The 43,735-nt window shown below is 42.6% G+C and carries 67 protein-coding genes, 2 tRNA genes and 1 pseudogene; 62 read left to right on the forward strand and 8 right to left on the reverse strand.

The window, feature by feature from the left end; genetic code table 11:
• Both ABID29_RS08765 and ABID29_RS08770 read right to left on the reverse strand, forming a co-directional pair.
• A pseudogene (locus ABID29_RS08765) lies at window positions 1-209 on the reverse strand (hypothetical protein); the annotation flags it as partial.
• Window positions 210-222: 13 nt separating this feature from the next.
• Window positions 223-954: an XRE family transcriptional regulator gene (locus ABID29_RS08770; RefSeq protein WP_354365779.1), complete on the reverse strand. Its 732-nt coding sequence runs from the start codon at window positions 952-954 to the stop codon at window positions 223-225.
• A gap of 182 nt (window positions 955-1,136) precedes the next feature.
• Between ABID29_RS08770 and ABID29_RS08775 the strand changes: the two genes are divergently transcribed.
• Window positions 1,137-1,343 (forward strand): helix-turn-helix domain-containing protein, encoded by a 207-nt coding sequence (locus ABID29_RS08775; protein WP_136020204.1) that lies wholly within the window; start codon window positions 1,137-1,139, stop codon window positions 1,341-1,343.
• 222 nt (window positions 1,344-1,565) lie between these two features.
• Here the strand turns inward: ABID29_RS08775 and ABID29_RS08780 are convergent, their stop codons facing one another.
• Window positions 1,566-2,111: a hypothetical protein gene (locus ABID29_RS08780; protein WP_354365780.1), complete on the reverse strand. Its 546-nt coding sequence runs from the start codon at window positions 2,109-2,111 to the stop codon at window positions 1,566-1,568.
• Window positions 2,112-2,188: 77 nt separating this feature from the next.
• Here ABID29_RS08780 and ABID29_RS08785 point away from each other — a divergent pair, with 77 nt between their 5' ends.
• Window positions 2,189-2,416, forward strand: a complete 228-nt coding sequence (locus ABID29_RS08785; protein ID WP_354365781.1) for an antitoxin — start codon at window positions 2,189-2,191, stop codon at window positions 2,414-2,416.
• 17 nt (window positions 2,417-2,433) lie between these two features.
• Entirely contained in the window at window positions 2,434-2,577 is a 144-nt protein-coding gene (locus ABID29_RS08790) for a hypothetical protein (protein ID WP_354365782.1), read from the forward strand.
• On the opposite strand, the gene ABID29_RS08795 is transcribed toward ABID29_RS08790, so the two are convergent.
• A complete protein-coding gene (locus ABID29_RS08795; RefSeq protein WP_354365783.1) occupies window positions 2,559-2,777 on the reverse strand; it encodes a hypothetical protein in 219 nt (72 codons plus the stop codon). The genes ABID29_RS08790 and ABID29_RS08795 overlap by 19 nt on opposite strands.
• Window positions 2,778-2,891: 114 nt before the next feature.
• Between ABID29_RS08795 and ABID29_RS08800 the strand changes: the two genes are divergently transcribed.
• The 59 genes from ABID29_RS08800 (at window position 2,892) to ABID29_RS09090 (ending at window position 41,387) form a co-directional block, all read left to right on the forward strand.
• Window positions 2,892-3,080: a helix-turn-helix domain-containing protein gene (locus ABID29_RS08800; protein ID WP_354365784.1), complete on the forward strand. Its 189-nt coding sequence runs from the start codon at window positions 2,892-2,894 to the stop codon at window positions 3,078-3,080.
• Window positions 3,081-3,216: 136 nt separating this feature from the next.
• The gene (locus tag ABID29_RS08805) at window positions 3,217-3,465 is read left to right on the forward strand and encodes a hypothetical protein (protein ID WP_354365785.1); all 249 of its coding nucleotides are present in this window, start codon (window positions 3,217-3,219) and stop codon (window positions 3,463-3,465) included.
• Window positions 3,466-3,481: 16 nt separating this feature from the next.
• Window positions 3,482-4,375: a DUF3102 domain-containing protein gene (locus tag ABID29_RS08810; RefSeq protein WP_354365786.1), complete on the forward strand. Its 894-nt coding sequence runs from the start codon at window positions 3,482-3,484 to the stop codon at window positions 4,373-4,375.
• Window positions 4,372-4,833 (forward strand): ORF6C domain-containing protein, encoded by a 462-nt coding sequence (locus ABID29_RS08815; protein WP_354365787.1) that lies wholly within the window; start codon window positions 4,372-4,374, stop codon window positions 4,831-4,833. Before ABID29_RS08810 ends, ABID29_RS08815 begins: the two co-directional genes overlap by 4 nt.
• A gap of 73 nt (window positions 4,834-4,906) precedes the next feature.
• Window positions 4,907-5,083 carry a BOW99_gp33 family protein gene (locus ABID29_RS08820; RefSeq protein ID WP_354365788.1) on the forward strand — a complete coding sequence of 59 codons (177 nt, stop codon included), beginning with the start codon at window positions 4,907-4,909 and terminating at the stop codon, window positions 5,081-5,083.
• A gap of 97 nt (window positions 5,084-5,180) precedes the next feature.
• Window positions 5,181-5,471, forward strand: a complete 291-nt coding sequence (locus ABID29_RS08825) for a winged helix-turn-helix domain-containing protein (protein WP_435533162.1) — start codon at window positions 5,181-5,183, stop codon at window positions 5,469-5,471.
• 211 nt (window positions 5,472-5,682) lie between these two features.
• The gene (locus tag ABID29_RS08830) at window positions 5,683-5,955 is read left to right on the forward strand and encodes a hypothetical protein (protein ID WP_354365789.1); all 273 of its coding nucleotides are present in this window, start codon (window positions 5,683-5,685) and stop codon (window positions 5,953-5,955) included.
• A complete protein-coding gene (locus ABID29_RS08835; protein ID WP_354365790.1) occupies window positions 5,945-6,205 on the forward strand; it encodes a hypothetical protein in 261 nt (86 codons plus the stop codon). Before ABID29_RS08830 ends, ABID29_RS08835 begins: the two co-directional genes overlap by 11 nt.
• Window positions 6,206-6,214: 9 nt before the next feature.
• Entirely contained in the window at window positions 6,215-6,358 is a 144-nt protein-coding gene (locus ABID29_RS08840; RefSeq protein WP_354365791.1) for a hypothetical protein, read from the forward strand.
• A gap of 10 nt (window positions 6,359-6,368) precedes the next feature.
• Window positions 6,369-6,698, forward strand: coding sequence for a hypothetical protein (locus ABID29_RS08845; protein WP_354365792.1), 330 nt, complete (start codon window positions 6,369-6,371; stop codon window positions 6,696-6,698).
• 10 nt (window positions 6,699-6,708) lie between these two features.
• A complete protein-coding gene (locus ABID29_RS08850; RefSeq protein ID WP_354365793.1) occupies window positions 6,709-6,852 on the forward strand; it encodes a hypothetical protein in 144 nt (47 codons plus the stop codon).
• A 117-nt stretch (window positions 6,853-6,969) separates the two neighbouring features.
• The gene (gene bet / locus ABID29_RS08855; protein ID WP_354365794.1) at window positions 6,970-7,749 is read left to right on the forward strand and encodes a phage recombination protein Bet; all 780 of its coding nucleotides are present in this window, start codon (window positions 6,970-6,972) and stop codon (window positions 7,747-7,749) included.
• A 9-nt stretch (window positions 7,750-7,758) separates the two neighbouring features.
• Entirely contained in the window at window positions 7,759-8,811 is a 1,053-nt protein-coding gene (locus tag ABID29_RS08860) for a DUF1351 domain-containing protein (RefSeq protein ID WP_354365795.1), read from the forward strand.
• Window positions 8,801-9,127, forward strand: a complete 327-nt coding sequence (locus ABID29_RS08865; protein ID WP_354365796.1) for a hypothetical protein — start codon at window positions 8,801-8,803, stop codon at window positions 9,125-9,127. Before ABID29_RS08860 ends, ABID29_RS08865 begins: the two co-directional genes overlap by 11 nt.
• Window positions 9,124-9,615: a single-stranded DNA-binding protein gene (gene ssb / locus ABID29_RS08870; protein ID WP_354365797.1), complete on the forward strand. Its 492-nt coding sequence runs from the start codon at window positions 9,124-9,126 to the stop codon at window positions 9,613-9,615. Before ABID29_RS08865 ends, ssb begins: the two co-directional genes overlap by 4 nt.
• Window positions 9,616-9,625: 10 nt before the next feature.
• On the forward strand, window positions 9,626-9,727 hold the full coding sequence (locus ABID29_RS08875) for an NUMOD4 domain-containing protein (RefSeq protein WP_354365798.1): 102 nt from the start codon (window positions 9,626-9,628) through the stop codon (window positions 9,725-9,727).
• Window positions 9,728-9,848: 121 nt separating this feature from the next.
• Window positions 9,849-10,358, forward strand: a complete 510-nt coding sequence (locus ABID29_RS08880) for a hypothetical protein (protein ID WP_354365799.1) — start codon at window positions 9,849-9,851, stop codon at window positions 10,356-10,358.
• A gap of 245 nt (window positions 10,359-10,603) precedes the next feature.
• Window positions 10,604-11,791 carry a DNA cytosine methyltransferase gene (locus ABID29_RS08885; RefSeq protein ID WP_354365800.1) on the forward strand — a complete coding sequence of 396 codons (1,188 nt, stop codon included), beginning with the start codon at window positions 10,604-10,606 and terminating at the stop codon, window positions 11,789-11,791.
• Window positions 11,792-12,331: a MazG-like family protein gene (locus ABID29_RS08890; protein ID WP_354365801.1), complete on the forward strand. Its 540-nt coding sequence runs from the start codon at window positions 11,792-11,794 to the stop codon at window positions 12,329-12,331.
• A 50-nt stretch (window positions 12,332-12,381) separates the two neighbouring features.
• Entirely contained in the window at window positions 12,382-12,540 is a 159-nt protein-coding gene (locus tag ABID29_RS08895; RefSeq protein ID WP_354365802.1) for a hypothetical protein, read from the forward strand.
• Complete coding sequence (locus tag ABID29_RS08900; protein WP_354365803.1) at window positions 12,537-13,082, forward strand: DUF1642 domain-containing protein; 546 nt, start codon at window positions 12,537-12,539, stop codon at window positions 13,080-13,082. The genes ABID29_RS08895 and ABID29_RS08900 overlap by 4 nt, the downstream gene beginning before the upstream one ends.
• A 1-nt stretch (window position 13,083) precedes the next feature.
• Entirely contained in the window at window positions 13,084-13,437 is a 354-nt protein-coding gene (locus ABID29_RS08905; protein WP_354365804.1) for a hypothetical protein, read from the forward strand.
• 11 nt (window positions 13,438-13,448) lie between these two features.
• The gene (locus ABID29_RS08910; protein ID WP_354365805.1) at window positions 13,449-13,643 is read left to right on the forward strand and encodes a hypothetical protein; all 195 of its coding nucleotides are present in this window, start codon (window positions 13,449-13,451) and stop codon (window positions 13,641-13,643) included.
• Entirely contained in the window at window positions 13,643-13,915 is a 273-nt protein-coding gene (locus tag ABID29_RS08915; protein ID WP_354365806.1) for a hypothetical protein, read from the forward strand. The genes ABID29_RS08910 and ABID29_RS08915 overlap by 1 nt, the downstream gene beginning before the upstream one ends.
• A complete protein-coding gene (locus tag ABID29_RS08920; protein WP_354365807.1) occupies window positions 13,915-14,100 on the forward strand; it encodes a hypothetical protein in 186 nt (61 codons plus the stop codon). The genes ABID29_RS08915 and ABID29_RS08920 overlap by 1 nt, the downstream gene beginning before the upstream one ends.
• Complete coding sequence (locus tag ABID29_RS08925) at window positions 14,084-14,455, forward strand: YopX family protein (RefSeq protein WP_354365808.1); 372 nt, start codon at window positions 14,084-14,086, stop codon at window positions 14,453-14,455. Before ABID29_RS08920 ends, ABID29_RS08925 begins: the two co-directional genes overlap by 17 nt.
• Entirely contained in the window at window positions 14,445-14,621 is a 177-nt protein-coding gene (locus ABID29_RS08930) for a hypothetical protein (protein WP_354365809.1), read from the forward strand. Before ABID29_RS08925 ends, ABID29_RS08930 begins: the two co-directional genes overlap by 11 nt.
• A 97-nt stretch (window positions 14,622-14,718) precedes the next feature.
• Complete coding sequence (locus ABID29_RS08935) at window positions 14,719-14,850, forward strand: hypothetical protein (protein ID WP_354365810.1); 132 nt, start codon at window positions 14,719-14,721, stop codon at window positions 14,848-14,850.
• Complete coding sequence (locus tag ABID29_RS08940) at window positions 14,847-15,065, forward strand: hypothetical protein (protein ID WP_354365811.1); 219 nt, start codon at window positions 14,847-14,849, stop codon at window positions 15,063-15,065. The genes ABID29_RS08935 and ABID29_RS08940 overlap by 4 nt, the downstream gene beginning before the upstream one ends.
• Before the next feature lie 234 nt (window positions 15,066-15,299).
• A complete protein-coding gene (locus tag ABID29_RS08945; protein ID WP_354365812.1) occupies window positions 15,300-15,731 on the forward strand; it encodes an ArpU family phage packaging/lysis transcriptional regulator in 432 nt (143 codons plus the stop codon).
• Between the two features lie 947 nt (window positions 15,732-16,678).
• Window positions 16,679-16,767 (forward strand) — tRNA-Ser (locus ABID29_RS08950).
• A gap of 137 nt (window positions 16,768-16,904) precedes the next feature.
• Window positions 16,905-16,976, forward strand: a tRNA-Trp gene (locus ABID29_RS08955).
• Window positions 16,977-17,121: 145 nt separating this feature from the next.
• Window positions 17,122-17,571 (forward strand): terminase small subunit, encoded by a 450-nt coding sequence (locus tag ABID29_RS08960; RefSeq protein WP_354365844.1) that lies wholly within the window; start codon window positions 17,122-17,124, stop codon window positions 17,569-17,571.
• A complete protein-coding gene (locus ABID29_RS08965; RefSeq protein ID WP_354365813.1) occupies window positions 17,564-18,955 on the forward strand; it encodes a terminase large subunit domain-containing protein in 1,392 nt (463 codons plus the stop codon). The genes ABID29_RS08960 and ABID29_RS08965 overlap by 8 nt, the downstream gene beginning before the upstream one ends.
• A complete protein-coding gene (locus ABID29_RS08970) occupies window positions 18,956-20,416 on the forward strand; it encodes a phage portal protein (protein ID WP_354365814.1) in 1,461 nt (486 codons plus the stop codon). It begins immediately after the preceding gene.
• Window positions 20,403-21,914 (forward strand): minor capsid protein, encoded by a 1,512-nt coding sequence (locus tag ABID29_RS08975; RefSeq protein WP_354365815.1) that lies wholly within the window; start codon window positions 20,403-20,405, stop codon window positions 21,912-21,914. Before ABID29_RS08970 ends, ABID29_RS08975 begins: the two co-directional genes overlap by 14 nt.
• A 2-nt stretch (window positions 21,915-21,916) precedes the next feature.
• Window positions 21,917-22,123 (forward strand): hypothetical protein, encoded by a 207-nt coding sequence (locus ABID29_RS08980; RefSeq protein WP_354365816.1) that lies wholly within the window; start codon window positions 21,917-21,919, stop codon window positions 22,121-22,123.
• Window positions 22,120-22,542 carry a GTP pyrophosphokinase gene (locus tag ABID29_RS08985; protein WP_354365817.1) on the forward strand — a complete coding sequence of 141 codons (423 nt, stop codon included), beginning with the start codon at window positions 22,120-22,122 and terminating at the stop codon, window positions 22,540-22,542. Before ABID29_RS08980 ends, ABID29_RS08985 begins: the two co-directional genes overlap by 4 nt.
• 480 nt (window positions 22,543-23,022) lie before the next feature.
• A complete protein-coding gene (locus ABID29_RS08990; protein ID WP_354365818.1) occupies window positions 23,023-23,148 on the forward strand; it encodes a hypothetical protein in 126 nt (41 codons plus the stop codon).
• A complete protein-coding gene (locus ABID29_RS08995) occupies window positions 23,141-23,410 on the forward strand; it encodes a hypothetical protein (protein ID WP_354365819.1) in 270 nt (89 codons plus the stop codon). Before ABID29_RS08990 ends, ABID29_RS08995 begins: the two co-directional genes overlap by 8 nt.
• Before the next feature lie 428 nt (window positions 23,411-23,838).
• Window positions 23,839-24,450, forward strand: coding sequence for a DUF4355 domain-containing protein (locus ABID29_RS09000; protein ID WP_354365820.1), 612 nt, complete (start codon window positions 23,839-23,841; stop codon window positions 24,448-24,450).
• 21 nt (window positions 24,451-24,471) lie between these two features.
• Window positions 24,472-24,852, forward strand: a complete 381-nt coding sequence (locus ABID29_RS09005; RefSeq protein ID WP_354365821.1) for a hypothetical protein — start codon at window positions 24,472-24,474, stop codon at window positions 24,850-24,852.
• 3 nt (window positions 24,853-24,855) lie between these two features.
• Complete coding sequence (locus tag ABID29_RS09010) at window positions 24,856-25,893, forward strand: major capsid protein (protein ID WP_354365822.1); 1,038 nt, start codon at window positions 24,856-24,858, stop codon at window positions 25,891-25,893.
• 17 nt (window positions 25,894-25,910) lie between these two features.
• Window positions 25,911-26,261 carry a phage head-tail connector protein gene (locus ABID29_RS09015; protein WP_354365823.1) on the forward strand — a complete coding sequence of 117 codons (351 nt, stop codon included), beginning with the start codon at window positions 25,911-25,913 and terminating at the stop codon, window positions 26,259-26,261.
• Entirely contained in the window at window positions 26,258-26,536 is a 279-nt protein-coding gene (locus ABID29_RS09020; protein WP_354365824.1) for a hypothetical protein, read from the forward strand. Before ABID29_RS09015 ends, ABID29_RS09020 begins: the two co-directional genes overlap by 4 nt.
• Window positions 26,533-26,877: an HK97-gp10 family putative phage morphogenesis protein gene (locus ABID29_RS09025; protein ID WP_354365825.1), complete on the forward strand. Its 345-nt coding sequence runs from the start codon at window positions 26,533-26,535 to the stop codon at window positions 26,875-26,877. The genes ABID29_RS09020 and ABID29_RS09025 overlap by 4 nt, the downstream gene beginning before the upstream one ends.
• Window positions 26,878-26,884: 7 nt before the next feature.
• Window positions 26,885-27,244, forward strand: coding sequence for a hypothetical protein (locus ABID29_RS09030; protein ID WP_354365826.1), 360 nt, complete (start codon window positions 26,885-26,887; stop codon window positions 27,242-27,244).
• A gap of 12 nt (window positions 27,245-27,256) precedes the next feature.
• A complete protein-coding gene (locus tag ABID29_RS09035; RefSeq protein ID WP_354365827.1) occupies window positions 27,257-27,847 on the forward strand; it encodes a phage major tail protein, TP901-1 family in 591 nt (196 codons plus the stop codon).
• Between the two features lie 48 nt (window positions 27,848-27,895).
• A complete protein-coding gene (locus ABID29_RS09040) occupies window positions 27,896-28,345 on the forward strand; it encodes a tail assembly chaperone (RefSeq protein WP_354365828.1) in 450 nt (149 codons plus the stop codon).
• A 71-nt stretch (window positions 28,346-28,416) separates the two neighbouring features.
• Window positions 28,417-28,653, forward strand: coding sequence for a hypothetical protein (locus ABID29_RS09045; protein ID WP_435533163.1), 237 nt, complete (start codon window positions 28,417-28,419; stop codon window positions 28,651-28,653).
• A gap of 17 nt (window positions 28,654-28,670) precedes the next feature.
• On the forward strand, window positions 28,671-33,320 hold the full coding sequence (locus ABID29_RS09050; protein WP_354365830.1) for a phage tail tape measure protein: 4,650 nt from the start codon (window positions 28,671-28,673) through the stop codon (window positions 33,318-33,320).
• A 15-nt stretch (window positions 33,321-33,335) separates the two neighbouring features.
• Window positions 33,336-34,178 carry a phage tail domain-containing protein gene (locus ABID29_RS09055; RefSeq protein ID WP_354365831.1) on the forward strand — a complete coding sequence of 281 codons (843 nt, stop codon included), beginning with the start codon at window positions 33,336-33,338 and terminating at the stop codon, window positions 34,176-34,178.
• Window positions 34,179-34,191: 13 nt separating this feature from the next.
• On the forward strand, window positions 34,192-38,910 hold the full coding sequence (locus tag ABID29_RS09060) for a phage tail protein (protein ID WP_354365832.1): 4,719 nt from the start codon (window positions 34,192-34,194) through the stop codon (window positions 38,908-38,910).
• 16 nt (window positions 38,911-38,926) lie between these two features.
• Entirely contained in the window at window positions 38,927-39,358 is a 432-nt protein-coding gene (locus ABID29_RS09065; RefSeq protein ID WP_354365833.1) for a DUF1617 family protein, read from the forward strand.
• A complete protein-coding gene (locus tag ABID29_RS09070; RefSeq protein WP_354365834.1) occupies window positions 39,348-39,803 on the forward strand; it encodes a hypothetical protein in 456 nt (151 codons plus the stop codon). The genes ABID29_RS09065 and ABID29_RS09070 overlap by 11 nt, the downstream gene beginning before the upstream one ends.
• Before the next feature lie 19 nt (window positions 39,804-39,822).
• Window positions 39,823-39,954 carry a hypothetical protein gene (locus ABID29_RS09075; RefSeq protein WP_354365835.1) on the forward strand — a complete coding sequence of 44 codons (132 nt, stop codon included), beginning with the start codon at window positions 39,823-39,825 and terminating at the stop codon, window positions 39,952-39,954.
• Between the two features lie 9 nt (window positions 39,955-39,963).
• Entirely contained in the window at window positions 39,964-40,284 is a 321-nt protein-coding gene (locus ABID29_RS09080; protein WP_354365836.1) for a hypothetical protein, read from the forward strand.
• Between the two features lies 1 nt (window position 40,285).
• Entirely contained in the window at window positions 40,286-40,561 is a 276-nt protein-coding gene (locus ABID29_RS09085; protein ID WP_354365837.1) for a phage holin, read from the forward strand.
• A gap of 94 nt (window positions 40,562-40,655) precedes the next feature.
• Window positions 40,656-41,387, forward strand: a complete 732-nt coding sequence (locus ABID29_RS09090; RefSeq protein ID WP_354365838.1) for a PlySs2 family phage lysin — start codon at window positions 40,656-40,658, stop codon at window positions 41,385-41,387.
• A 73-nt stretch (window positions 41,388-41,460) separates the two neighbouring features.
• On the opposite strand, the gene ABID29_RS09095 is transcribed toward ABID29_RS09090, so the two are convergent.
• The 4 genes from ABID29_RS09095 to ABID29_RS09110 all read right to left on the reverse strand — a co-directional run bounded on the left by ABID29_RS09095 (window position 41,461) and on the right by ABID29_RS09110 (window position 43,193).
• Window positions 41,461-42,228 (reverse strand): recombinase family protein, encoded by a 768-nt coding sequence (locus ABID29_RS09095; protein WP_354365839.1) that lies wholly within the window; start codon window positions 42,226-42,228, stop codon window positions 41,461-41,463.
• A 5-nt stretch (window positions 42,229-42,233) separates the two neighbouring features.
• Window positions 42,234-42,578, reverse strand: coding sequence for a hypothetical protein (locus ABID29_RS09100; protein WP_354365840.1), 345 nt, complete (start codon window positions 42,576-42,578; stop codon window positions 42,234-42,236).
• A 160-nt stretch (window positions 42,579-42,738) separates the two neighbouring features.
• Entirely contained in the window at window positions 42,739-42,921 is a 183-nt protein-coding gene (locus tag ABID29_RS09105) for a hypothetical protein (protein ID WP_354365841.1), read from the reverse strand.
• 137 nt (window positions 42,922-43,058) lie between these two features.
• On the reverse strand, window positions 43,059-43,193 hold the full coding sequence (locus ABID29_RS09110) for a hypothetical protein (RefSeq protein ID WP_354365842.1): 135 nt from the start codon (window positions 43,191-43,193) through the stop codon (window positions 43,059-43,061).
• Window positions 43,194-43,735 lie beyond the last annotated feature (542 nt).

Here is a 43,735-nt window from a genome sequence, read left to right on the forward strand (position 1 = left end):
ATGGTCGTGTTGGTAGTCGTACTAGTATTATTCTGCGCTTCTTCAGATTCTTTATTTGGGTTAAGTATCCCAAAGAGCATAAAGCATACAATTGTAAACATAATTGAAAAATTTCTATTTTTAGCATTTGGTTGTTTCTTAATAAACCACCAAATACCAAAACCACCTAAAACAACTGCTAAAGCTAAAACATTTGTAATAAATTCCATAATAACCTCTTTTTTAATTCTCTCTATAAATATCAACTACTTCACCGATAGTACGAATGTCATCATCTCCTGTCAAATAGATTTCCTCGTAGCTGTTATTCAGGCTTTGTAGGTACCAAGCACCATTATAGTCACGCTTGAGCTTTTTAACAAAGTTTTTACCGTTTACCTGAAAGATACCAATACCATTGATGTCTACCTGACTAGTAACCTTGATAAAGAGTAGGTCGTTATCTTCTATCAAGGGCTCCATAGAGTCACCAGCAACCTTAGCTATAGTATCGTAGCTCTCAGGGACATCATTTGCACGTAGTCTCACCTCCATATGTAAATTGTCATCTTGGAAAATACCACGACCAGCAGCAACCAGTCCCTCAACATAATCAGTAATATAATTCTCATCATCTTTGAATTTGTCAAAGATAGAAGTAACCTTAGAGCTTTCTTGCTCTTCTAGTTGTCCCTGAGCAAAGTCAAGGACTTTTTCCTGTCGGTCTTCTTCCAGCTTGTTATAGATGGAGAGGATTTGGGGGTTCTCTTTATTTGTATCTAGCAACGGGGAGAATATTTCAGGTCTAATACCTAAAGCTGAACAAATTTTTATAGCGTTCTCAACGTTGGCGTTCATTATCCCACGCTCTAATATTGAGCGAACAGTTGAATAAGGCATATCGTTATCTTCCGCAAAAGACTTTACAGAACTATAACGAGACAGGATAAGTTGTTTCAAATCTTCTTCATTCATAGTTGTTCCCTTTCTGATTCTCATTATAACACACGATTTTTCGTTTGTCTATCAAAAAAAACACAAAAAACATGAATTTCGGTGTTGACAAACACGAAAAAATGTAATAAACTTATATCAAGCTCAGATGAGCTTAATTTTAAAACAAAAAAACACGAAAAATCGTGTTAGAAAGGAGTAGTATGTTAAATATTGATAAAGCACGGAAAGAAAAAGGTGTGGCAATCGTAGATATGGCTGATTTTCTTGGTGTAAGAGCTCAGACGATAAGCGATAAAATCAATGGAACTTATGATTTTAAATTTACCGAAGCTCTTTCTTTACAACGAAAATTTTTCCCAGAATACGATTTGGAATATCTTTTTAGTAAAGCAGTTGAAACTGCTTAATTTTAAAACAAAAAACACGAAAAATCGTGTTAGAAAGGAGACCAGCTATTGAGACATGACACTATCGAAGAATTGGCGGAAGATTTAGCAGCCTTGATTATTTGGGCGGTTATCCTGTTGATTTTTCACTTGATTACTCCATTTTGGGATTGGATACTTATCAAGTTTATCATGACAGTTTTGTTGATTTATAGTATTCGTGATTGGTTTGTTGACCTCACGTTATTTCGGGAGGCTAATAAAGCGAATAAAATCAATCAACAAGTCCTTGAGGGGTGGGAGGAAAAGCCCAACAACCCAAATAATGACTTGGATTAGCTTGCTTGAACTTTTCTCTTCGTCTATTCCTATGTATTTCAAGAGTTGAAGCGGGAGGGATAAGATAAAGTGGATGAAATATTTTAAAGATTTCACTTCTTCAAATTGCAGTTCATAGTAGGATTCTAAGTTATCTACAATTCCGATTTGAGCACCTAAAATGTTTTGGTTAAGGCTTGGGAAGCTAGCGACCACATCTACTTGGTTGGTAGCGATAATATTCGCTTTTCTCTGAACGATGTTTTGAGCAAACTCTTCTTTACCATAACGTTTTTTGTACAATTTTGTGAATACGGCGTTGCTCGGTTTAGTAGTTGTTGCTTGGGATTCTATCCATGCGTCAAATTGTTCACTAAGCTCTTTAGCTTGCTTGCAGTCTGATTTTTTATCAGCGTATTCTAAGTAACAGAAAATAATGATTGCTAACAGAAGGATAATGTAGTAAAACATGTTTTTTTCTCCAGTCATTTATTTTTTATTATATCACAAAAAAGCAACAACAAATCTACTGGTAGTAAGGAGACCCTATGACAAAACAAAAATACGGACGACCTTCCACAGGTCAAAAAGGAAACAACCGCCCCACAGTGGTTATCAGTCGTGAAAATTATGACGAGGTTGACAGCTTGTCACTTGGTACAGGGATGAGCCGTAGTGCTATCGTTGATTATTTCATCAGCGAGGGCTTGAGACGGGCACGGATTGAAGAAGTGACTATCACAACCAAACGCTTAGTCTTGGAAGATGACAAGTAACCTAGAAAGGAGCAAAGATGAGACCGAAACGTTGGCCATATAGCGGCATTAAAAAGCAACCTACTAAACAGCAGGTTGCAGAGTTAATTAATAGAGTTGCCGTTTGTGAAACAAGCATGTCGCAACTTGCAGGTGAGTTACATTATTCAAAGGTCAGATAACCATTTCCTTCATCAGTAACCTTATAGCCTGATTTTTCAGCTTCTACAATTATGTCATTCTTTGACATATTATAATTATGGTAATTAATTGATGCTCTTGGATGGTCGTGTTGAGAGGTAAAAATCATATTAAGATATGCGTTTAAATCTTCCCAAGAATATTTTTTAATAGGCTGAGGTTTTGGGCTTAATTTACCCATATCATTTTCCTCCTTTCCGTGGTTTTTATGAATAAATTGTGAGAGTTTTATCCATAAACAAACTATATCAAAATATAGTGTGTAAATCAATCAAAAACAACAAGGAGGTACAAGATGTTGTGGAAGGCGATTGAAAAACAGCTCAAAGAAAAGGGTTGGAGTATTTACAGACTGGCAAGAGAAGCAAAGGTCAGTGAATCTGGTATCGGGCACTTAAAAAATGGCCAAGTCCAAGATTTAAAATTTAGCACAGTGGTCAAAATCGCTGACGCTTTAGATGTTAGCCTAGACGAATTTAGGTAACAAAAAAACCACTGCGGGAACAGTGGCTAACTAAAAATTACTTACTTAGATTATACCACGTTTTAGAAAGGATTTCACATGTCAAAGAAAGGAAGACCAGCAGGGGTTAGTCATGGATTAGAAAGGAGTTTGAGAAATGTATGTCATCTCAATCTACATTATCAACAACGATAAACAGAGCGAGTGTTTTGGTATGATTGGCACAGATTTCTGCCCGGCAGGAGAAACAGACTTAAAGGCTGAGTCATTTTCCACTAAAGAAGAAGCCGTGTCCTATTTGAAATCAGCTGGGTATGAACCAGATGGTATCTATTACAATAGATGGCGAGCAACAATTCTGGATGGTGAACTTACCTCTATTTGCAAGATTTGGAAAGTTGTCTGATTTAGAAAGGAGACAGATGAACGAATTAACCTTACCAAATAACCTAGCTCAGATTGAGTTAGAAATCAATCACCATAAGCAGATTGCAGGGCAGTCCATTTGGGAGATTGGCAGGCGGTTGAACCATGTTAAAGAACATGATTTGGCGCATGGGCAGTTTGGACAATGGCTTGAGCATATTGGTATTCAATACAGGGAAGCTAACCGTATGATGACAGTTGCAAAAAAACTTCCAAATGTGACAACGTTGTCAGATTTTGGAAGTACAACCCTCTATCTAATTGCCACCCTGCCTGACGAAGACAAGGCAGAACAACTTAAACGGATTGAGCAAGGTGACAGCCCAACGGTTAGAGAGCTACAAGAGGTCAAGCGTAAGCTGAAATTAAAAGACCAAGCTAATGAACTATTGAAACAAGAAAATATGACCTTGAAGCAGAAGGGTGTTCAATACAAAGAAATTATTAAAGAAGTTGTTCCAGCTGACTACAACGAGGCTATCAATCTAAGTCAAGAATTGATGGAAAGCAACAAAGCTCATGCAGAAAGAAATGCTTTTCTTGAAAAACAAATCAAGGATCTGTATGACAAACGTGCTGAAGTTGATGAGAAATCAGCTAGATATGATGAACTAACTGAAGCTATCAGGCAATCAGAGGGCAGACTCAATGAGGCTCAAGCGAAAATTGGCGACTACAACCACATGCTGACTTATCTAAGGAAAGGAAATGAGCTACTGACTAGTCTTGGCGGAATTACATTGGTTAGTGAGCGTAAGTGGTTAAAAACAGACGCTAGGCTAAAAAATGAATTTGAAATGCTTGCTGATGGACTTAACTATCTGACACAACAAGTCAATAAAATGTTGAAAGAAAATGACGCAGAAATTATTGAAGGAGACATCTTATGAATGAACTACAACAATTAACCCCAAATCAACCCATGTCACAGGAAGACATCATGATCAATATTCTTCAAACTCAAAAAGAAGAGAAAGAGCGTGTCAATATGTTGGAAAGCCGTGTGACTAATATTGAGGACACAGCACCAATTCACCCAGCTTTGAACAATCGCCTTACTAAACAACGTAAAGCAAAGGTCATGGAGTGGTTAGGTGGTAGAAATTCAAAAGCCTACAAGCATATTGAATTTGAAGAGGACGGAACAAAGCATAAGTTTTCCCGAAGTGTGTTTAAGGAAATGGAGTTGGACTATAAGGCAGCCTTTGATATCAATAGCTATGCTGAGCTACCAAAAGGGAAACTTGCTGAAGCACGTGAGTATATTGAAGGCTGGGAGCCCTGTACCAACACTAAAAGGAAAATCAATCAACTTAACAACCAGGTTGAGTTGGAATTGGTTAAATGAGTACAAAAAAAGCACCTCAGGAATGGCAGTTCCATTGAGGCGCTGTGTAAATATATTACAAAGGTATTTTAACATGAGACAAGAAAAAAAGAAATGGTCACCCAAAATAACCAACCTACGCAAGGTAATTGTGGATGGTGTGGAGCAATGGATAGAATTTGACACTGAGGGCTATGTCATTCCAGCAGGTCATGCCTACTATGACATTATCCTAGGAATGCACAAGCAGGAACTACGGAAAGGAGCGTAATCAGTGGACTATATCTTTCAGAAATCCTCACGAAAATTATACAGCAATTAACAACGCCTTTTTACAGGATAGCGAACTAGAGCCAGCCACAATAGGTATTCTAGCAGTTTTACTTAGCAATAAAAGCGATTGGGAAATATATCCTGAGGAAATTGCAAGGCGTCTGAATATTAGTAGAAATACTGTAGATAGACATTTTAAAAAATTAGAGCATTTGGGATATATGAAAACATTTAAGTTTAGTCGTGGTAAACCAAAAGGCACTAAAATCCTAAGGTTTGTATCTGATGTAAGATTTACAGATTTTCAGTTATCTATCATTAAGCAGAGGATTGCTGAAAATGAGGAATTCGGGGATATACCTTTTGATAAGATTGCAAATCAATAGTTATCCACAGTTTCCACACATTTTAAGTTTTACAGTTCCCAAAATTTTAGATGTGTAAATTTTAGATGTGTAAATTTTAGATGTAAAAAAATGAGCACTAACAAATATTAACCTACAACAAGTATCAACTACTAAATAAATACTAACTTAAAACAAATCATACTCATTGAATAAAGAAAGGGATAACTAAAGTTATCCACAGGGGAAAAACATGTTTCGAAAATTTATAGAAGACATCAGCAAAGAAGAAACTACTGTAATTGAGGAAATTGATAAATTCCGAGAAACGATACATCACACTAGCACAACTGCCTTAGTTTTGATGGATTTAGGGGTTCTTCCAGATGACAAGTTGGCTAAAGAAAAAGCTCTGCTGAGCCATGAAATTAGTCACGCTATCAAAGACATCTTGAGTGGGATGTCAGCGACTGACGCAATGAATAAAATGGTTGAAAAAACAAGGGAGAAGAGTAATGCTGAATAAACTAAAAAAAATCTTTGGTTTTGATGAGTGGGAATTAACTGAACAAACATCTTCAACTAATAACTTGATTGAGATAAGAGCTCTCCAGTCTAAAATCCGTGCATTGGAAGAGATTATTGGACAAAAAAACAAGGTACTACAAGAACTCTCTAAGGAAAATATGGAGCTTGGCCGTGACCGTCAACGACTAGCTGACATGGTAGCTAGTCAAAGTCGTCTGATTGATGTCTATGAGAACCAAGCAGGGTAGGAGGACGCTATGAAGAAACTTAGACAGCGTGAAACTCTAGTCCGGCAACGCGCCACGGCAAGAGAGAAAGAAAAGCTACTTGATACAGGCTTAGTTGATAGGGTTGGGTATATCCGTCTTGTCAGAGAGCTTGGTAGAAAGTATGCAGCTTAGGAGGTGTAACATGGATAAAATCAAATATGTAGGGATTCCGTGCGGTTACAACCCAGTAACTCTAGGAAGTGTTGTAGATGGAGATAAAAAAATATTTGTGGAAGTTGGTAATTTGCTTTACGGTGATATCACAATGGGGAACCTTATACAGCTAGAGACATTTCATGATTGCGAAACACCTACCTTGGCAGAAATGTACAACAAATACAAAGAACGGATCGGTCGGGGAACCAATATGTATTTTGTCGATACGAGTGCACTGTCTGGCGTAATATATGCCTGCGGGCATAGCAAACGTGGTGAATGGACTGTATTTGCTAAGACGGCAGGATATGCTTAGGAGGCAGGATATGGACAGGGGACTATTTGGGACTTTTGACTATGATACTTGGTTAGCGACTGAGCCAGACTATTACCCTCATGAAGAATTTTATGACGAAGATGAGGCCTATGATAGTTGGATGGATGACTTGCTGGTCAGAGAACGGCTCTAAAATCGTCTCTCAGCGATTTTAAGGAACGGTAATATAAATTATCAAATCAAACAAAAAAATGCGAAATACCCTCGTTAATTTGAGAAAAAGGGGTATATAAAACAAAAGGAGAAGAAGATGACTAATAATCAATTATCGACACAACAAGCAAAGCGTGACATTGCTATTGATACCAGTGTTTGGACACCACAGGACATCAAAAGATTTTTTGACCCACAAAATTTATTATCTGAAAAACAAGTAGGACAAGCCTTGTCACTTATCAAGGGGCGCAATCTGAACCCTTTGGCTAATGAGGTCTATATTGTAGCTTACAAAAACAATAAGACAGGCGCTGTTGAGTTCAGTCTGATTGTCTCTAAAGAGGCTTTTCTTAAACGTGCAGCACAAAGTCCAAATTATGAGGGTTTTGAGGCTGGTGTTGTTGTTATAGATGAAAATGGTATCCAAACCGAACGGAAAGGCTCACTAATCTTACCAACAGATAAACTGGTTGGCGGTTGGGCTAGAGTGTACCGAAAAAATTTCAAGGTGCCAGTTGAAATCTATCTGTCACTTGCTGAGTACAACAAGGGTAAAAGCACTTGGAACTCAATGCCAGCTACCATGATTAGGAAAACGGCTCTAGTTAATGCTCTACGTGAGGCTTTCCCTGAGGATTTGGGCAACATGTACACGGAAGATGATGGCGGTGAAACCTTTGACCGTATCAAGCAAGCAGAACCTATTGAGAGCCGTGAGGAAGTTGTGGCACGCAAAATGGCACAAATTGAGCAGATGAAGCAAGAGCAGACTAGAAAACAGGCCAAACCAGTAGATACTAGCTATCCAGCTGATGAGGTTCCCGACTACCTTGAGGAACAAGGAGAGCTGTTTGATGAAGAGTTAGAATACTAGGAGGACAATATGCAAGAATTACAAGCAAAAGTAACACAGGCACAGGTTGAAATCATTGACCGTGAGAAGTTTGAACAGGGTATCAATGAAGTTGTAGCTAAGTATGAAAATTATACAGTCACGGCTGCAACTATCAAAGAAGATAAGCAAGTTCTAGCTGACCTACGCAAACTCAAGAAACAGATTTCTGATGAGCGTATCAAGATTAAGCGCGAACTGTCACAATCTGCTGATGAGTTTGACAAATATATCAAAGAGACCAGCGAGCCAATGGACAAGGTTATTGAAAAAATCGCTCAAGATGTCAAAGAGTTTGAGGAACATCAGAAAGCTGTCCGCCTGGATACTGTTAAGAGCTATCTAGCCAATAAGGCGGCTGAGTATATGCTAGACCCTAGGCTTTTTGATGAGAAAGCCCTAGATTATATTAAAGCCTCTGATTTTATGGCAGATGGCGTCACCCTTAAAAAAGTCACTATGAAATCTCTTGAGGACATGGTTACGTTTGAATATCAAAATCAACAAGAGAAAGAAAAGGCTAAGGCTGCAATCTCTGGACAGTGTGCTGAGTATGGTATGACTGACCAGCCTTACATCCGTATGCTGGAAGTGATGACTCTTGTAGAGGTGCTAGAACAGATTAAGTCTGACTATCTCTTTGAGAAGCAAAAGGCAGAAATGCGGAAAGCTGAGGAAGAAAGAGAGCAACTTTTAGCAGCTCAACGAGCTAAGGAACAGGAACGGGCTCAAAATCGTCAGGATTTGCCCCAAATTGACCCAGAGACTGGCGAGATTTTAGACGGAGGGCAAATTACCCACCCTGACCAAGAAACGCTCACAGGGGCTGAAAATGAGCCTGACAAATACAATATCAAAATGGGTCTGACAGTATTCTTTAAGACAGTTGAAGAAAAAGACCGTTTCAAAGCAACTTTAGCAGCAGCTGGCTTTGAACATCAAAAAAATTATTGGGTTCCTGAGTTTGGTTGGATTGAACCCCTCAAACAGGAAGAACTCAAAGATAATCTTAAAGTTGGGACGGTGAAGCGCCGTGGAAATTAGACATGTTTCAGACAGCGTGGCTATCTACTCAGACGGCCAACGCTTGCAGGTTATCCACAACCTAGGAGATGAGTTCATCTTAGACCTCACCTTAGGCAAAGATTACGCTTGGAATATTGATAGACAAGTTCAAGAAACTATCAAGATTATAGAACCAGTTTTCAAAGTGTGCGGCTACTGCTCAAGGAGTGGAGAGGATATGCACCGCCTACGGTGGGCTATCCGTCAATTTGAAATATTTGAACAATACTTAAACGACTATCAGGCAGACCTGCTTGATTGGTGGAAAAATCCAAAGGGAGAAGACAAAAGATGATTAACAATGTTGTACTGGTTGGAAGATTGACTAAGGACGCAGAGCTCAGGTACACGCCCTCTAATGTGGCAGTGGCGACCTTTACCTTGGCAGTCAATCGTCCATTTAAGAATGAGGCAGGAGAGCGAGAGGCAGACTTTATCAATTGTGTTATTTGGAGACAATCAGCGGAAAATCTTGCCAATTGGGCTAAAAAAGGCTCATTGATTGGTATTACAGGTACAATTCAAACACGTAACTATGAAAATCAGCAGGGGCAGAGGGTTTATGTCACAGAGGTTATTGCTGAACAGTTCCAGATGTTAGAAAGTCGTAATCACCAAGAGCAAGGTAGCTCGTTCCAAAATGGAAATAACTCAAACAGTGGCAATTTCTATCCTGGCGGTTCTCCACAGTCTGAGTTTGGAGGTGGCTCATCAGGAGGCTATCAGTCCCCATTTGGCAACTCAACCCCTATGGACATTGACGACTCAGATTTACCATTTTAAGGAGTGAGATATGACTGAAATTTGGAAAGACATATCTGGCTATGAGGGTATTTATGAAGTTTCGAGTCTGGGCAGAGTGAGAACTCAGCGGCCAAACGTTATCAGATTATGAAATTTTTACAAAACGATAGGAGAAACAACATGCTAACAAAAATTAACGTACCTAAAACATCTATTGAGATTGAGAATAAGGAAAATCTCTTTGATATTTGTGGATTTTTAGGAGAATTGCAATGAGTTTGACATTATCTCTTGATGTCTCTACAACTGGAACGGGTTGGGCTGTCTTTGATGGCTCAATTCTAATCCAGAGCGGAGTTAGTAAGCCTAAACAAAAATCTTTCTATGAGCGCGCTAAAGCCATGGCTAGTGAGCTCAAGGTGATCCAATTGAGGACGATCCAGGAACGCAACAAACCTTTTGAGGATATTGTCATTGAACAAAATACGGTCATGGGACCAAATCAACAGTCGTCAATCAAGATAGGGATTGCTACAGGGATTATCTTAGGTCGGCTTTTATCCGAAGAAGTGTACTTTGTCAACGTATCTACATGGAGAAAATATTGGAAATTTAGTTATAAAGACCGCAGCAAGAAATCAATGAAACGGCAGGCTGTCAATACCGTATCTATGGAATTTGACAAGCAAGTTAAAGATGATGAGGCTGATGCCATTCTGATTGGCTCATATTTTGTTAACTTGGGTAAAGAGTTTGGGGACTTAGAAAGTCATAGAAACTAAGGGAGTAGATAATTGCCCAAACGTAGAGGACTGAGGCGCAAACATGCGCAGCTAAGAAAATTAGAGACTAGTCATAGCTTAACGTCTCTGGACTACTGTAGGATGGTCAGTGATTCAGCGCTGAGTGACCAGGAGCTGTCAGAGGTCCTGGAGATAAATCTAAGGATTGTTAAGCGTATGAGGAAGTTAGATTATATGCCTGATGAGGCGTTGATAGATAAAATACGAGAGAGATTGGAGCTTGGATGAAATTCCTAGACCTATTCGCCGGCATAGGTGGTTTTCGTCTCGGCATGGAAGCAGCAGGGCATACCTGCGTTGGCTTTTGCGAGATTGACCCGTTTGCCAGAAAGAGCTATAAAGCAATACATGATACGGAAGGAGAGATTGAATTACATGACATTACAACAGTCCCAGATGACGCTGTTCGAGGAATCGGCCGTGTGGACGTTATCTGCGGAGGATTTCCGTGCCAGGCTTTCAGCATTGCTGGAAAGCGAGCAGGATTCGAAGATACTAGAGGGACTCTCTTCTTTGAGATTGCTCGGTTCGCATCTATTCTCAGACCTAAGTATCTATTCCTTGAGAATGTCACAGGATTGCTCAACCACAACAGCGGAGATACATTCGAGACCATCATCAGAATGTTGGATGAATTGGGGTATGATGCGGAATGGCAAGTGTTCAACAGCAAGAATTTTGGAGTCCCCCAGAACCGAGAGCGGGTGTTTATTATCGGACATCTTAGAGGAGCGGGTGGACGAGAGATATTTCCTTTCGGACAAGATGGTCGAGAAGTTGATAAGTTTGAAGGACAAGAGTCTGTTGCCAGTACCCTTACAGCTAGATACCCAGCCAACCAAGACATCGGATCGTATGTTGTTGAAGGTCGGGAGCCGCAGAAAGAGCTAAAAATTATCCAACGTGGCCGTGGATTTAATAAGGGCGGCGAACACGACATTGCCCCGACAGTGACTAAGAATAGTTACCAGGAAAATAATCTTTTAAGGATTAAAGAAGCTACCACCAAAGGCTATGCCGAAGCGGGACTTGGTGATAGTGTTAATCTATCGCATCCTAACTCAACGACTAGACGAGGGCGTGTAGGTAAGCAAGTAGCTAACACGTTGTTGACGGGCGAGGAGCAGGGCGTTGTTGTCTACGATTTGTACAACAAATCTCAAAAGGACATAGTAGGCACTTTGACAGCTAGTGGACATCAAGGGAATACCAAAGCAGACACATTCGGCATTCAACAAGAGTTTCGCATTCGCAAACCGACCCCTCGGGAGTGTTGGCGACTACAAGGCTTCCCAGATTGGGCTTTTGACAGAGCCCAGGCAGTAAATTCAAATAGCCAGCTCTATAAGCAGGCTGGCAACTCGGTCACGGTTAACGTGATTGAGGCGATAGCTAAAAGATTGGAGAACTAAATGAACTACGAAGAACTAACTAAAAAAATCGAGGCATGGTCCGAAGAACGTGGTCTGCACCAAGCAGACCCGAAGATCCAATGGATGCGGGTCACGGAGGAGGTCGGAGAAATCCGAGATGTGCTTTTGAAGCCTGGCAAGTTTGAGAATCCAGACCACGCAATTAAGGACGCTGTTGGTGATAGCTTGGTGACTATTATCGTCTTAGCCCAGCAATTAGGTCTTGACACTGTTGAGTGTCTGGAAGAAGCCTATAACGAGATTAAAAACCGCAGCGGTCAGATGGTTAACGGGACCTATGTTAAGAGCGAGGATTTGGAGGAGACGAAATTAGGCGTACTTGCCCAAAGAAGGATTTTGCCCAAAATAGGAGACCTAGGCGTGCAATATCTGCAAAATTCAGAGGTTGAAGGCTTTGAGGGATGGGAAGTCCTAGGTTGGGGCACAGAAAATGCGTACAAGTGCACCGAAGAAGAAGCTAAAAAATACCCAGGATATCAATGGGTACCTTTAGAAAAATTGGAGAAATCCCAATGCTAAAAATATACCACGGGAACAAAGAGTCCAGAGAGTTAATTGGACAGTGTAAGATGCAAAAAGAAGCTTTTGACATTATCAACGAGCATGTCAAGGCCAATGACCGTTTTGCCTCTCCCTATTACCGATTTTGGCATAAAAATGGTGAGTTGGTCATTGACTACGGCAGTCATAGTAAGTTTTATTATGTAAATTTTGGAGGAAACGGATGAATAAGCAGGAAGCGATTGAGAAAATCAAAAATGATACATCGCTATCAGGAGGATTGGTTGAAAAGGGATGGGCTATATACTGCATTGAGAACATTGACGAACCCCAAAAACCCAAGGTGCCGAAGGTAGCTATTGACTATTACGAACATTACAAGGACACGCTTACTGGTTTTGACGAGTGGTTTGGTGACTTCTACGATTCTGGATTCTTAGAGGAGTTCCCGGATGGAGAAAAATTGGCGGAGTGGTTGTATGACAATCCCAACGAGGTAAACAAGCAACGTGAGCTGGCTTTAGCTAACCTCATTGTCAATGGACCGTCTGCGGTTGAGGTAGAGCAGGAAAAGCTATATGTTATCAACCTTGGAGAAAAGGTAGGTCTAAATATTTATTTGAGGGATATAAACAAGGAATTGTATCCTGGCTCTAGTGATTTGGCAACCACTGGTCATATTAAATATGCAAAAAAGTTCACCGAATCCGAAATCCGCAAGGACTTTGAATGGGCTTGGAGTGATGGATTTGCGAAGGAGGTGGAATAATATGGAATTTTTACTAACCGCAACAAGTGGTCCTGTTGATAGGTATACTGATAAGGCGACTCTTAAAAAGTATACTAAAGTTGAGGTCAGGACTGCAAAAACTTTTAGTGAGTTTGATGATAGATTTGGTAAGTGGGAAGGTAAATGGCTATCTAAAGGAATAAACCATAAAGAGGTAAACAGCCATATTCAAAGGGAATTTCCACTTGAATCAGAAGGGTATTTTATAGACATAAACACTCTGGAAGAACTAGAAAACTTCAGATTAGAGTGTGGGGAAGAACTTGTTTTGACAGCAGCACCAAACAACAAAGACATACCTTGCATTGAAATTTATGACAGTTATAGAGAGTAGGAGGTGGAGTAATGACTAAATATTATACCGTTGAGGTACCCAATGCTAAAAGCAATATCTTGCATAAAAATATTCGCACTGGTAAATATCTTTTTCACAGCGGTAATGGCCTGAGAGGATATACCAATAGATTAACGGAGTATGAAATAAATAAATTTTTTCCATGGGCCTGGCAATTTGTAGAACCTGTAAGGGAGGTGGTGTGATGGTTAAATATAGAAAGAAACCTGTTGAGGTTGATGTGTTTAGGTGGTTAGGAGCTGAAATGCTTGACGGCATTACTGACATCAATCTTTATATGTTCCTTGGAGGGGTATCAGCTTATGTAGATGACGATGATGAAGACATTTTACTCATCGATACTCTTGAAGGTGAGATGAAGGCTAACAAAGGTGATTACCTTGTAAAAGGCATTGCTGGTGAAGTATATCCTGTTAAACCAGAAATTTTCGAGAAGACCTACGAGGAGGTGGAGTGATGGATAAAAAAGAGATAAAAGAGATAAAAGGGTTAATTGAAGAATTATCTGATTTAATTGATAGCTGTGAAAATGATTACGAAGCTATGGTTTTTAATCCAGACGGCACGTTTGAACTACTATTAGCTTGCCATGCCGTTCTTGCCAATATTTTAAAGGAGGTTGCAGATGATGCAGAAGTATAGGGCGTGGGATCACGCTGACGAAGAAATGGTAAATGATGTATTTTTTGATTGGCAAGACTGTGGCTATGAAAGTTTAAACGAATGTCTAGCTGATGAAAGGTGGTCATTTATGCAATCAACAAGTCTCAAAGACAAGAATGGCGTGGAGATTTTTGAGGGGGATTTGTTGAAAAACAAAGATATACCAGACACCATATTAATTTGCGAAAAATCCGATTTGCAAGCAAGTTTTAGGGCACGTTCGACAAACGGGATGATTTCTCTTATCTTCTGGTATGAGGAAAGCGAAGATTGGACCGTCATCGGCAACATCTACGAACACCCGCATTTGTTGGAGGTCCCGCATGAGCCTTAAAAACCACATTAACTGCCTATACTTTGCCCTCGTCCTGCTGGTCGTGATACTGGCCTATACCGTGGATAGATTAGGCAAGGTGGAGAGGCGACTAGAGACGCAGTATGTGCTAATCACGGAGCTCTACAAAGACAAAGGAGGAGAAGCGTGGTACCAGAAAGAATAAGAGAGCTGAGAGCTCATCTAGGCACGACACAAGAGGAATTTGCCGAGAAGGTGGGCGATGGAGTCCCAAAATTTTTGAAGAAGAGAGGTGGCGAAAAATGAACACAGCTATTGTTATTGCAGCTATTGTAGGGGTCACGCTGGTTCTGACCGTGGCCATGATTGGGTTTATCCTGTTGAAGATGATGGATAAGGTCGATGTTGAAAATAAAAAAAGGCGGTCAAGATGAGTCTGAACAAAACTAGAAAACAGGCTATTGCCAGAGCAAGAAGACGGTTAGAAATGCCTGGGCAGGAACTGATATCAGGCTATACGGTCGAACAGCTAGCTGAGGTTATACAGGCTATGGGTCGTATTGTCCAGGCAATCATTGATGGTATGGTGGCCTTTGGTAAGGCATTTAGCGAAAGCATAGAGAGGCAATTGAATGAACAAGCGTATTAAGAAAAAAAGGACATTGAAAGGATTAGACAAGGGGGAAAGATATATTAGGACGCATTGTCCAGTATGTAAAGATAAAATTGGGATATTTGACAAATATTTCAATACATATGGTTTTTGTAGCGTATCATGTGGATACAATTATTATGGTATCAGACCATAAAAAAAGCCAAAGCACTCTCTGCCTCAGCTAATAGTTTTCTCACAAGAACTATTATACCATAAAGGAGACGCAGAGTGGCATTTTTCCCAGAAATTGACATTGAGAAAACCAAGGCAAATGCCGAGAGAAAACTCAGGGAGCACAGACGATGGCGTGCAGTGGCTTCGGAGGTTGGCGATCAAAAGGTGACAGCTACATACTCCTTTGAGCCACGGCAACCACATGGACAGCCAAATAGACCAGTAGAGAGGCTAGCAATCAACAGGGCAGATGCGATATCTGAGCTAGACGCCATTGAGTTTGCGATAGGTCATCTGTTTGAGCCCTCGCATCGGCGAATACTATTCGACAAGTACATCATGACCTATCCAAAATCCAATCGGCAGATAGCGAATGAATTGGGATATGAAAAGACTCAGTATCACGATATTTTAAACGCAGCGCTACTGGCTTTTGCGGAGCTGTACAGAGACAGTTCGTTAGTCGTTGAAAAATCGGAAAATTAGCGGAATTTTAGCGGAATAATTCCGGAATCCTGAACTGTTTATCTGTGCTAAAATAATATTATCGAGATACCAGGGAGAGGTAATCGTTTTGACATGGGTCGTGAGTTATGACCGCCAATCTCCTTTATTAAACCAAACCTGGTGTCTTGGTTTGGAGAGGTAGCTCAACGGTGGAGCGATATGGCCGTTAAGGGTCTGAAACGTATGCAGGTTCGATTCCCGCACTCTCCATTTAGGGCTTAGCCTAGATAATCTGTGGTGACACAGGAAAGCTTTAGTCATGGCATACCGACTTTAGCGCCAGCAATGGTCAATCTAAGCAATACAATCTTAATGGCATCTGATGGTGTCAGCGTGTGAAGTCAAAGCATTTTACCAGAGCCAATCGGTGAGGAACTGCGTCAGTAGTATGTGAGGCGAACACGTCAGAGGAATAAGCTATCTTAGTTCGAGGGTCGCGTCAAGAGCGGGTAGCATGTTGAGTTTAAGCGGGTGGATAACCCGTCGACACTTAATAAGTCGGAGTGTTGCCAGCACGATGATAACAGCAGGCGTTGCGCATTTTGTTGCTCAAAAGGGAACGAAACGCAAGGCGATGCACGTCTGTGGTATGCTAACAAACAAGCATTGGTTTGATATGTTTCATAAATGATGAATATTGTTAAAAGCAAAAGTCATTGCCCGTCATAAATGAAAGTGTACTTCGGTAGTTTGACTACCTACTCAAGTCTCGCAAGGATAAGAGTAAAGTCGAAGAGTAAAGCAGCTTAGTCCTTTAGCGGGGGTTTCGTTAATTGAAAAACGGCTTAGTAGTTTATGGCGTAAGGAGTGGTTGGTCTAACTAACCGTGCATGATTGTTACTCAGAGGGATCTGAGTGGATAAAAAGCTAAACTATAAGGCTTTGAAAGACAATCGACTAAACGTGTAATCTCAGCGGTTATTTTAGAAAGATGGCAGAGAGGCTGAATGCGCTTGGTTGCTAACCGAGTGGCCGTACAACTAACGGCCCGTGGGTTCGAATCCCACTCTTTCCTTTGAGGATGACGTTAAAACCTCAGTCCGAAGCTCATGACTAGGATAAAAACGTTAAGGTTAAAGCAAAAAGCAACGAAGTGCATGCGAGTAGTTGCTTAGTAGCATCTGGGTATCGGAACCTTTATACCCAGTAAAAAGGCTCTTTGTCCAGGGGTTAAGATATCGGTCTCCAAAACCGATGACGTAGGTTCGAATCCTACAGAGCCTGTTAGGTTATGGTCACGCCTTAAGATGACAACATATTATTTTAAGGTCGCTAGACGACAACAATGGTCACTCATTGAGTGGCTTTTTTTGATTGGAGGTGATGGAAAATCAACGAGAGACAGAGACGGTTTGCAGATGAGTACATCATCTCAGGAAATGCTTATCAATCAGCTGTCAAGGCTGGGTATAGCGAGAAGTATGCGAAAGCTCAGTCAAGCCAATTGTTGGAAAATGTTGGAATTTCCGAATATATCCAAAATCGCATGGAAGAATTGCAAGATGAAAAAATCTTGACTCAAAAACAAATCCTTGTCATGTTGTCTGAAATCGCTTCGGGTCAGGCAGAGGAAGCCAATGTATTTATGACGAAAAAACCGGTAATGCTGGAAAATCCTGAAACAGGTAAGTTTGTTAAGGGGTACGAGGATGTGCCAGAAATTGTCATGACACCGACCAAAAATAGCGACAGGAACAAGGCTCTGGAACTGCTAGGTAAACGGTATAGGATGTGGACAGACAAAGTTGATGTTGATGCTAACGTGTCGACTAATAAATTAGATGCTATTCTAGAGCAGTTAGAGGGTCCGCATGAGTGAGTTAATACTATCTGATAAATACAAGGATTTTCTCAAACATAATGCAGAAGCAGAGGCTCTTGAAGGGACTACCGCAGCAGGCAAGACAACCGTTGGAGCTTTTAAGTTTATGCTAAAGGTCGCCAAGTCTCCTAAAAAGCTACATTTTATTGCGTCAAAATCCATTGGGGACGCAGAGAAAAATATCATCAATTCTGATTTGGGTATCGTTGACATTTTTGGGGACTTAGTCCAATATCGCGGGAATGGTAGTATTGACTACAAAATTTCTCACTTGGTCTATCACGTTGATGATAACACGGAGCATGATAAGATTATTTTTATTCTCGGATATGAAGATAAAACAAAATGGAAAAAGGCTCTAGGTTCGCAGTTTGGTTGCGGGTACATAGATGAAATTAACACAGCGGATACAGATTTTATCCAAGAATCAACTATGCGTTGTGATTACTGGATGTGTACAATGAACCCCGATGACCCTAATTTGCCTGTTTATGGGCAGTATATCAATCGTTTTAGAAGTCTTGACAAATACATAAACGATACACCAAAAGAGATACAGGACGAATTAAACAAGCAACCAGCGCATCCAAATTGGACGTACTGGTTTTTTAATTTTGACCACAACGCAGGACTACCGGAAGAAAAGAAACAACAAATTATTGGCACGGTTGCAGTCGGCACTAAAATTTACAAAAACAAAATCCTAGGGCTTCGAGGGCGTGCAGAAGGTCTGATTTTCCCTATGTTTACCAGAGAGGCTAATGTCATTAACCGAAAGCAAGCTAAAAATTACAACTTTACCCGTTTTTCTTGCGGCGTGGACACGTCTTATTCTGAGCAATCTAACGACACGATTGCTTTTATTTTTCAAGGGATAACGGATGACGGAAGGCTTGTGACGCTTGCTGAGAGGGTCTACAATAACAAAGATTTATCTGGGGATAAGATAGCGCCGTCTGATGTCGTTAGGCTCTTGCATCAATTTTTAGATGTCTGCAAAGATACATGGGGATTCGCAAGAAAAATCTATGTGGATAACGCGGACCAAGCGACCCTCATGGAACTTAGAAAATATGCCGGAAAGTACGGTCTAATTTATGAATTTTTAAACGCCAAGAAGTCCATGAAAATTATTGATAGGATAAATCTTATGGCAGGGTGGATGAAGCAAGGCTATTACCAAGTGGTAGAAGATTGCGCCCATCACATCCATGAGTTAGAGGTTTACTCTTGGAAGGAAAACAAGGACGAGCCAGAGGATAGAAATGACCATACAATCAACGCTGGTCAGTACGGATTTATCCCTTATATCGGAATGATTGGGGAAAAACAACAGAAAGGAAGCCAGTTCGACATTTTGCGAGCTGGTTTTGGTTTATAAATGACGCATAAAGAAACATTTGTAGATAGCACGGGGCGCAGTCGAATCTTAGAGTTTCGATTCCATCGTGAAGCTAGATTGAGATACCAGACCAAGGAGCTGGATGAGCTGTTAGTAAACGATTTCGAATTGCTCAGAAATGTCATTGAGCATCATAAGAAAATTCAGCGTCCGCGGATTCAAGAACTGCTGGATTATGCAGAGGGGAATAATCACACAGTCAGCATTTCTAATCGTAGGCGTGAGCAAGACATGGCAGATGCAAGAGCGATCCATAATTTCGGACGTGCGATTGCAGTCTTTAAACAAGGCTATCTGGTTGGCAAACCTATCCAGGTTAAGTACGAGGGAGACGGAGACAATCAAGCTATCATAGATGAGTTAGCTAAACAAAACGACTTCCACAGCATCAACAGAGCGCTAGTGCTGGATCTATCAAAGACAGGGCGTGCTTATGACATGGTTTATCGTGCTCAGGATGACACGACAAGAACCGTTAAACTAGATCCACTTAGTACCTTTGTGGTGTTTGATAATACTTTAGAGGCGCATAGCGTGGCAGGGGTGCGGTATTACAAGGCTGGTCAATTTGACGGCGACAAAGAAATCGTCGAAATTTACACAGATAGCGACATCATTACTTTTGTCTATGATGGTAAATTTGAGGAAATTGATAGGAAACCTCATTCTTTCGGCCTGGTCCCCATAACCGAGTATCTCAATACAGCGTCAGGGTTGGGGGATTACGAGACAGAGTTGTCCTTAATTGATCTCTATGACGCTAGTCAGTCTGACACAGCTAACTATATGCAGGATTTGTCAGATGCAATCTTGGCCATCTTTGGTCGCATGAGTTTTCCCGAGACTTGCCAAACACCAGAGCAACAAATCGAATTTATGCGCAAAATGCGCAAGGCACGCTTGATGAATCTCGAGCCGCCAACAGATACAGAAGGGAGAGAAGGGCATATTGACGCTAAGTATCTCTACAAGCAATATGATGTGGCTGGGACCGAGGCTTATAAAAATCGGATAGTTAATGATATCCACAAGTTTACTAATACCCCTGATATGACTGATATGAATTTCTCAGGGCATCAATCCGGAGAGGCCATGAAGTGGAAAGTCTTCGGTCTTGATCAAGAACGAGTGGATATGCAAGCCCTTTTTGAGAAGTCTCTGAGACGGCGATACCGTTTGATTGCTAATATCGGTCAGGTAGCCAAAGAGTTAACAAACTTTGATGTTTCAAAACTCAGTTTTACCTTTACGCCTAATCTGCCAGCAGATGCAGGCAACGTTATTGCAAACGCCAAAAATCTGTACGGGATGGTCAGTGATGAGACTGTGTTTAGTCTTTTGGAAAACGCAACAGGTGTCAAAGCTTCAGATGAGATGGGGCGTTTGCAGTCTGTAGCTACAACAGAACCAATAGGCAGGATAGCGCATGAAACACAATGATTATTGGGTCAATCGTAGCAAAGCTATTCTCGCTCACATAGACCGAACGGATATTGATGTATTTGCTGAAATCCAGAGGATTTACACATCTGAAGCTGTAGACATGCAAAAAGAGTTGTTTGCGTTTGTAACGAGATATGCCGACAACAATGCTATGGACTATCAGGAGGCTCTACAGCGTCTCCGAGGGCAAGACCTGTCAGATTATCAAGCCAACGCTAAAAAGTACCGTGAGCAAGCTGAGAAGGACCCAGAACTACTAAAACGATTGAATGAGCAGTATGCAGCATCTAAGGTAACCCGCATGGAGGCCTTGAACTTAGAACTGGTGTATAAAATCGGGGCAATGAATGGCGTGCTCCGGAAGACTTTTGAAAACTATCTCAAATCTACGGCTAATTACGTTTATAAAAAAGCCTTGGGTGGACATGTTAGCGCCTTGAACGAGCCAGCCTTACAAGAGTTAATACGGACACCATTTAACGGCGCTGATTACTCCGAGCAACTCTGGGGAAACACGGATAGGCTTGTAAAAGATTTACAAGAGGTGTTAAAGCGTGGTTTCGTCCGTGGCGATGATGTACGGACTATGGCTCAAGAGCTGGCGACCAAGTACAACGTGGCACGTTCAAGGGCTCAGACCTTAATCAGGACTGACGGTACCTCTATCATTAATCGAGCAACCATCCGTCGCTATCAAGACTCAGGACTTGAGTATTATCGGATTTTGGTCCAGCTGGATGGTAGGACGACTCAGATTTGCCGAAATATCGCTAAGGAGGATAGACGGTACCACTTAGACGAGTTCCAGGTTGGTGTTACAGTCCCTCCATTTCATTTTAATTGCCGGTCTACGGTTATTCCAGATGAGGAAGAGTTGGATAAACCTCTTGAAATCCCAGATAATCTAGGGTATAATCAAGGTATGGATACATCTCAATCTATCGCTCAAAGTATGTTGGATGAAATAGCGAAATCAGAACCTCAAATAACTGAAGCATTAGATTCAATTGCGAGATCAAGCAATGGGTATCTTGCGGGTTTAGATTTTAGATTGAAGTCAAAGGAATCTCTTATCAGAAAGATTGAAACTGATTCATTGCTTGAAGAGATTTCGATTCAAGAAGCAGCTAAACAAATTAAAGACGTACTTAGATATACAACACTTCTTGATTCTAAAGATTTTGGGAAAAACTATGATGAGATGAAAGCAAAACTCATTGAAAGTGGTTTTGAAGTCAAGAAGGTTAAGAACACATGGTCTGATTCTGGGCCGTATAAAGGCGTTAATACTATTTTAGAAAAAGATGATATTGCTTTTGAAATGCAATATCATACTCAAGAAAGTTTTGAATTAAAAAATGGTAAACTACATAAATTGTATGAAGAGCGTCGATTATCTACAACTAGCAAAGAACGCAAACTGGAACTAGATGAGGAAATGATTCAGTTGAGCAAAAACTTGACCATCCCTGGTGGTATTGAAGGAGTGAAATAAAAATGAGAACACGATACTTTTTTATTAAAACAAAACATCCTAAAATTGTTCGCTACTTTGAAGGTCAAATGGAAGTTTACAATGCTGAATCAGGATGGATTGTCCAAGAAGCTTGGTATGATAAGATTTTCTTCAGCGATTTTGACAATTATGAGGAAGTGACTGAAAAAGAAGCTAATATGTTTATCATGGGGCTTACTGCTGCATGATAGTTTTAGCGGATAAGGCTCATGAAATTGCTCAAAAAGCCCACTTTGGCCAAGTAGATAAAGCAGGCGTGGATTATATTAAACATCCAGAAGCTGTTGCCAGTTTCGTGGTTACAGATGAGGAAAAAGCAGTTGCTTATCTTCATGATGTCCTAGAAGATACAGAAGTCACTCTGGAGTTTTTAAGGGAGCATGGTTTTCCTCAAAAAATCCTTACTGCCGTAGACGTTTTGACTAAAAAGAAAGGTCAAGACTATGAGGATTATCTGGCGGTTGTTAAAAGCAATGAACTTGCCAGAGTTGTGAAGTTGGCTGATTTACGTCATAATTCAGATTTGACTAGACTTAGTCAAGTTACTCAAAAAGATTTAAACCGCTGTAAGAAATACCAAGACGCTATTAACTATCTAAGCACCTAGAGAAATCTAAGTGCTTTTTTGCTGCTCAAAATGCGGTAGAAAAAATGTGTGATACAGGAAGGAACACATGATATTTAATCAACTTTTATATTTGATAGGCTGCCTAGCGTTGTCGTTAGTGGCCTTTTTCTTTGTATTCGTTTGGATAGCGATCATTAAGGCGTTATTAGACGAAATCGTGAAACACTTATCAGGGGAGTGATGAGATGTTGCGGACAGGAGGATTACGCCCATCAGCAAGAGTTGAAGGTGGAGCGATTTTTAATAGGCGCTCTATTTTAGCTGTACCAGAGGTTGGAGAGGCTTCGATTTCTAAGAAGGGAGGAAGTGTGATCGAGAAGCTCTTAAGTTGGCTCCACAGAAAGACTGTAATTTCTGGGAAGTCGTGTATTCGTAGAGGCTGTAATGAATTTCATGGAATAAGCCCATCACTGCACGCCACTTGGGCGAATGTGAAATATATAGAGGAGTTAAAAAAACATGTTTGAACATAAAATTGATAGCATTCGAATTACCAGTCCTGAAATGATAACTATCCCAAAGTCAGAGTACGATCTGCTGATAGCAATTAAAAATAAATTTTTGGAGGTAAAAACCGATGAATAAACGGATTAAGAAGAAATGGTCTCGGGTTGCGAGGCTTGAAACCAAGGTCGCTGAGTCGATTGCCCGCATAGAGCTTGCTTTTCATGCATTGAAATCTCACAAGTCCAAGATTGAGGACCTGGAAAAAATCCAAGAACAGCACGCTTTGGCCACTAACAACCGTTTTGATAAGCTGGAAAAAGCCCTGGAACAAGTTAAAGCGGAGAACAAGAAACTTAGGAAAGAACTCAAGACTAAGCGATCTTGGTTCGGTCGGAAATAGGAGTAGATATGGAATTCAGGGTCGGATTGGGAGATATCAGTGGCATTTCAAACGATGTGAAGCACAGTCCGCTAAATGAATTTGTAGCATATGCAAAGATTGGTGGTGGTTCTGTAAGTTACTCCAGATGTAGTTACTGTCATTCCGAGAATGACGGTGGCTCGTGTTCTGTTTGTCACTATATATAATTTCTTGGCTGGTAGGAAAGACTACTTGAAACTACTCAAAACTGGTCGAAACTGACCAGTTTTCTTTTTGCCCTGTCGCACGGCGTTAAACTAGGCAAAATAATCATCAAAGCGTGGCTTATTTGCAAAGGTGGACCAAAACCATTCGGGAGGGACTAGAGAGCGTGAGACGTCCGTTCTCGTGGCTCTGACGATGTGTTAGAGACCATCTGTGACGAATAGGACTAGCAGGAGGAAAACATGAAGAAAACTTTAGCAGAATTACTCAAGCACTCAGCAGATACAGGAACAGGTTCTGCATCTGGTCAAGAAACAGAAGCTCAAGAGCCAGCAACAGAGGTTGGCGATGACGGAGTAGAGACCTTTAAGGGACCGCAATCACAGTCGGAATTGGACAGTCTTATCAACAAGGCCGTGCATAAGTCCTTGGAGAATTACAAAAAAGGCGAACAAGACCGTATCGCCGAAGCTATCAAAAAGGAAAAAGACTATGCCAATTTATCGGCTGCTGAGCGGGAACGCAAGGAATTTGAAGACCAACAGGCTCAGTTTGCCAAGGAACGTGCAGCATTTGAACAGGAAAAATTAATTGTCCAGGTTACAAAAGACCTAGCGGAAAAAGGCTTGCCTGTTGAATTTGCCGAGCTATTAGCTGTTGGTGATGCAGAAACAGCTCTGGAAAAGGTTGGGGTGTTTGAGTCTGCTTTTAATAAAGCAGTCAATGCCAAAGTTAAGGAATCGTTGCGCCAGGATTCTCCACGAAGTGGCGGGACTGGTGCGTCTAGCACAACTAACTACGGTGCTTGTTTGGGGGCTACTGTCGCTCAAAACAGCGGGAAGTTAGTGGATTAATCAATACACAAGGAGGTTGTTATGAAAACAACAAAACTAGGCACAAGTGCTGAGATTTTGCACAATTTGCCGTATGAAGCTATCTCTGTGACAGTCGATAAGGCTACTACAGGAACTGTGACCGAAAACGGTCGAAAGATTTTGAAGGCTGGTACATTTTTGGCTGGTGATGGTGTGTCCATCTTTGCTGATCGCACTAAAAAAGTCAAGAAGTTGACTAATGATACATCTGCTGAATACGTTGACGGTATTTTACTGACAGATGTTGATGTGACCGATGGCGATGCATCAGCGGCGCTTGTTTATCGCGGGACTATCCGTGAGGATCGTTGCAATGGTGGCACTGTTGACGCTAACGTCAAAGCTAAGCTGCCACATATTCAATTTGTAAAGGGGGTCTAATACATGCCTTTAATTTATGATACTGTTACAGCTGCTAACCTGGCAGGCTACTACAATGCAGCTAAGCAAAATGTTGATACTACTTTTGGGGAAAGAGCTTTCCCGGTCACTAAACAACTAGGTCTAAAACTGGCTTTTGTAAAGGGCGCAGCAGGTAAGCCGGTAGTGCTTCGTGCGTCTGCTTTTGACACAAAAGTGACACTTCGTGACCGTATTTCGGTCACCTTAACCGAAGAAGAAATGCCGTTCTTTAAGGAGGCTATGCTTGTTAAGGAGGCTGACCGTCAGCAGTTGAATATCTTGCAACAAACCAACAACACAGCGTTGATTGACACTGTTGTGCAGACTATCTTTGATGACCAAGCGACGCTTGTTTCTGGTGCCAAGGCTCGTTTGGAAGCTATGCGGATGCAGGTCCTTGCGACTGGTAAAATCTCTGTGGTTTCTAACGGTCAAAGCCTAGACTATGACTACGGCGTGGAAGAATCCCATAAGGGTACTGTAAAGACCGCCTGGTCTGCTGCTAAGGCTACACCTCTTGCAGACATCGAAGGTGCAGTTAATGCCCTATCTCTCCTTGGAGGCAAAGCAGAGGTCCTCATCATGAATGGCAAGACCTTTGCTTTGGCCAAAAATGCAGCAAGCACAGTGACGCTGATCAAGCCGCTTGCTCCAACTGGTGCGTCTGTCACTAAGCGGGAGTTTACAGACTACCTCAAAGATGAGTACGGTCTGTCTATTCAAGTGGTAGATGACACCTACCGTGACGATGATGGAACCATCAAGAAATACTTCCCAGATGGTACTGTAACCTTTGCGCCTAATGCAGCGGTAGGTCGCACGGTGTTTGGTACAACGCCAGAAGAAAGCGATCTTATGTCTGGTGTGAACAATGCGGAAGTATCTATCGTTGAAACCGGTATCGCTATCACGACTACCAAGGAGACAGATCCTGTCAATGTGCAGACCAAGGTATCTATGATTGCCTTACCATCCTTTGAACAGCTAGACAATGTGTACATGCTAGACATTGAACCTTAATATCTAGGAGGTGTTATATGGCACCACTAAACAAGGAAAAGATTATTGATAATATTAAAATTGATTTAGAAATCACGGACAATTTGCAGGATAAATTGCTGGAAATGCTCCTTGATCGTGTGGTTAAGCATTTTAAAGCAGAATACGGCGTCACAGAGATTGATGACGCCTACTCTTTTATTTTTGAGGATTGCACTATCAAACGGTTTAACAGGCGGGGTTCTGAGGGAGCGAGGTCAGAAAGTGTAGAAGGGCATTCGGTGTCGTATTACGACAACAAGAATGAGTTTCTGCCTTATGATGACATGCTCCAGAAAGCTTTTGGCCGGTCTGGGCAGGCAAGCCCAGGAAGGGTGTTTATTTTATGAGATACGCAGACCGTGTTGTCTTAATCACAACTACAACGCAGAAGGAATTGCTGGGCGAGAAAATCGTTAAGAAAGAGTCTGAACCTATCCCTTGTTTCCGTGGTGGATTTTCCATAGATGAGCAGATGGGGATTTTTGGCAACTATAGTCATGACCGGTTTAAACTCTATCTCAAGGGGAAATATGATGGATTTGTTGAGGTTAAATACCAAGGCAAAATCCGTAAGATAAACGGTAAAATCCACTATCGGAATCAAACGGTAATCTACCTATGAGCATTAAGTTTAAGGTTAAAGGAGTTGATCGCTTGGTCCGTCAGATGGCTTATAAGAGCAAGCAAGCTCAATTAGCTACCGAAAAAGAACTAGAACGCTCTGGTTTGCGGATTGAACGTAGCGCTAAGGTTAATGCCCCTGTCGATACAGGAGCGTTGAGAAATACGATTTTTTCGGCAAAGGCTGGCAAGTTGACTTATAAGGTTACGGCACCTCAACATTATGCGATATACGTCGAGAAAGGGACGCGTAAGATGCGCGCTCAACCGTTTATGATGCCTGCAATTGATGCTGAACGTCCAAAATTGATCAATAATCTAAAGAAAATTTACGGAAGGTAGGTGAAGCATGACGCACTATTCGCCATCTACCCTATTTTTAAGTGACATTGCCAAGAGGTTGGAAGCGTTGGCTATTCCAATCTTTTTTAAATTACCTAGTGCTGACCAGATGGAACCTTTTGCTGTTATTGGGTCTAATAACTCTGACACCTCACAAACTGCCCAGACAGGGGTCTTGATTGAGGATATACGGGTAAACATTGACTTGTACCTTGAAGGAACTAGTCGAACAGAGGCTGAGGAAATGAAGTCAAAGGCTCTACGAGCACTAGGGAGGCGAAATGCTACAGCCAATATCATTCCAGATGACAGTATAGGACGTGAGGTTTATCATGTCGCTATTACAGTCTCTGACACAATTTTTTAAAAGGAGAATTAAATGGAAGTAACTGAACAAATTAAAGTAACGACCGCCAAGCCATTATCTGGTAAGAAGGTCTTTTACTTTATCCAATCTATCCATGCAAAAATCGGGAGCAACGCTATCCTGCCCGCATACCGAACTGACGCAAGTTTGACGCTAGGAGCAGAATATTCTGACGAGCAGACCCAACAAGGTCTTTTGTTAGACAAAACCAATACAGCTCACGAAATCGAATTGACGACTAAATTTGCACCTGCTGATCCGTCTGTATCTGTTATTGAAAAGGCCAATGATACAGGGGAGTCTGTAAAAATCTGGCGTGTGCTTGCAGATGAAAGCCTTAAGAAAAAAGGCTCAGGAGACCTCTCAACGAAAGATGTCTACCCTGCGAAATTTGGCTATGCTAAAATCGGGGATATCGAATACAGCGAAGGTGTGGAAGACGTTGTCGAAGCTAACTACACCGCTAGCATTGTCGGGAAGCTGCAAAATGGTGAATTCCCTCTCTCTGATGAGGAAATCGCTCTGCTCAACGATGTGTACGGATACCAAAATCCAGGCGAAACAACTGGTGACTACGACAATATTAAAAAGTCTGAAGACTAATTAGCAAGGGGTGGCGTGTGTCATCCCTTTTCTTTTTATGGAGGAATCATGGAATTTACAGTAAAAAACAAATCTGTCGAGATTAAATTCGACTACCGCTTAATGTTTGCGATTGACAAGAAATTGGCGACTACTAACGCTCAGACTGGTGAAAAGAACAACGACGGCGTGGCTAACCTATTTAGCAAAATCTTAAACAAAGATGACCAAGGCATTGTTGATTTGATTGTCTTGTCAACAGACAAAACCAGCGAAAACGAAGCAATCACTGCTATCGTAACATGGCTGGAAGACCATGGAGCGACTGACACAGATGAGCTTTTTAAAGGAATTCAAGATGAAATGGTGGAATCTGGTTTTTTCAAAGGGAAGATTTTGAAATATATCGCGAATATGGAAAAAGCCCTCAAGTACATGAAAGGTCAGAAAGACATCGACGAGGTGCAGGTCAAAGCGGTAGAAGAAACTATTGGCGAGATGAAAAACGCAGTATCTTAACAGAGTGTGCAAGGCTAGGTCTAACAGACTTAGAGCTTATTTACTCGCTGAATAAGTGGGAGCTAGACGCCATCCTTGAAGGTCTGCATTACAGACAGGTTGAGGAACGCGAAAACTTGTCTGCATTGGCCTTGGAATTGCGCTATACGCTTAATGCGAAGAAGGTCAGCGCAAGCAAGCTTAGTAAGAAAAAAGAACGCGACAAGGTCCGTAATCTGTTTAATGGTAATCATTCGACCGGTCAACGGGGAAGCGATAATCTAGCGGAAAAACTTAAAAAATTAAATGACTATTTCATGAATCGATAAAAAGAAAGGAGGGCAAAATGGCGCAATTTGATGGGTCTATCTTTGCGTATGTCGGCGCGGATATCAAAGACTATCAGCAGGCTATGGATCAAATCCAAGCTAGTACCCAGAAGGCTTTTCAGAGGGCACAGGATGCAGCTGTCAATAGTTCAAACGGGTTGGTCAAAATGGTTGGTCAGATTATGGCGCAGTTAGCAAGCAATGGCCAATCTCTGGGGCAACGTCTCGGGAATGCTTTTTCAACAGGATTGAACTTGTCGCTCGGTCAAATCCAGCGGATTGCGGCATCCATTGGCGAAAAAATTCCCCAACCCATAAAAAATGGATTTGCACGAGCCATGACAGCTGTTCAGACAACGGTTTCAACTGTCGGTAGTAAGATTAATGCAAGTATAGCAAAAACTTTTAATTTTGATATCAGTAAGGCTATCAGCAAACCAAGCGCCGCTATTTCTCAACTGCATCATGCAGTTAATAAATTTGCAGATGGAACGATAAGTAAACTAACCGCGGTAGGTAGCGCTTTTCTTAACTCTGCAAATAATATGCAGAGTCATTCTGGCGTTTTTCGAGCGATTGGAAGCAGTGCTATTTCAACTGCAGCCAAGGTTGGTTTTTTAAGATCAGAATTAGTTTCGACATTGTCAAAAACCGCTTTGAGTCTTGGAAAATCATCTTGGAATGATGTTTTTTCTGGAATCGTTTCGAGTGCTACCCAGTCTTTAAGTATCCTAAAATCAAAATTTGATAGTACAGCCGATAAAATCAGTAACTCATTTGGTGGCAAACTCGTCTCCAGTGTGGCCAATCTATCGACTAAGATGGCTAGCACGCTCGGGAATGGCTTTTCTAACCTATCAGCTAAAGCAACAAGCGCAATCAACGGGATTAGCGGTAGTGTGCAGACTCTTGGTAATAACATTACGAAAGCGACACTGACGGTGACTGCGTTAGGCGCGGCGTTTGCTGCATTTCACGGGTTTAAGAGCGCTATTGTCGGGTCTGTCCAAAAGGCGGCGGACTTTGAGAGCAAAATGAGCAACATTAAGGCTCTGACAGGTGCCACGGCCGAGGAAATGGCTAAGTATAATCAGGTTGCACTAAAAGCTGGTGCGGACACGGCCTTTTCAGCCAGCGAGGCAGCAGATGGTATCGCTGAGTTGCTCAAGGCCGGTGTCGACACGACTGCTATCTTAAACGGTGGCTTAACAGGTGCGTTGAACTTGGCAACTGCTGGCGAACTAAGTTTAGCCGAGTCTGCGGAGATTGCTTCGACAGCTCTTAACGCATTTAAGGCGGATAATCTCTCTGTGACAGATGCTGCCAACCAATTGGCAGGTGCAGCTAATGCTTCAGCGACAGATGTCCATGAGCTAAAATACGGCTTATCTGCTGTTTCTGCGGTTGCGGCAGGGGTCGGGTTATCTTTTAACGATACAACCAATGCTTTAGCTGTGTTTGCACAAAACGGACTTAAAGGGTCGGACGCAGGTACATCACTTAAAACGATGTTGATGCGTTTGCAACCTCAAACGAAAGCCCAACGGAACGCCATGATGGACCTGGGGATTGTCACTGAAGACGGCGCCAATAAGTTCTTTACAGCAGAGGGTAAGGTCAAGTCGTTTGCAGAAATCTCACAAGTTTTGCAAGATAGTTTGAAAGACTTGACACCAGCCCAACAACAGATGGCCTTGCAGACAATGTTTGGCTCAGATGCAGTCCGTGCAGCAACTATCGCAATGAAGGAAGGTGCTGAGGGTGCTAACGCCATGCAGGCCGCTATCAGCAAAGTGTCAGCGGCGGACGTAGCTAAAGAAAAACTGAACAACCTGAAAGGTGCTGTCGAGTATCTGAGCGGTTCGTTTGAAACCCTACAAATAAAGGTAGGTACTGCAGTCTTACCGCTTCTAACAGATTTGGTCCAATGGTTGGATAAACTTGTAGATAAGTTTAGTAATTCCGCAGGATTACAGAAGTTTCTAGACGCTTTAACGGATATCGAACCCGCTTTAGATCGTGTCTTAAATGGCTCCAAGCTGACTAGTCAGGAGCTTGATAAAGCAAAGGCGGCGTTTGGAACATTGACACCAGCTATCGCTAGCTTCGTTGGTGCTTTTACAATTGGTCCTATCCTCTCCGGATTAGGTGGTTTAGGAGTTGCTTTAGGTGGTCTAGGCGCAAAAATAGGTCTTTTTGGTAGCATTGCAGGAACCGCTTTTAGCAATGTCGGCGGTTTAATCGGCGTTCTTGCCGCCAAAATGACTGGATTATCGGGTGTTTTTGGCAATGCTGCGAGTCGAGGTCTTTCTGTCCTCGGAACAATGACTAGTGCGATGACCAGCATAGCTGGATTGGCTCTAGCCTCTATCGGGCCTGCGGCTATCTTAGGTTTGGTTGTTGCCGGGTTAGGAATTATCAATAGTCAGTTTGGTGGTCAAATTGACCAACTTTTAACCATGGTAACGACTAAAGGGCCACAGATTATCCAAAACCTTGTTAGTGGGATTACCAGTCGGATTCCTGCGTTAATTGCAAGCGGTACGGAGCTGATTGCAAAACTGGCCAATACTTTTGCGGTGATGTTTCCTGTCATCGTTCAAGCTGGGGTAGATTTAATCTCTAGCCTGGTGCAGGGCGTAGGAGCGAACGCTGATAGCCTAATCGCTTCGGCAGTTACGATAATCGGTGCCTTTGTCAGCTCAATTGTAGGGGCTTTGCCTCAGTTGCTATCGCTTGGGATGGATTTGCTTGCTAATATCGCAAGCGGCATTGTATCTAACATCCCGCTGATTGCTGAGCAGGCACAAGCTATTGTTACTAATTTTATGTCCAGTATGTCGGCCAATATGCCGAACATTATTGCTAAGGGTATTGAGATTATCCAAGCCCTAGTAGCTGGGGCTATCCAGATGTTGCCTACAATTTTACAAATTGGCACGCAGGTTATCACTGGATTTATCAGCGGGTTGGTGTCCTATCTACCGCAAATTCTGACAGCGGGCGTGAGCCTCATCATCCAGCTGGTCCAAGGGATTATTCAGAATCTACCAACGATTATCCAATCTGGGATGCAGATTATCCAATCTCTAATCAGTGGCATTGTACAATCTCTTCCACAAATCATTGCCGCTGGCATCCAATTAATTATCCAGTTGGCGATGGCTTTAATCCAAGGCTTACCGACCATTATCCAGGCTGGGTTTGATCTTATCATGGGTCTTGGTAAGGCAATGGTAGAGGCAATTCCTAACGCCCTTTCAGGTGTTTGGGAAGGTATCAAGTCAGGATTTACAGGTGTTTGGGACTGGGTTACTGGTAAAAACTCCGAAGGCGCAGCCAATACTAGCGCTAAAATTACCGAGACAGCTACAACTGTGGAGACGACAACCGCTAACATGGCGACTAATGTCTCTACAAACATGCAAGTACTGGCTGATGGCGTTAACCTCAATTTGGCAAATGCCAACCTTTACGCCACAACTCAGTCGGCTGCTATGGCTACAGGTGTTGCTGGTTACACAAATCAGATGGCGTCAAGCGCTACAAATGATGCCTCTGCTTTAGCAACAGGCGTCAATAATCATTTGTTGACAGCTAGCACCAATGCAACCGCAAACGCACAAGCGATGGCGGACGGCGTCAACGCCGCTTCGTCTACAATGAACCTAGATGCGGTTAGCCAAGCGCTTAGTCTATCAGCGGGCGTCTCTGCCAATATGCTGCAGGCACAAACTAATGCTACGAGCGCTGCACAAACAGCAAATTCTCAGGTCGCTGCGAATTTCAACCAGATGCAGACTAGCGCAAACAGTGCAGCTAGCGGTCTTGCAACTAATGTTACAGCGGAGCTCAACAGCGCATCGTCGTCCGCAAATTCTGCGTCTGCTAAGATTGCCTCTGACATCACTAGCAATTTTGACAAGGCCAAGTCTTCAGCAACCAGTGCCATGAATAGCTTGTCATCTGCTGTAACTAGCGGGATGGCTAAGATTACCTCGGCGATCCAGTCTGGCGGAAATAAGATGAACTCGGTGTTTGCAAACACCTTTAATCAAATCCGAAACGTCACACAATCAGGGATGACAGGTGTAACCTCAGCTATCAGCAACGGCATGAACCAGTCCTTGTCTGTCACAACTAGCACAGGACACAACATGGTAGCCATCATGAATGGTACTGTAGGAGCAATGGCATCGGCTGGCTATAATGCTGGTATTGGCTTTGGTAACGGTCTTGCTGGTACGGCAGGGTATATCTACTCAGTCGCCAACAGTATCGCAGCCAACGTCTCTGCGACGATTCGTAGGGCTTTGGACATCCACTCGCCGTCAAGGGAAACTAAAGAGCTCGGTAGTTTTACCGGAGAAGGTTTCGCTATCGGTATGGCCGGATGGCTGGGAGAAATCCAAGGTCTTGGTAAAGAGTATGCCCTAGCCGTTACAGACCAGAAATGGGGCGTTGAGAGCTCTATGGCTTTATCTGGTCAAGTATCTAACTCAGGTATCGCATCCAGCATCGAGAGCTTGTCTGATGAAGTAAAAAACACTTCTCTGACCGAGCCAGTCTTTGAAATTCATAATGAGTTTGTTGGCGATAGAATCTATACCCACGTCAAAGAGAAGGAAGCCCGTGAAGAGGCTAAGAATGATTATTTTAACTATTAGAAAGGCAGGTAAGTTATGGATCTGTTAATCACTAAAGGAAATACGTCTGTCAAGCTATCAGACTATGGCCTTTATAATATTACTGTCGCCGATGGCTCGCCTGCCATCTCTATAGATAAGCGGTCAGTCAGTGGTCGAAACGGGAATATTTACGGCGGGGCAGTCTTTACAGCAAAGACAATTAAGATATCTGGACGCTTTAGCGCAGATAACCCTCGAGCAGTCATGGAAAAGCAGGATGAATTAAACGGTTTGTTATTAGATGACGAGCCGTTTTTTATCACCAAAATGTTCCCTAACAAGGCTGGATTTTATGATTTTCAAGTTCCTGGTCAAACGACTGGGGATTTGGACGTTATAAGGCAGCCACATACTGCTTGGAAGTACCGCTATAAAGTGGTCACAAGTAGTGAGATTGATTTTCGGTTTATAGGGAATTCTGGCCAAGGGCTGAAATACGATATCTCTATGACATTTACAACAACGGATTTACCATTTGGTATGACAATTCCAAAGACGTTGACGCTTAATGGCGGGGCTTTTGATTACGCAGGGACTGCTAAGCTTAGCCAGCTGGAGTGGCCCTTTGTGGTCGAAATGACTGCTGACGAGAATCAGTCTGGATTTTATTTGGAAATATCGGGCAAGCGATTTGAGTATAGTCAGGTCGGGAATATCAATCCTGGTGATGTCTTTAGGTTGACAGGAATTGAGACAACCAAAAACCAAATCAATGTGAATGCCAAGACGAATTACGGGTATTTTGTGATTGCCCCGAATCCACAAAAAAGAATCACATACAAAACAAATTTTAACGGTACTATCAAATTGTTGAATTTTGTAGAACTTTACAAGTAAAGGAGGAGGCGTATTGATTACATTTTTGGATGAAAACGATGTTGAGTATGGTGCGCTGACGACCTTGAAAACAACCAATGCAGTCAATGGCGAGCGGTCCATCTCGGGTGAGATTATCTCTGGTGACTATGTCCTTAGTCACATCGAGAGAGGTTGGCGGTTGCGCTTTGAAGATGAATACTATGTCATCACTTACGCTAAACCGATTGATGGAGGGCGTCAAACCAGTGTTTCTTTTGATGCGGTTCATCAATTTTTTTGGGATTTTGACAAATCGTCTGTCCACAGTCAGTTAAAAGATGGATCGCATACCTTTGACGCTTATCTAGAGTTTATCTTCAAGGACAGTGGATACCGCTACACAGTAGACTCGCTGTTGAAAATTTCGGCTTTTTCTAAACAATCGTTTGGCTATAAAAAACGTTTGACTCTCTTTAATGACATCATCAAGTCAACGGGTGTTGAATTTGCTGTCTCAGGCAAGGTTGTTAGGATTCTGGCAAAGGCAGGGACGGACTTATCCACGGTGGTTCGAAAAAACTTTAATCTAAATGAGCTGGGTATTGAAAAAAATATAGGAGACTTTGTGACCTATCAAAAGGGATTTGGTGCCTGGAACGATAGCGAAGATCACTCTAAAGGGCGCTTAGAAGTTGAGTACGAGAGTCCCTTGGCTTCCGTCTACGGACGTTTGGAAGCAGAGCCGTTTGTAGACGAGCGTTACACCATAAGCGAAAACATGCTGTCTGTCCTTAAGGAAAATGTCGATAACTCCTACACAATCAGCGTCAAGATTGATATGGAAGACCTAACAAAGGCGGGCTATGACTATACCCAACCAAGAGCGGGTGATTACATCATGGCCATCAACGAAACATTGGGTTTCCAGGAGAAAATCCGCATAGTCTCCTACGTTAGCGAGTACGATGTCAAAGGGGCTTTGGTCAAGCACGAAGTCACTTGCAACGACATTGGCTCTGTCAAAAAACAATCGGCCGGTTATAGTGTAGCTAAGAAGCAAATGCAGTCTACTGCCGACAATGTAAATAAGGCTTTAGAGGTTGCCAATCGGGCAATGGTATCAGCAGAAGGGAAAAACACAGTCTACTTCGGGGTCGAATTTCCTAAAGATGAACCCAAAGGTACGTTAAAAAAAGGCGATTCGCTTTATCTCCGGGTCGGTGAAGAAACCAAAATGTATTTTTGGAATGGTGCTGAGTGGGAGGAGCCTCCAGTTGTTAACGACGTTGAAAAGTTTAAGCACGACATCGCAGAAGAATTTGAAACGGTCAACACCACCATACAGGCCAACGAAGCTGAGCGAGCAAAGCAAGCCAGAGAATTTTTAGCTCAGGCAGGGGCAAGTACAGACCTTGCCAACACCGCTAAGCGGATTGCCGAGGAAGCAAAAGCTGGGTATGCGGAGGCTGTGTCCAAAGCTCAGCAACTTAAGTCCGACCTTGAGGGTCAGTTGGCAACGACTAAGTCCACGGTTGCCCGTCAGGCTCAACAATTGGCTGATCAGGCTCGGACTCAGACTGAGTTACAAACTCTAGTCTCTGAAACAAAGAAAACGGCTGACGGTGCTAAAACCACCCTAACCGAGCTGACTAAGACAGTCAATGCAACGACTGGTAGTCTTGACGGCGTGACCAAGCGGGTCGCAAGTGTTGAGACCAGTCTGTCTGGTGTCCGAGAGCAATACCAGTCGGTACAGACTACGCTGGATAGTCAAAACCAAGCAGTCCGTAGTGTGACCAGCAAGACCGCAGACCTTGAAAGAGGTCTGGACGGAGTCAGAGAGCGGTTTGATAATATCAAAATCGGAACAGCAAATTTAGTCAAGAACTCCAAAATCAATAAGAGTTCCGATGCTTACGGTTTTGACACTCGTACAGTCAATCTTGTTGCTGGCAAGACTTATTGGTTTGGAGCGAGAGCTAAAAAGACAGGAGGCACAACAGACAAAAAGGTCTTGGTCGCACTCTATTATCCGGACTGGTCAGATACTAAAGGTTTATATTTTGAGACAACAGATTACGAGATAAAATTTGACAAATTTATCCCTAAAAAAACAGGTGAATATCAAATACGCTCTTACTGGTATCCCAAAGGCGGTGACCGCTCAGGTACAGCCGATGTCGATTGGTACATGGTCACTGAGTCCGATTTAGCGCCAACCGATTATCAACCTGCCGAAGAAGACTTGCGCCACGAATTTGCCGAGTACAAGCGAACAGCAACCGAAAACAGCGCTGAGCTAGGGCGACGTGTCCAAGGACTAGACGGCGGCCTGTCTGAGACAAAGACCCTTGCTCAACAAACAGCGGACGGTATCCGCCAACTAGCGACCAAAACCGAAGTCAATGCGGTCACGGGTCGTCTATCAACAGCTGAGAGTTCAATTCGCCAGCAGGCCGACCAAATCGCTCAGCGGTTGACCAGTACGCAGGTGGAGTCAGCTATCACGGCCAAAGGTTATCAGACTAAGGCCCAGGTTGATGCCAATGTCACAGGCCGTGGCTACATCACCAACGACACTCTAGCTGGCTATGTGCAGTCGTCGGTATTTGACAACTACAAACGAGAGACAGCGCAGTCTATCGAGCGTCAGCTGACGGAGACAAGGGGGATGATACCGACCAGGGTTGATTACCGCAACTGGATCTTAGAGAGTGATGATAAAATCACTCAGACCTCTGCCGAGGGAGCCCCAGGGTCAAAGATGAAGCGGTTTAGGTTTGCGGAAGGATTTTGGAAAGAACTCAACCTGAGGCGTGAACTGGTACTGTCTGTCCACGTTAAAGGACGCATGACACCCAACACTGCCACTAATGCAAGCAAAAACAACCGTATCGGGATTGAGTTACCCGGTATCACAGGTTGGGGTTACATCGGAGTTTGGGATAGACGAGTAGGGACCAGTATCGATGAGCGTGTTGAGATTAAAGCTAAACTCCCAGATGGCCTCGATGTCTCTGGTCTAACTCATGATATCGGCATGTACATCCAGTGTACTGGCGATGTCGTGGTGTCTAGGCCTAAAGCGACTATTGGTAACGTCTCATCGGACTGGTCTCCTGCAAACGAAGACATGGTAACAGGCGTCGACTTTAACAGAGTCCGAGAGACCGCCCAGCTCTACGAGCGCACGATTGGGACGACCAGAGAAGGCATAGCAGATACAATTTCACGCATGGCGATGACCTCTGAAATCTTTCAAGTTGAAGTCGGCAAAAGCTTGGCGAAGAGCGACAACCTGGTCTATGATCCGACTAACTACTCACGCCACAAACCTAGGTCTAACAGTAATGCGTCAGATTATTACATGACTGGTACCAACACCTACAAGCTTTTGGTGATCAAGCAGACAGGACATACCACCGCTCAATGGCGAGGATTCCAGGTCCCGTTGAGGACAGCGACCTTTACTAAAGGGGAGAAGCTCAGCTATCGTGTCAATCTCTGGGTAGATGTATTGCCTGATGATGAAATTAGATTTGAGATACGAAACAGCGGGACCCCTCTAGGAGGGTTTAGTATCGCCGCAACAAAAACAGGCGCCAGTCAGATCTTTACAGGCACCTTTACCGTCCTTTCGGATAGCATCGTGACCGACGACTACGGTCTGCACGTTTGGCTCCGTAAAAATGGACAGGTTGCCATCGGACAAATCTCTATCGTCCGCGGAGAGACTCCGCCTGAGAATTTTGTGGATAACACGTCGGCGCAGGAGATAGCTAACAGCAGTCGTCTAACGCTGATGGAAAATAGCTTTGCGTTAAAGACGCTCAACAGCAACGGGGATGTGATTACTGCTGTTAACGGCGGTCCAGAGGGATTGCATCTACAAGGGCGATTAATTCATCTTAACGGGCGATCCATTATTGATGAGGGAATCATCAAGTCAGCTATGATCGAAACGCTTCACGGCGGTAAGATTGTGGCAGGGACGATTACTGGTATACACATCCAGTCTAAGTCTGTTACTGGTGATAAAATCCTTTTCAACGAGGCCTTTTTCGACAACATGACTGCTAACACGGTTGTGTCTGGCACAACGACTACGAAAAAGCTGTTTTCGACGATTGTACAATCCGTTGAGATTAGTGCTGACAAGATAAACGGTGGTAAGTTGACGGCTCTTAACAGGGCGATGGAGATTGATCTTAATACAGGCGCCATTAACTTTTTGACAGACAGCCCAGCTATCCGACGTTCTGTTTCGGGTCTCCCTAATCAATTTGTAAAATTTTCGACAAGACGTGAAGCAAACGACAACACGTTTAAAAAGTTAAATAACAATCCAACTGGCAGCTATATGGCTAGCGTTACCTCTATAGGGACCAATCGGTCTAACAGTGAGTCAGTGACGGATGGTGCATTTACTGGTATCAACATTTATGCGTCTGGTAGCGCAACAGGAACAGAGGTTGTTGACCGCATTGGCATACACTCAGATATCACTATCATTTCTCACTCCTTTTTGGAAGGGCAGAAGGGCTGGATATTCGAAAACACGAATCCACAGTCAAACGATTATGTCATGAGGCCAATGTCACCGGCCGGTAGCTTGCACAAATCTGCGGTGGGGCTGGAAGGATATCCAGTCAATCGAATGTACATAGAAGAGATTTATATGCGAACTAAGTACGGTGGTTACCATCGATTAACTGCGTTGTTGACCCAACTAGGCATCAAGGCCGGTCTAGGATGGCAAAGCGATTTTTAAAAATAGGAGACACAACATGAAACTCACACTCAAAAACAACCAACTCACAACACTCTCAACCATCTTAGAGAGGGTTCAGCCCAAAAACATGAAGGCTAATCGCGGTAGGGCGAAGCTAATCGCTAAGGTACAAGAAAAGTTTACGGAATACTATCAGGACGAATCAGACATCCTAAAGGAATACTGTGAGGCTGATGAACACGGTCAGATCGTATCTGATGGTGCTGGCGGTCTTAAGTTAAAGGACCCAGACAAACTGGCTGAGGTTAGACAACTTCAGTCTGAGCTATCAGAGGAGGAGATTACGCTAGAGGCTGGCGAGTATGCTAGTCGCTACAAAGCCTTTTTCGACTGGTTGGCGGAAGCAGAGGATGATTTTTCTGCAACTGAGGTTATCTTAATTGATGACCTCCTGGAACAATATGAAGGAGGAACAGATGGCCTTTAAAAAACTATACAATCACGCTAAGCTTGACGAGTTTGGCTCGGTTGTTGGCGCTAGTGCAGCGATCTTTGACCAAGAAACAGGGGAAAACCTTGTCGCTCAATTGGTTGGGGATTACCGCCAAGTAGCAGATACTGAGCTGGTCCAAGCGGTTTTGGACAACTTTTTTAAGCGTACTTACGCCGACCGAGCGATGTCCGAAGCCGTGCAGACGGTGGATGAATTGAAGCAAAAAACAAAGGAATTTGACAAGCAGATTTCTGATGCCAAAACTGAAATCGAAATGCTAAAAAATGAAATCGTAGCAGAGATTAGAGGCGAGACGGAAAAGAACCGCGAAATGGTCAGAGTAGTGACGATGACAGTCAATGAACTTTTAGCACAATTAGATGTCGATGAGGAGGCCGAAGATGAAACTGAGCCGACTAATGAAACAACTGAAGAATAATATCAAAGGAGTAGAAGGAATGATGATTAATTTTTTTGCGATGCAAGTTGAACAAGGATGGATTACATTGGAGCAAGTGCCACGCAAGTACCGCACTAAAGTCAAAGAGCTTTTAGAGTTGGCAAATGCAGGCTTAGATAAACAGGAGTAGGAGGAGCGTATGTCGCCATTTTTGCAATTGTTGAAAGATGTCGCAAGTGTTGTGACAGCGGGAACGGTCATCGGTGCGGCGTGCTTGTGGTTTTACAAAAAAATGGTTATTGAACCAGATAACCGCATGGCAAAACGGTTGCAGGACGAAAATAACAAACTTTTAACAGACACCGTCAGCCCTCTGACGCAGGCGATTGAAAATCTTAACCGCAATCTGGAACTAACCACTAAGGAACAGTACGAACTCCGAGAAAATGTCAAAGAACACGAAAACCGCTTGGACACTCACGAAGTCCGTATCACCGTTTTAGAAACGAAAGGAAAATAGAATGAACATCAACTGGAAAGTACGTTTTAATCACAAAAACAAGGTCTTTGTGTCCAGATTTGTCTTAGCTGTTATTGTGCCAGTCTTGGCTTATCTGGGCCTCAAATTTGAGGACTTGACCAGCTGGGGTGCTGTTGGTCGAGTGCTGGTAGATTTTATCAGCAACCCCTATCTTATTGGCTTAGCTGTCGTCAATGCATTAAATGTCCTGCCTGACCCTACCACAGCAGGCCTATCAGACTCAGAGCGAGCATTGACTTATACGGAGCCAAAATGAAGAAGATAATCTTAATGATAATGTTATTGCCCCTTGGAGCCGTTGCGCTCCTTGTGGGGCCATTTGTAGAGGTATTTTTGGAAAGGAAAAGAAGATGACAACAGTAAATGAAGCATTGAACAACATTAGAGCCCTGGTTGGCTCTGGTCGACCTGTGGGAAATGGTGAGTGTTACGGCCTCGCTAGCTACTACGAGGCCATGATTACACCTGGTTCTGTTGTGGGACTAGGTGCGGGTATTGGTTGGGTTAGTGGTGCGATAGGTGACACAATCGCAGCACACAACATTGGCACTTCATACAACTGGGGGGCTAATGGTTGGAGCGTATCTACTAGTGGACCATTTAAAGCAGGACAAATTGTCACATTGCGAGGCGGAGTTTATGGTCACGTAGTCATCATTGAGGCAGTCAATGGAGACCAGCTTGTAGTAATCGAGCAAAACTGCGATGGCAAACGTTATCCAGTGCGCAACTATTACAGTGCTTCAACGTATGCCCTCAATGTTGCCCATTACATTACTCCACCGGGTGTAGTGTCAAATACTACAACACCAGCAGCAAGCGGAGCTAAACAATACACAGAGCATGGCACAATGACTGTCGTTGTGGATGCTTTAAATGTTCGGCGTGCACCAAACACAAGTGGCCAGATTGTGGCTGTTTACAAAAAGGGCCAAGTTGTCAAGTATGACAAAGTTATCGTGGATGATAACGGCTACGCTTGGATCTCCTACATCGGAGGATCTGGCAAACGTAATTATATTGCTACAGGGGCAACCCGTAACGGCGAACGTTACGGTCAAGCCTGGGGCACATTTAAATAAAAATAAAAATAGAAAGATACAATTTTTGATACACAACCAAACCGCTCAGAGAAAATCTGGGCGGTTTTTTGTGTTAGAGGTCAAGCTGTTTTTGGACAGCATCAAAATCACCCTGGCTTATAATTGGTAAGTGATAGCCTTGGTATACTTTACCTCGCCAACGGATTTTGCCGATATAGATTGGATTAGTTAAAATCAGTTTGATAGTGCTAAAATACCATGTACGACCTAGTATTTTTTTAACAGTCATTTGTTTGGCTATCATTTTGGGAGTCAGACCCCTGAGTGCCAAACCGAAAATATGCTTAACCCATTTAGCATCGGCATTGACCTGGTACTGACCATCTATGTAGTCGTAACCAAATGGGATAAAACCAGGGGACCATGCCATTGGTTTGCCTTGCATAGCACGACCAAGCTTACCAAGAGCCATCCGCTCTTTTATCCTGTCAAGCTCAAGCTGGGCATTTATTGCTAAGATACCCATGACGGCTTTTCCAAGAGAGGTTGTAGTATCAAAGTGCTCGGTAAGGCTAACAAAACTGATATTGTTAGGTAAAAATATATCCTCTACAATAACAAAGGTGTCCCTAGTACTACGTGCAAGCCTATCCAATCTGTGCACGATGACCACATCAAAAAGTTTGGTTTTGGCATCGGACAGTAAAGCTTGTAATTGAGGTCTATCAAATTTTGCCCCTGTGACCTGGTCGCTATATATTTGATAAACCTCATAGTTATTTGACTTGCAGTATTTTAGAGCTAGCAATTCTTGGGTATCCAAAGAGTAACCATTGGCTTGCTCAAGAGTGCTGACCCTGAGGTAGATGGCTGCTTTCATTCACATTACCCCTTTGTCATCGGTATGTGGGCTGCAGCCTTGTTACGACAATGGCTTTCAAAGGATTCATTTTCCCAGCCAAATTTCTGTCCTAGTTTAATCCTGCGATATTCAACCGACAGGGAAACGAGGGTGTTTTTAGCAAAGGATTTAAGGACACTTTTGGTAAAACATAGTCGGTAACCATCATTTTTTAGTGTCTCAAACAATACATCTAGCGTATTATTTACTGCCATGATTGACTCATCTTCAGTAGATTCAACTCCTGTCAGCAACGCATCAATAAAGGTGTAGCAAGATTGATTACGGATTGCAAAGTAGGCAAAGTTTTGGATAGTTACATTTTTCATGGTATTTACCTCGTTATTATTATCTGAGGTACGCAAAAAGCGTACTCGGGTTGACTAAATCCAAGTACGCTGATATAATCATAGGGTACTTGTTATTTAGCAAGTGCGGTGACCTTGTGACCAGTCGGATTGGCGTTTGAGTGGTTACAAGGTTTTTATTTTAACTAAATTTTGAGGATTTAGTTTCGTTAATTAAGTTTTCCAACTCTTCTAAGTCGTCCAGTGTTGCATTTAGCCTGATAAAGCTTTTTGCAGTGGATTTTTTTTTGAGATAGTTGTTTCTTTCTGGGTTTGCCTGTTGCCATCGCTTAGTGGCTTCGTTTTGAGCCTTTGAATATGCCATTGTTACTCCTTTCTACTTTTAATCCAAAGATAGACGATCAATACAAAAACAAATGTAGCAAAGTATTTCATATCCTCTGATTTTATGATATACTCAAAGTAGAGGTTGGGGGATTTCTCCCCCTCTCTACCAGAATCTTACTTGAAGCGCCGTGGGTGGTTTTTCTTGTTAGATTCTTTTTTTGTCGGCTTGATTGCTGTTATGACCGCTGCGACACCTACCAGAAATGTTCCAGCGCTCGTTAGCAAATCTGCCAGTTCTGAGTATTTCATTTTTTCCTCCTGTTTTTATTTGTAAGGTTTTGGTCTCCCTATCAACCTTACAATACAATTATATATTATCCGATAATATAAGTCAAGTGTTTTTTCAACATTTTAAAAAAATTTATTGAAGTACAGAATGATAACGAGGTTTGCGTGCTATGGACGCAGATAAACGCAGTAGGTTACAGTAGCATTCGGCAGAATATCAGGTTAGGAATTTAGTTGGAAAATAAGCCCTTAAAACGGAAATTTTGAAAAATGTCCATTTTAAAGGCAAGTTTTACGAATATATAGTCAGGAGGTATAAAAAATGCTTATTATTAAACGTATCAGACTAGACAAGACTACCTTTACCTGGCAAGGTGCCGAGCAGTGGGTGACCGTGTATGTCAAATATCGAGGTCGATTTTATCGTACCAAGCATCTGATTATCTCAGATGACTACTTAACGCCTTTTGGTTTTTGGCTTGAGATGCATAGCAGGTATTTCGATATTCTGAAACACATGAGGAGTGTTTATAAATAGGAAGAAATTTAGTATCTTTAATTGA

The sequence above is a fragment of the Streptococcus rupicaprae genome (genome assembly GCF_040545225.1).
GTDB lineage: Bacteria > Bacillota > Bacilli > Lactobacillales > Streptococcaceae > Streptococcus > Streptococcus rupicaprae.

Excerpts from the sequence above, each read along its gene's own strand:
- ABID29_RS08770 (WP_354365779.1), bottom strand. The coding sequence starts at position 954 with ATGAATGAAGAAGATTTGAAACAACTTATCCTGTCTCGTTATAGTTCT.
- ABID29_RS08775 (WP_136020204.1), top strand. The coding sequence starts at position 1,137 with ATGTTAAATATTGATAAAGCACGGAAAGAAAAAGGTGTGGCAATCGTA.
- ABID29_RS08780 (WP_354365780.1), bottom strand. The coding sequence starts at position 2,111 with ATGTTTTACTACATTATCCTTCTGTTAGCAATCATTATTTTCTGTTAC.
- ABID29_RS08785 (WP_354365781.1), top strand. The coding sequence starts at position 2,189 with ATGACAAAACAAAAATACGGACGACCTTCCACAGGTCAAAAAGGAAAC.
- ABID29_RS08790 (WP_354365782.1), top strand. The coding sequence starts at position 2,434 with ATGAGACCGAAACGTTGGCCATATAGCGGCATTAAAAAGCAACCTACT.
- ABID29_RS08795 (WP_354365783.1), bottom strand. The coding sequence starts at position 2,777 with ATGGGTAAATTAAGCCCAAAACCTCAGCCTATTAAAAAATATTCTTGG.
- ABID29_RS08800 (WP_354365784.1), top strand. The coding sequence starts at position 2,892 with ATGTTGTGGAAGGCGATTGAAAAACAGCTCAAAGAAAAGGGTTGGAGT.
- ABID29_RS08805 (WP_354365785.1), top strand. The coding sequence starts at position 3,217 with ATGTATGTCATCTCAATCTACATTATCAACAACGATAAACAGAGCGAG.
- ABID29_RS08810 (WP_354365786.1), top strand. The coding sequence starts at position 3,482 with ATGAACGAATTAACCTTACCAAATAACCTAGCTCAGATTGAGTTAGAA.
- ABID29_RS08815 (WP_354365787.1), top strand. The coding sequence starts at position 4,372 with ATGAATGAACTACAACAATTAACCCCAAATCAACCCATGTCACAGGAA.
- ABID29_RS08820 (WP_354365788.1), top strand. The coding sequence starts at position 4,907 with ATGAGACAAGAAAAAAAGAAATGGTCACCCAAAATAACCAACCTACGC.
- ABID29_RS08830 (WP_354365789.1), top strand. The coding sequence starts at position 5,683 with ATGTTTCGAAAATTTATAGAAGACATCAGCAAAGAAGAAACTACTGTA.
- ABID29_RS08835 (WP_354365790.1), top strand. The coding sequence starts at position 5,945 with ATGCTGAATAAACTAAAAAAAATCTTTGGTTTTGATGAGTGGGAATTA.
- ABID29_RS08840 (WP_354365791.1), top strand. The coding sequence starts at position 6,215 with ATGAAGAAACTTAGACAGCGTGAAACTCTAGTCCGGCAACGCGCCACG.
- ABID29_RS08845 (WP_354365792.1), top strand. The coding sequence starts at position 6,369 with ATGGATAAAATCAAATATGTAGGGATTCCGTGCGGTTACAACCCAGTA.
- ABID29_RS08850 (WP_354365793.1), top strand. The coding sequence starts at position 6,709 with ATGGACAGGGGACTATTTGGGACTTTTGACTATGATACTTGGTTAGCG.
- bet (WP_354365794.1), top strand. The coding sequence starts at position 6,970 with ATGACTAATAATCAATTATCGACACAACAAGCAAAGCGTGACATTGCT.
- ABID29_RS08860 (WP_354365795.1), top strand. The coding sequence starts at position 7,759 with ATGCAAGAATTACAAGCAAAAGTAACACAGGCACAGGTTGAAATCATT.
- ssb (WP_354365797.1), top strand. The coding sequence starts at position 9,124 with ATGATTAACAATGTTGTACTGGTTGGAAGATTGACTAAGGACGCAGAG.
- ABID29_RS08875 (WP_354365798.1), top strand. The coding sequence starts at position 9,626 with ATGACTGAAATTTGGAAAGACATATCTGGCTATGAGGGTATTTATGAA.
- ABID29_RS08880 (WP_354365799.1), top strand. The coding sequence starts at position 9,849 with ATGAGTTTGACATTATCTCTTGATGTCTCTACAACTGGAACGGGTTGG.
- ABID29_RS08885 (WP_354365800.1), top strand. The coding sequence starts at position 10,604 with ATGAAATTCCTAGACCTATTCGCCGGCATAGGTGGTTTTCGTCTCGGC.
- ABID29_RS08890 (WP_354365801.1), top strand. The coding sequence starts at position 11,792 with ATGAACTACGAAGAACTAACTAAAAAAATCGAGGCATGGTCCGAAGAA.
- ABID29_RS08895 (WP_354365802.1), top strand. The coding sequence starts at position 12,382 with ATGCAAAAAGAAGCTTTTGACATTATCAACGAGCATGTCAAGGCCAAT.
- ABID29_RS08900 (WP_354365803.1), top strand. The coding sequence starts at position 12,537 with ATGAATAAGCAGGAAGCGATTGAGAAAATCAAAAATGATACATCGCTA.
- ABID29_RS08905 (WP_354365804.1), top strand. The coding sequence starts at position 13,084 with ATGGAATTTTTACTAACCGCAACAAGTGGTCCTGTTGATAGGTATACT.
- ABID29_RS08910 (WP_354365805.1), top strand. The coding sequence starts at position 13,449 with ATGACTAAATATTATACCGTTGAGGTACCCAATGCTAAAAGCAATATC.
- ABID29_RS08915 (WP_354365806.1), top strand. The coding sequence starts at position 13,643 with ATGGTTAAATATAGAAAGAAACCTGTTGAGGTTGATGTGTTTAGGTGG.
- ABID29_RS08920 (WP_354365807.1), top strand. The coding sequence starts at position 13,915 with ATGGATAAAAAAGAGATAAAAGAGATAAAAGGGTTAATTGAAGAATTA.
- ABID29_RS08925 (WP_354365808.1), top strand. The coding sequence starts at position 14,084 with ATGATGCAGAAGTATAGGGCGTGGGATCACGCTGACGAAGAAATGGTA.
- ABID29_RS08930 (WP_354365809.1), top strand. The coding sequence starts at position 14,445 with ATGAGCCTTAAAAACCACATTAACTGCCTATACTTTGCCCTCGTCCTG.
- ABID29_RS08935 (WP_354365810.1), top strand. The coding sequence starts at position 14,719 with ATGAACACAGCTATTGTTATTGCAGCTATTGTAGGGGTCACGCTGGTT.
- ABID29_RS08940 (WP_354365811.1), top strand. The coding sequence starts at position 14,847 with ATGAGTCTGAACAAAACTAGAAAACAGGCTATTGCCAGAGCAAGAAGA.
- ABID29_RS08965 (WP_354365813.1), top strand. The coding sequence starts at position 17,564 with ATGAGTGAGTTAATACTATCTGATAAATACAAGGATTTTCTCAAACAT.
- ABID29_RS08970 (WP_354365814.1), top strand. The coding sequence starts at position 18,956 with ATGACGCATAAAGAAACATTTGTAGATAGCACGGGGCGCAGTCGAATC.
- ABID29_RS08975 (WP_354365815.1), top strand. The coding sequence starts at position 20,403 with ATGAAACACAATGATTATTGGGTCAATCGTAGCAAAGCTATTCTCGCT.
- ABID29_RS08980 (WP_354365816.1), top strand. The coding sequence starts at position 21,917 with ATGAGAACACGATACTTTTTTATTAAAACAAAACATCCTAAAATTGTT.
- ABID29_RS08985 (WP_354365817.1), top strand. The coding sequence starts at position 22,120 with ATGATAGTTTTAGCGGATAAGGCTCATGAAATTGCTCAAAAAGCCCAC.
- ABID29_RS08990 (WP_354365818.1), top strand. The coding sequence starts at position 23,023 with ATGTTTGAACATAAAATTGATAGCATTCGAATTACCAGTCCTGAAATG.
- ABID29_RS08995 (WP_354365819.1), top strand. The coding sequence starts at position 23,141 with ATGAATAAACGGATTAAGAAGAAATGGTCTCGGGTTGCGAGGCTTGAA.
- ABID29_RS09000 (WP_354365820.1), top strand. The coding sequence starts at position 23,839 with ATGAAGAAAACTTTAGCAGAATTACTCAAGCACTCAGCAGATACAGGA.
- ABID29_RS09005 (WP_354365821.1), top strand. The coding sequence starts at position 24,472 with ATGAAAACAACAAAACTAGGCACAAGTGCTGAGATTTTGCACAATTTG.
- ABID29_RS09010 (WP_354365822.1), top strand. The coding sequence starts at position 24,856 with ATGCCTTTAATTTATGATACTGTTACAGCTGCTAACCTGGCAGGCTAC.
- ABID29_RS09015 (WP_354365823.1), top strand. The coding sequence starts at position 25,911 with ATGGCACCACTAAACAAGGAAAAGATTATTGATAATATTAAAATTGAT.
- ABID29_RS09020 (WP_354365824.1), top strand. The coding sequence starts at position 26,258 with ATGAGATACGCAGACCGTGTTGTCTTAATCACAACTACAACGCAGAAG.
- ABID29_RS09025 (WP_354365825.1), top strand. The coding sequence starts at position 26,533 with ATGAGCATTAAGTTTAAGGTTAAAGGAGTTGATCGCTTGGTCCGTCAG.
- ABID29_RS09030 (WP_354365826.1), top strand. The coding sequence starts at position 26,885 with ATGACGCACTATTCGCCATCTACCCTATTTTTAAGTGACATTGCCAAG.
- ABID29_RS09035 (WP_354365827.1), top strand. The coding sequence starts at position 27,257 with ATGGAAGTAACTGAACAAATTAAAGTAACGACCGCCAAGCCATTATCT.
- ABID29_RS09040 (WP_354365828.1), top strand. The coding sequence starts at position 27,896 with ATGGAATTTACAGTAAAAAACAAATCTGTCGAGATTAAATTCGACTAC.
- ABID29_RS09050 (WP_354365830.1), top strand. The coding sequence starts at position 28,671 with ATGGCGCAATTTGATGGGTCTATCTTTGCGTATGTCGGCGCGGATATC.
- ABID29_RS09055 (WP_354365831.1), top strand. The coding sequence starts at position 33,336 with ATGGATCTGTTAATCACTAAAGGAAATACGTCTGTCAAGCTATCAGAC.
- ABID29_RS09065 (WP_354365833.1), top strand. The coding sequence starts at position 38,927 with ATGAAACTCACACTCAAAAACAACCAACTCACAACACTCTCAACCATC.
- ABID29_RS09070 (WP_354365834.1), top strand. The coding sequence starts at position 39,348 with ATGGCCTTTAAAAAACTATACAATCACGCTAAGCTTGACGAGTTTGGC.
- ABID29_RS09075 (WP_354365835.1), top strand. The coding sequence starts at position 39,823 with ATGATGATTAATTTTTTTGCGATGCAAGTTGAACAAGGATGGATTACA.
- ABID29_RS09080 (WP_354365836.1), top strand. The coding sequence starts at position 39,964 with ATGTCGCCATTTTTGCAATTGTTGAAAGATGTCGCAAGTGTTGTGACA.
- ABID29_RS09085 (WP_354365837.1), top strand. The coding sequence starts at position 40,286 with ATGAACATCAACTGGAAAGTACGTTTTAATCACAAAAACAAGGTCTTT.
- ABID29_RS09090 (WP_354365838.1), top strand. The coding sequence starts at position 40,656 with ATGACAACAGTAAATGAAGCATTGAACAACATTAGAGCCCTGGTTGGC.
- ABID29_RS09095 (WP_354365839.1), bottom strand. The coding sequence starts at position 42,228 with ATGAAAGCAGCCATCTACCTCAGGGTCAGCACTCTTGAGCAAGCCAAT.
- ABID29_RS09100 (WP_354365840.1), bottom strand. The coding sequence starts at position 42,578 with ATGAAAAATGTAACTATCCAAAACTTTGCCTACTTTGCAATCCGTAAT.
- ABID29_RS09105 (WP_354365841.1), bottom strand. The coding sequence starts at position 42,921 with ATGGCATATTCAAAGGCTCAAAACGAAGCCACTAAGCGATGGCAACAG.
- ABID29_RS09110 (WP_354365842.1), bottom strand. The coding sequence starts at position 43,193 with ATGAAATACTCAGAACTGGCAGATTTGCTAACGAGCGCTGGAACATTT.